Raw genomic sequence first — 57,671 nt, forward strand, 5'->3', positions numbered from 1 at the left:
GCGGCCTCCTCGGCCGGAGCCTCCTCGACGGGAGCCTCGGCGGCGGCCGGGGCCTCCACGGTCTGCGGTGCCTCGGCGGCCTCGGGCGCACCGGCCGGAGCCGTGGCCTTGCGGGTCGCACGGCGACGCGTACGAGCGGGAGCGGCGGTCTCCTCGACCGCGGCCTCGGCGGCGGCCGGGGCCTCCACGGTCTGCGGTGCCTCGGCGGCCTCCGGCGCACCCGCCGGAGCCGTGGCCTTGCGGGTCGCACGGCGACGCGTACGAGCCGGGGCGGCCTCCTCGGCCGGAGCCTCCGCCTCGGGGGCCTCGGCGGGCGTTTCCGCGGCGGGCGCCTCGGCAGCGGCGGGCGCGCCGGCGGGAGCCGTCGCCTTGCGCGTGGCGCGGCGGCGCGGACGGGCGGGCGCGGCGTCCTCGGTGGCCGCGGCGGCGGGCGCCTCGGCGGCGGCCGGGGCCGGTGCCGGCTCCGGGGTGTCGACGACGACCTCGGCGGCGCCGGTGGCCGCGGACGGCGGGCCGGCGGGACGCGAGGCGGCGCGGCGCCGGCGGCGCGGCGGCAGCGTGTCGCTCGGAGAGTTGTTCTCTTCGCTGGTGTGGTGACCGGCGGTGACGCCGGATTCGTTCGGCTCGAGCATGCGGGCGGTTCTCCCGTCACGCTCCCGGGCGCCGCGTCGGGCGCGGGCGCCGCACGGGAGCTGTTATGTCTGGCTCGCCGGTTCCGTACGAGGTACGCACGGCCTGGCGAAAGTCTTGTGTGTGTGCACGCGGCCCGACCCAGGTGGCTCCCGAGTGCCAGGGCTGCGCTGCGACGACTACCCCTGCGCGGAACCTGCACCCTGCGTCGCCGCGGCATGTTCGGCGGCCTTGGGTGGGGCGGCCGTGACTGCCTCGCGGTCGGGCGCGAGCGGGTCGGTCACCGTGCCGGACTCCTCGTCGAAGAGCCCCTGCGCCAGCCTGGTCACCGCTGCGGGGACCGGCGGCGCCAGGTCGGCCACAGCTCGGAGACCGGACAGGACGTCGTCGGGTCGTACGGCAGGTGTCACGTGCCGAACAACCAGCCGCAGTATCGCACAGGGGCCCTGCCCCGGCCTATCGTCCGGCGCGGAGGCCGCCTCCAGGCCCGCCACGGCGGCCCGGGCGTCGAAGGTGCGCATGCCGTTCTTCGTCCTGCGCTGCACCTCGACGGTGTCGGCCGCCAGGAAGGCGGCGACGGCGCGCCCGGCCTCCTCGGCGCCCACGCCGTCGAGCCGCAGCTCCCAGACGGAGGCGGTGAGCCGGTCGGCGAGTCCGGAGGTGCGCGCCTCGACGGCGTCGGTGATGTCGAGCCCGTCGGGGAGGGACTCGTCGAGCAGCTCGCGCAGCGTGCCGGGGTCGCGCGGCTCGGTGAGGGCGATCTCCAGGTACTCCGCTTCGGAGCCGGTCCCGGTGGGGGCGGCGTTGGCGTACGAGACCTTCGGGTGCGGGGTGAAGCCGGCCGAGTACGCCATGGGCACCTCGGCGCGGCGCAGCGCACGCTCGAAGGCGCGCTGGAAGTCACGGTGGCTGGTGAACCGGAGGCGGCCGCGCTTGGTGTAGCGCAGTCGGATGCGCTGCACCGCCGGTGCGGGCGGCGGGCCTTCGGGCTGTCGCTTGCCCAGTGGTTCTTCTCCTCGGTGCGGGGCGGGCGCGGGTGGCGCACCGCCCACGAAAATTCGGGCGGCTCCCGGGGGTCCCGCCCGGCTCACCCCCGCTTGCGCAGGGAGATCTCGGGTGCGGGCGCCGCGCCAGGAGCGGTCGTCGTACTACCCAGAGTACGCGCCGGGACGTGCGCGTGTTCCAGGGGCTGCCGCGCGGCGGCGTCGCCCACCAGGGCCCGCCACGCGTCCCGGCGGGCCTTGCGCACCACCTCACCTGCGGAGACGAGCGCCGCCCCGGCCGCGCGCCCCGCCGCGACGGCGGCGCGCCGGGCCGGGCGCCACAGGTGGTCGCGCACGGCATGGCCGACCGGGGTGCACACGGTGCGGTAGAACCAGGCGGCGGGCCGGCCGGCGAGGTGCCAGGCGAGCCACTTCAGCGCGCGGCCCACGGCGCGCGAGACGTACCCGGCGACGCGCCAGGCGACCTCGGCCGCGGCGACGATCTCCCGCCCGACGGCGAGGAGAGCGCGTCCGACCGGGGTGAGCACCCAGCGGTACAGCCACCGGCAGGGGATGACGACGAGGACCGTGCCGAGCCAGGCCAGGCCGTGTCCGAGCGGGGTGAGCACCCACCGGTACAGGGCGGTGAAGGGCCAGACGAAGACGGCCCACAGGACCCATCCGAGCCCGCGCCCGACCGGGGTGAGCACGGTGCGGAAGAACCAGACCAGCGGTGTGACGACCAGCGTGTGGACCAGCCAGGCGATGCCCCGCCCCAGTGGGGTGAGCACCCAGCGGTACAGCCACCGGCTGGGCACCACGACGCCGTACGTCACCAGGCCCGACACCAGCCACGCCAGGGCACGGCCCACGGGCACCAGCAGGGTGTCCCACACCCACTCCAGGGCCCGGCCCAGCGGGCGCAGCAGCACCCGGTCGAGCGCCCGGCCGCAGGCGGTCAGGACGTCCCAGAGCATGCGGACGGGTATCACCACGAGCAGCACCACGATCCGCACCGGGATCCTGATCACCGTGGTGAGGCAGCCTTCGCCGCCCTCGTACGCCTCGTTCCGCTTCTCCAGGTCCATACCGCAGATGACGCAACGGCCCGGCCAGGGGTTTCTTCCCCGGCCGGGCCGTTGCGCGGACGTTACATGATCACTTCACGACGGTCAGCGGAAGGAGCTTCTTCCCCGTCGGGCCGATCTGGATGTGGGTGTCCATCTGCGGGCAGACACCGCAATCGAAGCACGGCGTCCAGCGGCAGTCCTCGACCTCCGTCTCGTCGAGGGCGTCCTGCCAGTCCTCCCAGAGCCAGTCCTTGTCGAGACCGGAGTCGAGGTGGTCCCAGGGCAGGACCTCCTCGTAGGTGCGCTCGCGGGTGGTGTACCAGTCGACGTCCACGCCGTACTCCGGCAGCGTCTTCTCGGCGCAGGCCATCCAGCGGTCGTAGCTGAAGTGCTCGCGCCAGCCGTCGAAGCGGCCGCCGTCCTCGTAGACCGCGCGGATGACCGCGCCGACCCGGCGGTCACCGCGGGAGAGCAGGCCCTCGACGATGCCTGGCTTGCCGTCGTGGTACCGGAAGCCGATGGAGCGGCCGTACTTCTTGTCGCCGCGGATCTTGTCGCGGAGCTTCTCCAGGCGGGCGTCGGTCTCCTCGGCGGAGAGCTGCGGGGCCCACTGGAAGGGGGTGTGCGGCTTGGGGACGAACCCGCCGATCGACACCGTGCAGCGGATGTCGTTGGACTTCGACACCTCGCGGCCCTTGGCGATGACGTTCGCCGCCATGTCGGCGATCTGGAGCACGTCGTCGTCGGTCTCCGTCGGCAGGCCGCACATGAAGTACAGCTTCACCTGGCGCCAGCCGTTGCTGTACGCGGTGGCGACGGTGCGGATCAGGTCCTCCTCCGACACCATCTTGTTGATGACCTTGCGCATGCGCTCGGAGCCGCCCTCGGGGGCGAAGGTCAGACCGGACCGGCGGCCGTTGCGCGTCAGCTCGTTGGCGAGGTCGACGTTGAACGCGTCCACGCGGGTGGAGGGCAGGGACAGGCCGATCTTGTCCTCTTCGTACCGGTCGGCGAGGCCCTTGGCGATGTCGCCGATCTCGGAGTGGTCGGCGGAGGACAGCGACAGCAGGCCGACCTCCTCGAAGCCGGTCGCCTTCAGGCCCTTGTCGACCATCTCGCCGATGCCGGTGATGCTTCGCTCCCGCACGGGGCGCGTGATCATGCCGGCCTGGCAGAAACGGCAGCCGCGGGTGCAGCCGCGGAAGATCTCCACGGACATCCGCTCGTGCACGGTCTCGGCGAGCGGGACGAGCGGCTGCTTGGGGTAGGGCCACTCGTCGAGGTCCATGACGGTGTGCTTGGACACGCGCCACGGGACGCCCGACCTGTTCGGTACGACACGGCCGATACGGCCGTCCGGGAGGTACTCCACGTCGTAGAACGCCGGGATGTAGACGGAGCCGGTCCTCGCGAGGCGGAAGAGGACCTCCTCGCGGCCGCCGGGGCGGCCCTCCGCCTTCCAGGCGCGGATGATCTCGGTCATGTCGAGCACGGCCTGCTCGCCGTCACCGATGATCGCGGCGTCGATGAAGTCGGCGATCGGCTCGGGGTTGAAGGCCGCGTGGCCGCCCGCGAGCACGATCGGGTCGTCGAGCGTGCGGTCCTTCGCCTCCAGCGGGATGCCCGCGAGGTCGAGGGCGGTGAGCATGTTGGTGTAGCCGAGCTCGGTGGAGAAGCTCAGCCCGAAGACGTCGAACGCCTTCACGGGCCGGTGGCTGTCCACGGTGAACTGCGGCACCCGGTGCTCGCGCATCAGCGCTTCGAGGTCGGGCCACACGCTGTAGGTGCGCTCCGCGAGCACGCCCTCGCGCTCGTTCAGTACCTCGTACAGGATCATGACGCCCTGGTTGGGCAGGCCGACCTCGTACGCGTCCGGGTACATGAGCGCCCAGCGCACGTCGCAGCTGTCCCACTCCTTGACGGTGGAGTTCAGCTCACCGCCGACGTACTGGATGGGCTTCTGCACATGCGGGAGCAGAGCTTCGAGCTGTGGGAAGACCGACTCGGACATCTCGAACCTTCGTGAGCTGGCAAGGGGGCGACTCTCAAGCGTAACCCGCCCTCCGGGCCCTCAGAGCCGCCCCGCTTTCCCGCCAGGGGCCGCCCGGCCCCACACCTGCGGCAGCTCGCGCTCGCAGCGCTCCGCCCGGGCCTCCTCCCTGCCGTACAGCAATCCCCAGGTGAACGCGGTCTCGCCGGCCGCGTGGGCCTTGACCGCCAGCTCCCGCAGGGTCCCGCGGGCGACGACGGCGTCCTGGTGCTCGCCGAGGAGCTGCTGGACGCCCTTCATCCGCCGGGCGAAGCGCTTCGCGGGCTTGCCGAGCGCCGGGCGGGCGGCCTCCACGGCGTACCGGACCCGTTTGGCGGCCTTGCGGGCGTCGTGCAGGGCGAGGTCCCGCGCCGTGCCCGCGGGCAGGGCGAGGGCGTGGTCGACGCGGGCGGCGAGCCGCTCGTACTCCTTGAGCACCGCCCCGCGCAGCACCTTCGCGGCGGGCTTCCGGGCCGCGCGGCGCAGCGGCGGCTCGGCCAGCAGCGCGGTGAGGGCCGCGAGGAGGGCGAGGTAGCGGTCGCTGTCGAGGGCGGCGGTGGTGCGCTCGCGGGTGGCGGCGCGGCCGGCCGCGGCCCAGGCCTGCAGCCTGGCGCGCACCGGGCCGAGGAGCAGGGTGTCCGGCAGCGCGTCGGTCCCGGCGGTGAGCCGCCCGGTGAGCACTTCGTGGTCGCGCGCGGCACCGAGTTCGCCCGCGAGCCACTTGAGCTCGTCGGCGAGGGGATCGGTGGCGGCGCGGTCGAGGACCGTGCGGTACGAGCGCAGGGCGCTGCGCAGGCGGCGGGTGGCGACCCGCATCCTGTGGACCGAGTCGGGCAGGTCGCGCCGTACGGCGGCGTCGTAGGTGAGGAGCGCTTCGGCGTGCTCGCGCAGGTAGCGCAGGACGTGGTCGCCCGCGCTCCCGTCCGCCTCGGGCTCGCGCGGGGGGTGCCATCCGGTCTCCACCAGTGCCCGTTCGAGCTTGGAGGGCGACGCGGCGGGGCGCAGCCCGGCCTTGCGCAGCCGCTTGTGCACGGCGTCGAGGAACGCGGGGTCGCCGCCGTCCGCGAGCTCCACCTCGATCTCGGTCCACTCGGCGTGGCGGCCGGAGCCGTTCAGGCGGTCCGCGCGGACCGTGTCGGTGCTGAGCTCGGCGAGCAGCGCGCCCCGCTCGTCCAGGAGGTGCCGCACGTCCCGCGACGAGCGCAGGCGTACGACGGGGACGACGGCGGCGCCGCGGGTCCGGGCGCGGACCAGGGCGGCCAGGGCGTCCGGGACCTCGTCGGCGAGCGGGGCGCGGATCTCGTCGCGGGTCCCGGGGGTGACGGGCAGTTTGAGGTGCCAGCCGGCGTCGCCGCCACCGGTGCGGCGCCGCAGGGTGATGCCGGCCGCGGCGAGGCGCAGGTCGGCGGTGTCGTAGTACACGGCGTCCAGGTCGGTGACGCCCTGGTCGACGGTGCGGGCGGTCCCGGCCACGCCGGTCAGGACGGGCAGCCGGGTGCCGGGGGTGGCTTCGTACTTCCGCTCGATCTCGCGTTGTGTATCCGCCGTCATTCGATTCGGGTTACCCCGGACGGCCCTGTCTACGCCGGTCCGCGCGGCACCGCTCAGGCCGTTATGGGCCGCTGCACCCTGATCGACTGGAGCAGTCCGATCGCCACCCACACCGCGAACATCGACGATCCGCCGTACGACACGAACGGCAGCGGCAGGCCGGCGACCGGCATGATGCCGAGCGTCATGCCGATGTTCTCGAAGGACTGGAAGGCGAACCAGGCGATGATGCCGGCGGCGACGACCGTGCCGTAGAGCTCGGTCGTCTCGCGGGCGATGCGGCAGGCCCGCCACAGCACCACGCCGAGCAGCGCGAGTATCGTGCCGGCGCCGATGAAGCCGAGTTCCTCGCCGGCCACGGTGAAGATGAAGTCGGTCTGCTGTTCGGGGACGAACTGGCCGGTGGTCTGGTGGCCGTTGAAGAGGCCGGCCCCGTACAGCCCGCCGGAACCGATGGCGATGCGCGCCTGGTTGGTGTTGTAGCCGACGCCCGCGGGATCGAGCTCGGGGTTGGCGAAGGCTGCGAAGCGGTTGATCTGGTACTCGTCGAGGACGCCGAGCGCCGCGACCAGGGCGGCGCCGACGGCGCCCGCGCCGAGCAGGCCGAAGATCCAGCGGTTGGAGGCGCCGGAGGCGAGCAGCACGCCGAGCACGATGACGACCATCACCATCACGGAGCCGAGGTCCGGCATCATCATGACGATGGCCATCGGTACGACGGCGATGCCGAGGGACTTGGCGACGGTCCGGTGGTCCGGATGGAGCTGGTCCCCCGCGTCGACCTTCGCGGCGAGGAGCATCGCCATGCCCAGGATGATCGTGATCTTCACGAACTCGGAGGGCTGGAGGGAGAAGCCGCCGCCGACCACGATCCACGCGTGGGCGCCGTTGATGGTGGCGCCGAGCGGGGTGAGGACGAGCAGGACCAGCACCACGGAGATGCCGTACAGCACGGGCACGGCACCGCGCAGGGTGCGGTGGCCGAGCCAGATCGTCCCGATCATCAGCGCGAACCCGATGCCGCTGTTGAGGACGTGGCGCAGCAGGAAGTAGTACGGGTCGCCGTGGTTGAGCTCGGTGCGGTTGCGGGTGGCGGACCACACGAGCAGCGACCCGATGAAGGACAGCGCGATCGAGGAGAAGAGCAGCGGCCAGTCGAGCCGGCGCACCCAGGAGTCGCGTGCGGTCAGCCGGGTCCAGACGCCGCCGCGCTGCGGCGCGTACCCGGGGACGGAGAAGTTGTTGGTGCCGGCCATCGTGGATCAGTCCCTCCAGACCGGGGGCGGGCCCGCGAGCTGCGGCTCCCCGTCGCCCTGCTGGGCCGGGTCGACCTTCTGCGAGTCGGGGTCGTACGGCTTGACCTCCGGTGCGTCGATGGTGCCGTCCGGCTGGATCCTGGGCAGCGTCTTCTGCGGCTGGGGCAGCAGGGCGCGCTTGAGGTCCTGGTTGCCGGCGTCGTCGAGGCCGTAGAGGGCGTCGTAGATGTTGCGCACGGCGGGGCCGGAGGCACCGGAGCCCGTGCCGCCCTGGGAGATCGTCATGACGATGGTGAAGTCGTCGGTGTAGGTGGCGAACCACGAGGTGGTCTGCTTGCCGTAGACCTGGGCGGTGCCGGTCTTGGCCCGCATCGGGATCTTGTCCTGCGGCCAGCCGCCGAACCGCCAGGCGGCGGTGCCGCCGGGCTCGACGACGGAGCGCAGCCCCTTGTCGAGGTTGCTGATGGTCCGGGCGTCGACGGGCAGCCTGCCGTTGGCCCTGGGCTTGATCTCCTCGATCCGCTTGCCGTCGGGGCTGATGATCGCCTTGCCGATGATGGGCCGGTGGAGGGTGCCGCCGTTGCTGATGGCGGCGTAGGCGGTGGCCATCTGGATGGGGGTGACGAGGACGTCGCCCTGGCCGATGGCGTAGTTGATGCTGTCGAAGGCCTTCAGCTGGTTGCCTTCCAGGCAGCTTTCGTAGGCGATCTGCTCGACGTAGGTGCCGCCCTTCTTGCCCTGCTTGCACCAGGAGTCCTTGTTGGCCTGCCAGAACCGCTGCTTCCACTGGCGGTCGGGGATGCGGCCGGTGACCTCGTTGGGGAGGTCGATGCCGGTCTCGGAGCCGAGGCCGAACTCGTGTGCGGTCCGGTAGAACCAGTCGTGGGCGTCCTTCTTGGGCTTCAGGCCCCCGTCCTTCTGCCACTCCCGGTGGCCGAGGGCGTAGAAGACGGTGTTGCAGGAGAACTTGAGGGCGTCGCCGAGGCTGATGGGACCGTGTCCCTTGGACTCGAAGTTCGCGAAGCTGCGGCCGCCGAGGCTGTAGGAGCTGCTGCAGTTGTAGCGGCCGTCGAAGGGGTAGCCGGCCCGTACGGCGGCGCTCGCCGACACCACCTTGAAGATGGAGCCGGCGGGTGCCTGGCCCTGGATGGCCCGGTTGAGCAGCGGGTAGTTGGAGTTCTTGCCGGTGAGCTTGGCGTACTCCTTGGCGGAGATGCCGCCGACCCAGGCGTTGGGGTCGTAGTCGGGCTGGGAGGCCATCGCGACCACGCGGCCGGTCCGCGACTCCATGACGACGACGGCGCCCGCGTCGGCCTTGTAGGGCCGGCCGGTGATCTTGTCGGTCTCCTGGCGGACCTTCTTCATCGCCGCGTGGAGCTCGTACTCGGCGACGGCCTGGACCCGTGCGTCGATGCTGGTGACGACCGTGGAGCCGGGGCGGCCCGGGTCGCTCTCGGCCTCGCCGAGGACGCGGCCGAGGTTGTCGACCTCGTAGCGGGTGACGCCCGCCTTGCCGCGCAGCGCCTTGTCGTACGTGCGTTCCAGGCCGGAGCGGCCGACCATGTCGGAGCGCAGGAACGGCGAGTCGGTGTCCTTGGCCTTCTCGATCTCCTCGTCGGTGACGGGCGAGAGGTAGCCGAGGACCTGCGCGGTGCGGGCGCCGCCGGGCGCGGTGTAGCGGCGTACGGCGGTGGGCTCGGCGGTGATGCCGGGGAAGTCCTCGGCGCGCTCGCGGATCTGGAGGGCCTGCTGGGTGGTGGCCTCGTCGGTGACGGGGATCGGCTGGAAGGGGGAGCCGTTCCAGCAGGGCTGGGGCGTCTTGGCGTCGCAGAGGCGGACCTTGTCCATGACCTCCTTGGGCTTCATGCCGAGGACGCCCGCGAGGCGGGTCAGGACGGCCTTGCCGTCGTCCTTCATCTTCAGCAGCTCGGTGCGGGAGGCGGAGACGACGAGGCGGGTCTCGTTGTCGGCGAGGGGCACGCCGCGGGCGTCGAGGATGGAGCCGCGGACGGCGGGCTGGACGACCTGCTGGACGTGGTTGTTCTTCGCCTCGTCGGTGTACTCCTTGCCCTGCCGGATCTGGAGGTACCACAGGCGCCCGCCGAGGGTGAACAGCAGGGAGAAGACCAGGACCTGGATGACGATGAGCCGGATCTGGACCCGGGGGGTCCGGCCGGTCTCGGGGATGTTGCTCATGACGCGGTTGCCCCCTCGGTCACAGTCGCTTGACGCCCTTGATGCGGCCGGCGCGGGCCGCCCTGCTGCGGGCGGCCTTGATGCGCAGCCCGCTGCGCTGGCCGCCGACGCGCAGTCCGGTGCCCGAGGCCATCCAGCCGGTGGAGACGTCGGTGCCGGCGCCGGTGTTCTCGGCCAGCGGATCGTTCTCGGCTCGTCGGGCGAGCGCCATGATCAGCGGCACGGTGAAGGGCGCGAGCAGCACGTCGTAGACGACGGCGCTGATCAGCAGTGAGACCAGGCCGACGTGGCGGGCGGCGGTGTCCCCGACGAGCGCGCCGACGCCCGCGTACAGCAGCGTGGAGGCGACGGCGGCGGCGACGACCATGACCATGGGGCCGGTGGCGGAGCGCAGCTGGCCGTTCTCCGGCTTGGTCAGGCCCGCGAGGTAGCCGATGACGCACAGGACCAGGGCGTAGCGGCCGGCGGCGTGGTCGGCGGGCGGCGCGAGGTCGGCGAGCAGTCCGGCGCCGAAGCCGATGAGGGCACCGCTGACGTGCCCGTACACGAGGGCCAGCGCGAGGACGACGAGCAGCAGCAGGTCGGGGACGGCGCCGGGGAGCTGGAGGCGGGCCAGGATCGACACCTGGAGGACCAGGGCGACCACGACGAGCGTGGTGGAGAGCAGGATCCGGTTGAAGCGCATGGTCTACTCCCCCTCCGGTGCGCCGCTCGGCGAGCCGCTGGGCGTGCCGGCCGCGGACGGGGTCACCGTCACCGTGACGGTCGGCTCGGGCGTGGGCTTGGGCGGCAGCACCATGTCGCGGGGGTCGGTGCGCGGGGACTGCACGACGACGCCGACGATGTCGAGCTTGCTGAAGCCGACGTACGGGCGGACGAAGACGTTGCGGGTGAGGTCGCCGCCGGACGGGTCGACGCGGATGACCTCGCCGACCGGGACGCCGGGCACGAACGGCTTGGCGGCCTGCGAGCCGAAGGTGACGAGCCGGTCCCCGGGCTTGACCTTGGCCTTGCCGTTGAGGAACTGCACCGACAGCGGGCGGTCGCCCTGGCCGGTGGCGAAGCCGAGCTCGTCGGTCTTCTCCATCCGGGTGCCGACGGTGAAGTCCGGGTCGTTGGCGAGGAGCACCGTGGAGGTGCTCGGCCCGACGGTGGTGACGCGGCCGACGAGTCCGTCGCCGTTGATGACGGTCATGTCGCGCCGGATGCCGTCGGCGGAGCCGGCGTCGATGGTCACGGTCCACGAGAAGCCCTGGGCGGCTCCTATGGCGATGACCTCGGCCGCCTTGATGCCGTACTGGCCGGAGCCCGCCTTCTTCAGCAGGTTGTCGAGCTCGCGGACACGGCTGCGGTTGCGGTCGTCGCTGCCGAGTCTCGCCTTCAGCGCGGCGTTCTCCCGCTCCAGCTGCGCCACGCGGTTGTGGCGCTCGTCGGAGTCCCGTACGGCGGCGATGGCGTTGCCGACCGGATCGACCGCGGACGCGACGCTCTTCTCGACGGGGCCGAAGACCGTCGCGGCGGCCCGCCGGGCGCCGTCCACGGGCGACTCCTCGCCGCCGCGGATGTCCACCGTGATCAATGCGAACGCGATGGCTACCAGCAGCACCAGGAGCAGCCGGCTCTCTCGTGTGTCCCTCACGTGGGGCGGCCGTGCCCTTCCTCGTAGGAAAACTCACCGGAATGTGGGTCGCAGGGTGTGTGTGCCGTTATACCAACCGGACCCACCCGATCAACGATCAGCCGTACGGGTCTGGACAGCACCCGTACGGCTGACCGCTGGGGAACGCGCTATCTGCGCGGCTGGGCGTCCAGCACCTGCTGGAGCGCCTCGAACTCCTCGACGCACTTGCCGGAGCCCAGCGCCACCGAGTCCAGCGGGTCCTCGGCGATGTGGATGGGCATGCCGGTCTCACGGCGCAGCCGCTCGTCGAGGCCGCGCAGCAGGGCGCCGCCGCCGGTGAGCACGATGCCGCGGTCCATGACGTCGCCGGAGAGCTCCGGCGGGCACTTGTCGAGGGTCGTCTTGACGGCGTCGACGATGGCGTTGACCGGTTCCTCGATGGCCTTGCGGACCTCGGCGGCCGAGATGACCACGGTCTTGGGCAGACCGGAGACCAGGTCGCGGCCGCGGATCTCGGTGTGCTCGTCGGTCTCGAGGTCGAACGCCGAGCCGATGGTGATCTTGATCTGCTCGGCGGTGCGCTCACCGAGGAGGAGGCTGTACTCCTTCTTGATGTGCTGGATGATCGCGTTGTCCAGCTCGTCGCCGGCCACCCGGATGGACTGTGCCGTGACGATTCCGCCGAGCGAGATGACGGCGACCTCGGTGGTGCCGCCACCGATGTCGACGACCATGTTTCCGGTGGCCTCGTGGACCGGGAGGCCGGAGCCGATGGCAGCGGCCATGGGCTCTTCGATGATGTGCACCTGGCGCGCGCCGGCCTGCGTGGACGCCTCGATGACGGCGCGGCGCTCGACTCCGGTGATGCCCGAGGGGACGCAGACCACGACCCGCGGACGGGCCAGGTAGCGACGCTTGTGGATCTTCAGGATGAAATACCTGAGCATCCGCTCGGTGATCTCGAAGTCGGCGATCACCCCGTCTTTCAGCGGGCGGACGGCGACGATGTTGCCGGGGGTCCGGCCGATCATCTTCTTCGCTTCGGCGCCGACCGCCAGGATGCCACCGGTGTTGGTGTTGATGGCGACGACGGACGGCTCGTTGAGGACGATGCCGCGACCCCTGACGTACACCAGCGTGTTGGCGGTCCCGAGGTCGACAGCCATGTCACGGCCGATGAACGACATTGAGTTCCCCTTGTTTCCCATGAGGATGCGTCGGGCCTTCCCAATTAGAGCGTTGACGGCTTCTCAGGTAGGCGAGGTGGGTGGTGTGGCGCGGAGATTCACATCGTAGTCACGCTTGCCCGGACACGGCGCGGTGGCCCGCCTCTGTATAGGTGACGAGGCGTCGGACCGATGCGTTCCCGACCGGGACGTTCATATACCGAAGGGCGACCGAAATTCCATCGGTCGCCCCAGGTCACGGGCCCTGTACGGCTGACAGCAGGTCAGGAAATACCCGGGAAGAAAATCTTCAGTTCCCGAATGGCGGACTCCTCCGAGTCCGATGCGTGGATCAGGTTCTCCCGGACGATGGTGCCGAAGTCGCCCCGGATGGACCCGGGCGCTGCGGCGATCGGGTCGGTCGGCCCGGCCATCTGCCGTACGCCCTCGATGACGCGCTCGCCCTCGACGACCAGGGCGACGACCGGTCCGGAGGACATGAACGCCACGAGCGGCTCGTAGAACGGCTTGCCCTTGTGCTCGCCGTAGTGCTGCTCCAGCGTGTCCTGGTCGAGGGTGCGCAGCTCCATTGCGGTGATGGCCCAGCCGGCCTTGCGCTCGATGCGACCGATGATCTCGCCGATCAGGCCGCGGCGTACGGCGTCGGGCTTGAGCAGGACGAGCGTGCGCTGGGTCATGTGTGACGGCTCCTTGCAGGCAGACGGGTGCGGTGAGGTGAGGCTACAGGGCCCCTGCGCCCCGCCGGCACCCGGATCACCCCACCCGCCGGGCGCGCGCTCACCGGGGCTGGGCCGCCTCTTCCGACGGGGCCGCCCAGCGCGCCTTCGCCTCGTCGATCTTGCGGCCGAAGTGGATCGACGCCCACCACAGGCCCGCGAACACCGCACCCAGGAAGAACATGATCGGCACGACGAACCCGCTCGCGATGAGCGCGATCTGCAGCGCCCAGCCGAGCTGGAGGCCGCCCGGGCGGGTGATCATGCCGCACAGCAGGACGCTGAGGGCCATGAGCACTCCGCACACCGTCCACACCGTGCCCAGCGCCAGGCCGTCGTCCTTCATCGCCACCAGACCGGCGAAGCCGATCACGAAGAACTCGCCGATCAGCGTGGACGCGCAGAGCGTACGCATCGAATCCTCAGCCCTTCCCCAGCAGCAGCCGGGCCTCGCCGACCGTGATCACGGAACCCGTCACCAGGACACCCGCGCCCGCGAACTCGCTCTCCTCCTCGGCGAGCGTGATCGCCTCCTCCAGCGCGTCGTCCAGCCGCGGCTCGACCACCACCCGCTCGTCGCCGAAGACCTCGACGGCGATCGCGGCGAGCTCGTCCGCGTCCATCGCGCGATGGCTGGAGTTCTGCGTGACCACGACTTCCGCGAAGATCGGCTCGAACGCCTCCAGCAGGCCCCGCACGTCCTTGTCGGCGCTCGTGCCCACGACGCCGATCAGGCGCGAGAAGCCGAACGCCTCGCTGATGCCCTCGGCGGTCGCCTGCGCCCCGGCCGGGTTGTGCGCGGCATCCAGCACCACGGTCGGGCTGCGCCGCACCACCTCCAGGCGGCCCGGCGAGGCCACCGAGGCGAAGGCCCGCCGGACGGTCTCCATGTCCAGCGTGCGCCCCTGCGCGCTCACCCCGAAGAACGCCTCCACCGCGGCCAGCGCGACCGCCGCGTTGTGCGCCTGGTGGGCGCCGTACAGGGGCAGGAAGATCTCCTCGTACTCGCCGCCGAGCCCGCGCAGCGTCAGCAGCTGCCCGCCGACCGCCACCTCGCGGGAGACGACACCGAACTCCAGGCCCTCGCGGGCCACCGTCGCGTCGACCTCGACGGCCTTCTTCAGCATCACCTGCGCGGCGTCCACCGGCTGCTGCGCCAGGACGACGGTCGCGCCCTCCTTGATGATCCCGGCCTTCTCGCCGGCGATTTCGGCGGGCGTCGAGCCGAGCCGGTCCGTGTGGTCCAGCGAGATGGGCGTGACCACGGCGACGGAGCCGTCGATCACGTTCGTCGCGTCCCAGCTGCCGCCCATGCCGACCTCGACGACCGCCACGTCCACCGGAGCGTCCGCGAACGCGGCGTACGCCATTCCGGTGAGGACCTCGAAGAAGGAGAGCCGGTAGTCCTGCTGGGCGTCGACCATCTCGACGTACGGCTTGATGTCCCGGTACGTCTCCACGAAGCGCTCGGGGCTGATCGGCGCGCCGTCCAGGCTGATCCGCTCGGTGATCGACTGCACGTGCGGCGAGGTGTACCGCCCGGTGCGCAGGTCGAACGCGGCGAGCAGCGCCTCGATCATCCGTGCGGTGGACGTCTTGCCGTTGGTGCCGGTGATGTGGATCGAGGGGTACGAGCGCTGCGGCTCGCCCAGGACGTCCATCAGCGCGGCGATCCGCGCCACCGAGGGTTCCAGCTTGGTCTCGCCCCACCGGGTGGCGAGCTCCTGCTCCACCTCCCGCAGCGCCTGGTCGACCTCCGGGTCGGCGGGCCGTGCGGGCACGGGGTCGGCCTGGGGCGGTCCGGCCTGGGCGCGCAGCGTACGGCTGCCGGCCTCGATCACCGCCAGGTCGGGGTCTCGGTCGGTCTCGGCTTCGACGATCTCGTCGAAGTCATCGCTGGAGGGGGGCTGCTCACTCACGCCGTCCAGTCTACGGAGCGGCCCCGGAACCTTTCGGTTCCGGGGCCGTTACCGCGGTGTGCCAGGGGGTGTCCTGTCGATCAGGCTGGATCAGCGCCGCGAGCCCGGTGTGATCGGCACGACATTCCCTAGGCCTGCGGCAGGTTCTGCAGCTGGGCGGTGATGCGGGCGATGTCCTCGTCCGCCTTGGCCAGCCGGGCGCGAATCTTCCCGACCACCTGGTCCGGCGCCTTGGCGAGGAAGGCTTCGTTGCCGAGCTTCGCCGTGGCCTGGGCCTTCTCCTTCTCGGCCGCCGCCAGGTCCTTGGCGAGGCGCTTGCGCTCCGCCTCCACGTCGATCGCGCCGGACAGGTCGAGCGCGACCGTGGCCCCGGCGACCGGGAGGGTCGCGGTGGGGTGGAAGCTCTCGCCCTCGGGCTGGAGGCGCAGGAGCTGGCGGATGGCCGGCTCGTGCGGCGCGAGCGCGGTGCCGGCCAGCTCCAGGCGGGCCGGGACCTTCTGGCCCGGCTGGAGGCCCTGGTCGGAGCGGAAGCGGCGGACTTCGGTGACGACCCGCTGCACGAGCTCGATCTCCCGCTCGGCGGCCTCGTCGCGGAAGCCGCTGTCGCTCGGCCAGTCGGCGATGACGACGGACTCGCGGCCGGTGAGCGTGGTCCACAGGGTCTCGGTGACGAACGGGACGACCGGGTGCAGCAGCCGGAGCATGACGTCCAGGACCTCGCCGAGCACGCGGGCGGAGACCTTGGCCGGCTCGCCGCCGCCCATGAACGTCGTCTTGGACAGCTCGACGTACCAGTCGAAGACCTCGTCCCACGCGAAGTGGTAGAGGGCGTCGGACAGCTTGGAGAACTGGTAGTCCTCGTAGAACGCGTCGACCTCGGCGACCGTCGTGTTGAGGCGGGAGAGGATCCACCGGTCGGTGGCCGACATCTGCGACGGGTCGGGCAGCGGGCCCTCCACCGTCGCGCCGTTCATCAGCGCGAAGCGGGTGGCGTTCCAGATCTTGTTGGCGAAGTTGCGGGACGCCTGGACCCAGTCCTCGCCGATCGGGACGTCGATGCCGGGGTTGGCGCCGCGCGCGAGGGTGAAGCGGAGCGCGTCGGAGCCGTACTTGTCCATCCAGTCCAGCGGGTTGACCGCGTTGCCGAAGGACTTCGACATCTTCTTGCCGTTCTGGTCACGGACCATGCCGTGCAGGGCGATGGTGTGGAACGGCGGCGTGCCGTCCATCGCGTACAGGCCGAACATCATCATCCGGGCGACCCAGAAGAAGAGGATGTCGTAGCCGGTGACGAGGACGGAGTTCGGGTAGAACTTCGCGAGGCTGTCGGTCCGCTCCGGCCAGCCGAGCGTGGAGAACGGCCACAGGCCGGACGAGAACCAGGTGTCGAGGACGTCGGTGTCCTGGTGCCAGCCCTCGCCGGACGGCGGCTGCTCGTCGGGGCCGACGCAGACGACCTCGCCGTTCGGGCCGTACCAGACCGGGATGCGGTGGCCCCACCACAGCTGGCGCGAGATGCACCAGTCGTGGAGGTTGTCGACCCAGTCGAAGTACCGCTTCTCCATGTCCTGCGGGTGGATCTTGACGCTGCCGTCGCGGACCGCGTCACCGGCGGCCTTGGCGAGCGGGCCGACCTTGACCCACCACTGCATGGACAGCCGCGGCTCGATGGTGGTCTTGCAGCGCGAGCAGTGGCCGACGGAGTGGACGTACGGACGCTTCTCGGCGACGATCCGGCCCTCGGCGCGCAGGGCGCCGACGATGGCGGAGCGGGCCTCCAGCCGGTCCAGGCCCTGGAACGGGCCGTGGGCGGTGATGACCGCGTGCTCGTCCATGACGGCGATCGCGGGCAGGCCGTGGCGCTGGCCGATCTCGAAGTCGTTCGGGTCGTGCGCCGGGGTCACCTTGACGGCGCCGGTGCCGAACTCGGGGTCGACGTGCTCGTCGGCGACGACCGGGATGCGGCGGCCGGTGAGCGGCAGCTCGATCTCGGTGCCGACGAGGTGCCGGTAGCGCTCGTCGTCGGGGTGGACCGCGACGGCGGTGTCACCGAGCATCGTCTCGGCGCGGGTGGTGGCGACGACGATGGAGTTCTCCCCCTCGCCGTACCGGATGGAGACGAGCTCGCCGTCGTCGTCCTGGTACTCCACCTCGATGTCGGAGATGGCGGTCAGGCAGCGCGGGCACCAGTTGATGATGCGCTCGGCGCGGTAGATGAGCTCGTCGTCGTAGAGCTTCTTGAAGATGGTCTGGACGGCCTTGGACAGGCCCTCGTCCATGGTGAACCGCTCGCGGGACCAGGCGACGCCGTCGCCGAGGCGCCGCATCTGGCCGGAGATCTGGCCGCCGGACTCCGCCTTCCACTGCCAGACGCGCTCGACGAACGCCTCCCGGCCCAGGTCGTGGCGGGACTTGCCCTCCTTGGCGAGCTCGCGCTCCACGACGTTCTGGGTCGCGATGCCGGCGTGGTCCATGCCGGGCTGCCACAGCGTCTCGTAACCCTGCATGCGCTTGCGGCGGGTGAGGGCGTCGATCAGCGTGTGCTCGAAGGCGTGGCCCAGGTGGAGGCTGCCGGTGACGTTCGGCGGCGGGATGACGATGGTGTACGCCGGCTTGTCGCTGTGCTCGTCGGCGTCGAAGTAACCGCGCTCCACCCAGCGCTCGTACAGCGGCCCCTCTACCTCGGCCGGCGCGTAGGTGGTCGGCAGTTCGGGGAGGGACGCTGGCTGCTGCTGAGTGTTCTCGGTCACGGGCCACAGTTTAGAGGTGTCACAGCCCCGTACTGAAACGGGAATCTTCCGTAACGGTGTGGGACCCCGCCGTGCGACCAGAACGCTCTTTCGGCCAGGATGTGAGAAACGCATAAGCATGGTGGAGGGGGAACCCCTTAATGAGTTACAACCAGCCGGGCCCGTACGGCGGGCAGCCTCAGCAGCCGGGACCGTACGGTCAGCCGGGTCCTTACGGCCAGCAGCCGCAGGCCCCGCAGCCCGGCTACGGCTATCCGCAGCAGCCTCCGGCGCCGCAGCCGGGTTACGGATACCCGCAGCAGCAGCCGCAGGCCCCGTACGGCCAGCAGCCGCAGCCCCCGTACGGCCAGCCCCCGCAGCAGCCCCCCTACGGCGCGGGCCCCGGCGCCTACCCGCCGCCCCCGCCGCCGGCCTCGGGCGGCGGCAAGAAGACGGGCATCATCATCGGCTCGGTGGCCGTGGTGGCGGCGATCGCCGTCGGCGCGTGGTTCGTCTTCGGCGGCAGCGGCAACGCCGCGGTGGCGGACGACACCAAGGGGTACAAGGTGACGCCCGCCGAAGCGATCGACGGCTACAAGAAGAGCGGCCCCGACAAGCCGATCGAGATGGACGACAAGATGAAGGCGAACGCCACCGCCATGGGGATCACCAACCCCCAGATGGTGTCCGCCAGCTACAAGGAGGGCGGCTCCACCACCGATCCCACGCAGGCGATGGCGGGCCGCAGCATGAGCCTCAACGGGACCTGGGGCGAGATCGCCGACCCGGAGAAGGCCATCGACATGGGCTTCGCGAACTACACGAAGAACCAGAAGCTGACGGAGGACGAGGACTTCAAGATGGAGCCCGTCGGCAGCCCGGAGGAGAAGGCTCCCGACGGCTTCGAGGGCGCGCTGATGAAGTGCCAGTTCATCAAGTTCATCAACCCGACCGGGGACGGGACGCCGAAGAACGGACCCAAGGAGTTCACGATCCCGACCTGCATCTGGGCGGACTACAGCACCTACGGCGTGGTCAACACGATGGACCTGGCCAAGGCGATGACCGGTCAGGCCGGCACGCTCGACGAGGCCGCCGCGCTGACGGCCAAGCACTACAAGGCCTCGCGCTCGAAGATCTGACGCTCCGGAGCGCACCACGCGCCGCGTGCCGTGTGCCGCGTGACGCATGAAAGGGGGCGCCCCGCCGACTGGTCGGTGGGGCGCCCCCTTCGCGGTGTCCCGGGGTTACGCCGACTTCTCGTGGCGGCCCTGGTCCTTGACGACGCGCGGCACCAGGGTCGGGTTGACGTTGTTGTGGACGACGTCCTCCGTGATGACGACGCGGGCGACGTCCTTGCGGGACGGCACCTCGTACATCACCGACATCAGCACCTCCTCCATGATGGCGCGCAGGCCGCGTGCGCCGGTGCCGCGGAGGATGGCCTGGTCCGCGATGGCCTCCAGGGCCGGGCGGTCGAAGTCCAGTTCCACGCCGTCGAGTTCGAACAGTCGCTGGTACTGCTTGACCAGGGCGTTGCGCGGCTCGACGAGGATCTTCAGCAGCGCCTCGCGGTCCAGGTTGTGGACCGAGGTGATGACGGGGAGGCGCCCGATGAACTCGGGGATCATGCCGAACTTGACCAGGTCCTCCGGCATGACCTCCTGGAACTGGTCGCTGGCCTCGATCTCGCGCTTGGAGCGGATCGTCGCGCCGAAGCCGATGCCCTTCGCGCCGGCCCGCGACTCGATGATCTTCTCCAGGCCGGCGAAGGCGCCGCCCACGATGAACAGGACGTTCGTCGTGTCGATCTGGATGAACTCCTGGTGCGGGTGCTTGCGCCCGCCCTGCGGCGGGACCGAGGCGGTCGTGCCTTCCAGGATCTTGAGGAGGGCCTGCTGGACGCCCTCGCCCGACACGTCGCGCGTGATCGACGGGTTTTCGCTCTTACGGGCGACCTTGTCGATCTCGTCGATGTAGATGATGCCCGTCTCGGCCTTCTTGACGTCGTAGTCGGCGGCCTGGATGAGCTTCAGCAGGATGTTCTCGACGTCCTCGCCCACATAGCCCGCCTCCGTGAGCGCCGTCGCGTCGGCGATGGCGAACGGGACGTTGAGCATGCGGGCCAGCGTCTGGGCCAGGAGCGTCTTGCCGGAGCCCGTGGGGCCCAGCAACAGGATGTTGGACTTGGCGAGTTCGATCGCGTCGTCCCGGCCCTGCGCGCCGCCGTTCTCGCCGGCCTGGACGCGCTTGTAGTGGTTGTACACCGCGACGGAGAGGGCCTTCTTCGCGGGCTCCTGCCCGACGACGTACCCCTCCAGGAACTCGTAGATCTCGCGCGGCTTGGGGAGTTCCTCCCACCGCACCTCGGAGGTCTCGGCGAGCTCCTCCTCGATGATCTCGTTGCAGAGGTCGATGCACTCGTCGCAGATGTACACACCGGGGCCTGCGATGAGCTTCTTCACCTGCTTCTGGCTCTTTCCGCAGAACGAGCACTTGAGCAGGTCGCCGCCATCACCGATGCGTGCCACGAGGTGCTTCCCCTTCGCCTGGGAGCGGCTTGGTTCAGCCTGCTCCTGGTGCCTCATATCCGACGGTACCTTGCCGGGCCCCCCGTTCGGGCCCCCCTTGGCACGGTTCGCACGGAGGTGAAGCCGTGCGGGGCCGTGCCAAGGGAAAGGCAGCGCGTCAGGCAGCCGCCGCGGCGGTGCTCTTGCGGGTCGACACGATCTGGTCGACCAGGCCGTACGCCAGGGCGTCCTCGGCCGTCAGGATCTTGTCGCGCTCGATGTCGTCGCGGATCTTCTCGATCGGCTGGGTGGAGTGCTTGGCCAGCATCTCCTCCAGCTGCGTCCGCATGCGCAGGATCTCGTTGGCGGCGATCTCCAGGTCGGAGAGCTGCTCACGGCCGGTGCCGCCGGACGGCTGGTGGATCAGCACACGGGCGTTCGGCAGGGCCATCCGCTTGCCGGGCGTGCCGGCGGCGAGCAGCACGGCCGCGGCGGACGCCGCCTGGCCCATGCACACCGTCTGGATGTCCGGCTTCACGAACTGCATCGTGTCGTAGATGGCGGTCAGCGCCGTGAAGGAGCCGCCGGGGCTGTTGATGTAGATGGAGATGTCGCGGTCCGGGTCCATCGACTCCAGGCACAGCAGCTGCGCCATGACGTCGTTGGCGGAGGCGTCGTCGATCTGCACGCCGAGGAAGATCACGCGCTCCTCGAAGAGCTTCGCGTACGGGTCGTACTCGCGCACGCCCTGCGAGGTGCGCTCGACGAAGCGCGGGACGACGTACCGGTTGTCCACCTGCGGGCCGGTGTAGAGGCCGCTCGCGGAGAAGTTGCTCATATGGGTGTTCACCATCCTGGTGACGTTCGGCGGGCTGGGAGGCGGGGGTGCGGGTCGGCTCAGGCGCCGGTGCCGCCACCGCCCGGCACGCCCGCGGCGGCGGACATGATGTCGTCGATCAGGCCGTACTCCTTGGCCTCCTCGGCCGTGAACCAGCGGTCGCGGTCGCCGTCGCGGATGATGGTCTCCACGGACTGGCCGGAGTGGCGCGCGGTGATCTCGGCCATGCGCTTCTTCGTGCGGAGAAGGTACTCGGCCTGGATCTTGATGTCCGAGGCGGTGCCGCCGATGCCGGCGGAGCCCTGGTGCATCAGGATGTCGGTGTTGGGCAGCGCGAAGCGCTTGCCGGCGGTGCCGCCGGTGAGCAGGAACTGGCCCATGGAGGCCGCCATGCCCATACCGATGGTGACCACGTCGTTCGGGATGTACTGCATGGTGTCGTAGATGGCCATGCCGGCCGTCACCGAACCACCCGGGCTGTTGATGTACAGGTAGATGTCCTTGTCCGGGTCGGCGGCAAGGAGCAGCATCTGCGAGGTGATCTTGTTGGCGATCTCGTCGTCGACCTGCTGGCCGAGGAAGATGATCCGCTCGCCGAGCAGCCGGTTGTAGACATGGTCGCCGAGGCCGCCACCGATGGACGGCTCACCCGCGGCGTAAGGCTTCAGATTCGTCACGTATCCACCTGCTCGTCTCTGACGGCTCCGGCGGCCGTCTCAGCGTCTTCGTAACCGGGGCGGGTACTGCCCTGGGCGGGTACTCCCCTGCCCTCGTATTCATGGACCCTAACGCGCAGGTGGGACAACACCATCCCGCTTCCCGAACTGTTCGCTGGGAGCGCAAGGTCCCGGGCCCGGGCCGGTGCATCCGGCCGTACGGCGACGGGCCCGCCCGCACACGGGGTGCGGGCGGGCCCGTCGGACGGTTCAGCGCGGGGCTCAGGCCTCGGACTTGTCCTCGGACGCCTCGGTGGCGTCCTCGGCCGTCCCGGCGCCGTCGGCGGCCTCGGCGGCGTCGTCCTCGTCGTCGTCCAGCTCGACCGGCTCGCCGTTGGTGTCGACGACCTTGGCGGCCTCGACGACGACCGCGAGGGCCTTGCCGCGGGCGACCTCGCCGACGAGCATCGGCACCTGGCCGCCCTCGACGACGGCCTTGGCGAACTGGTCGGGGCTCATGCCGGAGGAGGCCGCACGCCGCATGAGGTGCTCGGTGAGCTCCTCCTGGTTGACGTTGAGCTTCTCCTGGGAGACCAGCTCGTCGAGGATGAACTGGGTCTTGATCCCCTTGACCGCCTGCTCGCGCGTCTCGGCGTCGAACTCCTCGGCGGTCTTGCCCTGGAGCTCCAGGTACTTGTCGAGGGTCAGGCCCATCTGCCCGAGCTGGTGGTGCTCCAGGTTGTGCTTGCGGGTGTTGACCTCGTCCTCGAGGAGCTTCTCGGGGATCGGCACCTCGGCCAGCTTCAGCAGCTCGTCCAGGACGCGCTCCTGGGCCTGGGTGGCCTGGTCGAACCGCTTCATGTTCTCGAGGCGCTTGAGGCTGTCGGCCTTCAGCTCGTCGAGGGTGTCGAACTCGGACGCCATCTGGGCGAAGTCGTCGTCGAGCTCGGGGAGCTCACGGGCGGCGACCTGGGTGACCTTGACGGTGACCTCGGCCTCCTTGCCCTCGGCGGAGCCGCCCTTCAGCGTGGAGGTGAAGGTGGCCTCGCCACCGGCCTCCAGGCCGGTCACGGCCTCGTCGATGCCGTCGAGGAGCTCGCCGGAGCCGATCGTGTACGACACGCCGTTGGCGACGCCGTCCGGCAGGACCTCGCCGTCGACCTTGGCCTCGAGGTCGATCGTCACGACGTCGCCCTCGGCGGCGGCGCGCTCCACCGGGGAGGTGGAGGCGAAGCGCTCGCGCAGCTGCTGCACGGACTTCTCGACGTCCTCGTCGGTGACCTCGACGGCGTCGACGGTCACCTCGATGCCCGAGTAATCGGGGATCTCGATGGCCGGGCGGATGTCGACCTCGGCGGTGAAGGCCAGCAGCTCGCCGTCCTTCAGCTCGGTGATGTCCACGTCGGGCTGGCCCAGCACGTTGAGCTCGGCCTCGTTGACCGCCTCGGTGTAGAGCTTCGGAAGGGCGTCGTTGACGGCCTCCTCCAGCACCGCACCACGGCCGAACCGCTGGTCGATCACCCGGGCCGGGATCTTGCCCTTGCGGAAGCCCTTGACCGTGACCTGCTGGTTGATCTTCTTGTACGCCGCGTCGAGGCTGTCCTTGAGCTCCTCGAAGGGCACCTCGACAGTGAGCCGAACCCGGGTCGGGTTCAGGGTCTCCACGGCGCTCTTCACGGTTCGGTCTCCTTGTGGCTGATTCTGGGATTCTGCCGGGCGCTCGGTCGGGCGGCCCGGCGGATCGGCCCGGTCTTGAAGACACACGGGCACGCAGCTTGCATAGTAACCGCAAGCGGGATGACGCCCACAATGTGATCTTGGTTGCGCGACGGCCGCCGGGAGCGGGGGACGCACATTTTGGTCGGGGTGGCGGGATTTGAACCCACGGCCTTCCGCTCCCAAAGCGGACGCGCTACCAAGCTGCGCCACACCCCGTCGGTGCGACACGTAGGGTACATGGCCGCGGGCGCTGCGTCGGCACCTTTGGCGGGCGTGCGGCGACGGGCCCGGACCCGCTACGATGCTCCTCGTGCCGCGGCCCTCGCGACCTGCGGCGCGCTGCATGCGGGCGTAGCTCAATGGTAGAGCCCTAGTCTTCCAAACTAGCTACGCGGGTTCGATTCCCGTCGCCCGCTCCACGGCCTCCGGCCCGCCTCGGTGCATCGCCCCGGGACGGGCCGGAGGCTTTTTCGCGCCCGGGGACCGCGAGCGCCCGAAGCGGCCCGGCGCCCCGGTCCCCCGGCGCCCGGGCCGCCTCACGGCCGGCGGGTGACGTCCAGCGAGAAGACGACCTCGCCGACGGCGGAGGCGTACAGCGCGTCCCCGATCAGCAGGGGCGCGGGCAGCGTGTCGCCGTTGGAGGACTGCTCGTCGTCGGCCTGCGGCCGGCGGCCGACCCAGCGCTCCGCCCCGGTCCGCTGGTCCAGGGCGACCACCCGGCCGGAGCCGGAGGTGGCGTAGAGGGTGCCGTCGCGCCCGGCCGCGGGCAGCGAGAGGTTCTCGACCGAGGTGATCGCGTCCCAGAGCGTCTTTCCGGTGCGGGGCGAGACGGCGCGCAGCCGGCCGTTGCCGTACGGCACGTAGAGCCGGTCGCCCACCAGCGCCGGGGCCCGGGGGGCGGCCTCGGCCAGCGGGATGCGGCGCAGCGCGTGGGTCGTCGGGTGGACGGTGTACAGGGCGGTGTACGCGCCCTCGTCGGCGCCTTCGGTCACGGCCGCGGTCAGGAGCAGGACGCCGTCGAGGACGCCGACGGGTTCGAGGGGCTCCCGGTAGGTGCGGGACCACCGGGCGCGGCCGTCGGCGGGGTCCACCTCGGCGACGCGGGTGGCGGGGTACCGGCCCCGGGGCGTGCACACCAGGTGGAGGCGGCCGGCGCCGCCCCAGATGCCGCACTCCTCGGCCGCCGTCTCCAGGGGTGCGGTCCAGCGGGTTCTGCCGTCGGCGAGTCCGATCAGGCGGTAGGTCTTCCAGCCGCGGTCGACGGCGAACACGCCGGCGCCGGTGAGGACGCCGTGTTCGGCCGGGACGCTCCAGCGCGTGGCGCCGGTCCGGGTGTCGTAGGCGCTGAGGTAGGGGACGGGGTCGTCGCCGTGGACGCCCCGTTCGCTGAAGGCCACCAGCAGCCCTGCCGCGGTGCCGGCGATCGCGTCGCCGGAGGAACGGGCCGGCGAGACGGCCTCCTCGGCGTCGGAGCGACGGCTCCAGAGGACCTTCCCGGTGGCCGGATCCAGCCGGACGGCCCGGTGCTCGCCGCCGACGCAGTACAGCGCGGCGCGGTCCACGGCGCAGGAGGCCAGCGCGTTGCCGATGGATCCGGCCTGGACGAGCGGGCGGCGCCAGGCGTGCCAGCCGGCCGGCAGGTCGGCGCGCGGGGCGGCGGTCGGGGCGGCGGTCGGCTCGTCGCCGCCGGTGAGCAGCGGTACGCCCACGGCGGCGAGGAGGCCGGCCAGGAGGGCCCCGCCGGCCGCCAGGGCGGTGCGGCGGATGAGGCGGGCGCGGGCGGGGCGCCGCGCGGCGGGCGCCGGGAGCGGTGCGGGTGTCGGGAGCTCCGTGCGCAGCCAGACGAGCAGCTGGTCGGGGGTGGGGCGGTCCTCGGGGTCCTTGGCGAGGCAGCGTTCCACCAGGGGCCGCAGCGCCGCGGGGACGTCCGCGAGGTCGGGCTCGCCCTGGACGACGCGGATGGCGGTCTCGTAGGGGCTGTCGCTGTCGAAGGGGCCGCGGCCGGTGGCCGCGAAGGCGAGGACCGCGCCGAGCGAGAAGGTGTCGGAGGCGGGGCCCGCCTCGCGGGGGCGGCTGAGCTGCTCCGGGGACATGAACGGCGGGGTGCCCATGATCCGGCCGGTCTGGGTGAGCGACTCGGAGCCGGCCGCGCGGGAGATGCCGAAGTCGATGACCCGGGGGCCGTCGTCGGCCATCAGGACGTTGGCCGGTTTCAGGTCGCGGTGGACGACTCCGGCGCGGTGGATGTCGCGCAGCGCCTCGGCCAGTCCGACGGCCAGCTCGCGCAGGTCGTCCAGGGGAAGCGGGCCCTTGTCGGCGACGCGCTCGCCGAGGGTGGGTGCGGGGATGTGGAGGGTGCCCATCCAGGGCCGTGCGGCGTCGGCGTCGGCGTCCACGACGGGTGCGGTGAACGCGCCGCTGACCCGGCGGGCGGCGGCGACCTCGTGGCGGAAGCGGCTGCGGAACTCGGGATCGTCGGCGTACTGGCTGTGCACGACCTTGACGGCGAGCCGCCGCCCGGAGGCCGAGCGCGCGAGGTAGACGACCCCCATACCGCCGGACCCGAGCCGGTCCTCCAGCGCGTAGCCGCCGACCTCGGCCGGGTCCCCGGCGTGCAGAACCACTCTCCCCCTCCCCCGGTGCGGTCGCTCGCTAGAAGCTGATCTGGTTGATGGTGCTCGCTATCGAATTGAGGAAGCGCTGGATGTCGTCGGCCATGCCCGTGGAGGCGAGGAAGAAGCCGAAGAGCGCGGCGACGATCGCGGGTCCGGCTTTGATCGAACCGCTGCGGATCATCACCACGAGGATGATCGCCAACAGCAGCACCACGGACAGTGAAATGGCCACACTGATCACAACCCTCGGTCGGTCTGGTCCGCTTTGCCGGCCCGGGGGCGGGTGGATACACCCCCGTCCGGCTTATCGTGCCACCAACCTTCCCCCGATCGCGGCCGGGTGACGCATCGTCCGGCGCATCGTCGGCATTTCGGTACCGGCGGCTCCCGCGAGATCGGAAAAGCGTACCGGCCGTTCGTCGTGATGGTTTCCTCACACACACGGAGCGGTCACAGGAAATTCGCACTGCGGAGGGCGGTAATTCACCGGGCGAAACTCGGTGTTGATATGCCCGGTTTAAGGGGGATTAATAGGGGCATATCGCCCGCTTGGCGGCCGTGTCATCTTCGAATGGACACGCCTCGGGAGGCGTTTTACGCATAGGCGGAACCGCCACTAAGGTGCCTCAGATGTTCCACGCTCTGCAGGGAAATGAACGGGCCACGCTTCCCCCGCCCGGGGAACCGGAGGTCTCCGGGACGAGCCGGAAGCCACCGGCCGCCGGCAGACCCCCGCGGACGGCGGGCACGGCGCCGACCGCGCCACCGGCCGGGACCGGCGGCGCCCCGGCGGGCCGGGAGGCGTACTTCGACAACGCGAAGTACCTGGCGATCGTGCTGGTGGCCGTGGCCCATGCCTGGGAGCCCGTCATGGAGGGCAGCCGGGCGGCCCGGAGCCTGTACATGCTCGTCTACACCTTCCACATGCCGGCCTTCATCGTGATCTCCGGCTACTTCTCGCGCAGCTTCACCGGGCGGCCCCACCAGGTGCGGCGGCTGGTCACCGGCGTCGCGGTGCCGTACCTGGTCTTCGAGGTGGCCTACACGCTCTTCAAGCGCTGGGCGGACGACGACCCCCAGCACCCCTTCAGCCTCACCGACCCGTTCTACCTGACGTGGTTCCTCATCGCGCTGTTCGTCTGGCGGCTGTCCACCCCCGTGTGGCGCACGCTGCGCCACCCGCTGCCCGTCGCCCTGGTGATCGCCTGCCTCGGCTCGCTCACGCCGGGCATCGCCGACGACCTCGACCTCCAGCGCATCCTGCAGTTCCTGCCGTTCTTCGTGCTGGGCCTGTGCCTGCGGCCCGAGCACTTCCGGTGGGTGCGCCGGCGGGCGGTGCGGCTGGCGGCTGTGCCGCTGGTCGCGGGCGCCGCGCTGTTCGCCTACTGGGTCTCCCCGCGGCTGCGGATGAACTGGTTCTACCGCTCCACCAGCGCCCCGGACCTGGGCTACGCCGGGTGGACCGGGCCGCTGATGACGCTGGGGCTGTTCGGCTGCGCGCTGCTGCTGACGGTGGCGTTCCTCGCCTGGGTGCCCGGGCGACGGACGTGGTTCACCGTGCTGGGCGCGGGCACGATCTGCGGCTACCTGCTGCACGGCTTCCTGGTGAAGTCCCTGGACTACTGGCACGTCGTCGAGGAGCACCCCTGGCTCACCGGGCCCGGCGGGCTGGTCGCCACGACGCTGGCCGCCGCCGCGGCGGTGACCCTGCTGTGCACGCCTCCCGTGCGGCGTGCCCTGCGCTGCGTGACGGAGCCGGAGATGCGGTGGGCGTTCAGGAAGGAGTGAGGCCCAACAGGGCCCGCACCCGCGCGTACTTCGCGGTCAGCCGGACCCGGGTCGCCTCGTCCAGCACGGCGAGGCGGCCCGGGTCCGCGTTGTGCGCGAGGTCGGCCTCCTTCACCAGGCGGGCGCCCGGCACCGCGAGGATCCGGGCGGTGTACGCGGCGAGGTCCTCGCCGGGCCGCTTCGTGAGGGCCAGCACCATGTCCTTGGTCGCCGGCGGCAGCGCCGCGGCCGCCAGCCACCCGGCCGTCAGCCGGTCGTCCTCCACGGCGTCGTGCAGCCACGCGGCGGCGATCTGCTCCTCGCTGCCGCCCCGCTCCCGCACGCCCCGCGCCACCGCCGCGAGGTGTTCGGCGTAGGGGCGGCCCGCCTTGTCCGTCTGGCCGGCGTGGGCCTCCCGGGCGAGGGCCTCCACCTGGTCGAGCGTCAGATACCTCCGGTACGGCACGCGTGCCCCTCCCTATGCCTCGCGGGTGATCAGCAGCAGGGCCCGGTCGTCGTTCACGTCCTTGGCGCACGCCTCGATCAGGTGCCACGCCGAGCCCTGGAAACCCGAGGACACGTAGCGGTCGGCCTCGCCGGTCAGCCGGTCGATGCCCTCCGCGATGTCCCGGTCCGCCGCCTCCACCAGTCCGTCCGTGAAGAGCATCAGCACGTCGCCGGGGCGCAGGGAGCCCTTGACCGGGTGGAACTCGGCGCCGTCGTACACACCCAGCAGCGGGCCCTCGGCGGCCTTCTCCTCCCAGCGGCCGCTGCCCGCGTGCAGCTGGAGCGCGGGCAGGTGGCCCGCGGACAGCAGCTCGTAGTCGCCGGAGTCCAGGTCGAGCACCAGATGGATGGAGGTCGCGAAGCCCTCCTGCCAGTCCTGGCGCAGCAGGTAACCGTTGGCGGCCGGGAGGAAGCCGTGCGGCGGCAGCGAGCCGAGCAGCCCGCCGAAGGCGCCCGACAGCAGCAGGGCGCGTGAACCCGCGTCCATGCCCTTGCCGGACACGTCGGTGAGGACGACCTCCAGGGTGCGGCCGCCGTGGGTACGGGCCGCGACGACGAAGTCGCCGGAGAAGGACTGGCCGCCCGCGGGGCGCAGCGCCATCTCGTGGTGCCAGCCCTTGGGCAGCTGCGGCAGGGCGCTCTGCACCCGGATGCGTTCGCGCAGGTCGAAGAGCATCGTGCCGCCACGCCGCCAGGGCACGCCGACACGGGCCCGGAACTGTGCGAGCAGCAGCCCGAACAGTCCGCACGCGGCGACCACCAGCACCGTGCCGGGGGTGACCCGCGCCGCGCCCTCGGTGTACGGGCCGAGGACCATCGACTCGACGATCAGCGCCACGGCGGACGCCGCGTACAGGCCGAGCAGGCTCGCCGGGCGCAGCAGCAGGCCGCCCGCCACGATGGGCAGGACGAGCGCCGCGGGTGAGGCCCACACGGGGGTGGCGATGGTGAACAGCGTGATCGCCGGGATGGTGAGGAGCAGCCCCACCAGGGCGATCCAGTCGGAGCCGTCGCCCCGGAAGTAGTCGACACCGGACTTGCGCAGGGCGGTGCGGGCCCGGCGCAGCGACTTCCGCATCCGGGCCGGGTACGCGTCCACTCGTGCGCTACGGGCCATTGGCCTGGACCCTATCCACCCGCCCGGCCCGCGTGCAGGGGGACCCCTTGACAATGCGTTCGAAATTGGGTCGCCCCGGGCGTCCGCCGCCTGCTAGGCATGGCATATGACGACGCAATTGCGGGTACTCCAGCCGGCCGAGTGGGATCGCTGGTACGGACAGTTGGAACTCGCCTTCGGGGGCGTGGCGGAGGCCCCGGAGGAGCGCGAGCTGTGGAAGGCGCTCACCGAGCCCGAGCGCTCGCTGGGCGCGTGGGACGGCGAGACCTGCGTCGGTACGGCGGGGGCGTTCTCGTTCCGGATGTCCGTGCCGGGCGGGGCGCTGGTGCCCGCGGCCGGCGTGACGATGGTCAGCGTGGCGCCGACGCACCGCAGGCGGGGCGTGCTCACCTCGATGATGCGGCGCCAGCTCGACGACGTACGGGCGGGGGGTGAGCCGCTGGCGGTGCTGACGGCGTCCGAGCCGGACATCTACGGGCGCTTCGGGTACGGCGTCGCGACCCAGCAGCTGCGCGCGGAGATCGACACGACCCGGGTCCGGCTGTCCGTGCCGGAGGGGACGGATGACGTACGGCTACGGCTGGTGCCGCCCGCGGAGGCGAGCGGGGCGTGCGAGGCGGTGTACGCGCGGCTGGTGCCCGGGCGGCCGGGGATGATCGCCCGTGCGCCGGGCTGGGAGCGGCTGCCGCTGCTGGACCCGCCGGGCGAGCGCGCGGGCGCCTCGCCGCTGCAGTGCGTGCTGGCCGAGCGCGCCGGTGAGGTCGTGGGGTACGCGCTGTACACCAACAAACCGCAGTGGGAGCCGGCCGGTGCCAACGGGGTGATCACCGTGCGGTACCTGGGGGCGCTGGACCCGGCGGCGAACGCGGCGCTGTGGCGGTACCTGTTCGAGGTCGACCTGACGTCGACGGTGCAGTTCTGGAACCGTCCGGTGGACGACGCCTGGCAGCTGCTCGTCTCGGACATCCGGCGCTGCGGCGTCAGCCCGCGCGACGGGCTGTTCGTGCGGCCGGTGGAGGTGGGCGCGGCGCTGGAGGCGCGGACGTACCAGGCGCCGGTGGACGTGGTGCTGGGGGTGGCGGACGCCTTCTGCCCCTGGAACGAAGGGCGTTGGCGGCTGTCCGGCGACGCCAAGGGCGCCACCTGCTCGCGCACCGCCGACGCGCCCGATCTGGCGCTGTCGGTGCGGGAGCTGGGGGCCGCGTACCTGGGCGGGTTCTCCCTCGCGTCACTCGCGGCCGCGGGCCGGGTGCGGGAGCTGCGCCCGGGCGCGCTGGCGGAGGCGTCCCTGGCGTTCGGCTCCACGGTCGCGCCCTGGCTGCCTCACGGCTTCTGACAGCCGGGGCACCAGAAGAGGTTGCGGGCGGCGAGGCCGGCGGTGCGGATCTCGCCGCCGCAGACGTGGCAGGGCAGGTTCGCCCGGCGGTAGACGTACACCTCGCCGCCGTGGTCGTCGACGCGGGGCGGGCGGCCCATCGCCTCGGGGGTGTGCTCGGGGCGGACGGTGTCGATGCGGTTGGTGCGCACGCCTTCGCGCATCAGTGCCACGAGGTCGGCCCAGATGGCGTCCCACTGCTCGCGGCCGAGGTCCTTGCCTGCGCGGTAGGGGTCGATGCCGTGCCGGAAGAGCACCTCGGCGCGGTAGACGTTGCCGACGCCGGCGATGACCTTCTGGTCCATGAGGAGCGCGGCGATGGTGGTGCGGCTCGTGGAGATCCGCCGCCACGCCTTGTCCGGGTCGTCGCCCTCGCGCAGCGGGTCGGGGCCGAGCCGGTCGTGTATCGCCCGCTTCTCGGGCCCGGTGATCAGCGCGCAGGCGGTGGGGCCGCGCAGGTCCATGTACGACGCGGGGCCGGCGACGCGCAGGCGGACCGTGTCGGTGGGCGGCGGGGCGGGGGCGTCGCCGAAGGCGACCTTGCCGAACAGGCCGAGGTGGATGTGCACCCACGCGTCGCGGCCGAAGCCGAGGAAGAGGTGCTTGCCGTGGGCTTCGGCGCTCTCCAGCACCGTGCCGTCGAGCAGCGCGGCGCCGTCGGAGAACTTCCCCTGCGGGCTGGTCACCCGCACGGACCGGCCGCCGAACCGTTCCCGGTGGTCGGCGGCCAGTCGGTGGATCGTGTGCCCTTCGGGCATCAGGCGGTCGGCTCCTGCGGGTGGTGGGCCGGGATCGGGGGGAGCTCGCCGGTGGTCTCGTACGCCGACAGCATCTCGATGCGGCGGGTGTGACGCTCCTCACCCGAGTACGGGGTGTTCAGGAAGATCTCCACGAACTTCGTGGATTCCTCCAGGGAGTGCATGCGGCCGCCGATGGCGACGACGTTGGCGTTGTTGTGCTCGCGGCCGAGCGCGGCGGTCTGCTCGCTCCAGGCCAGGGCCGCCCGCACGCCCTTCACCTTGTTGGCGGCGATCTGCTCGCCGTTGCCGGAGCCGCCGATGACGATGCCCAGGCTGTCGGGGTCGGCGGCGGTCCGCTCCGCGGCACGCAGGCAGAACGGCGGGTAGTCGTCCTGGGCGTCGTAGATGTGGGGACCGCAGTCGACGGGCTCGTGGCCGTGGGCCGTGAGCCACTCGACGAGGTGGTTCTTCAGTTCGAAACCGGCATGGTCGGAGCCGAGGTACACGCGCATGGCTCCGAGTGTGGCACGGGTCCGGGCGGGCTCCGGTCAGCGGGCCCCCGGGGTGCCGCCGCATCACGATCCGGAATCGGACCTTTCGGTGCGTCCGGGTCTCGTGTTTGCATGCACGGGCTCGTAACCCGAGTGCCGCACAGACGTAAGGAATCGTCCATGACGACGCAGTCGACCCTGCCGAAGGAAGGCGGAGCGACCGGGGAACCCGGTACTTCGCAGTCCGCCGACGGTCTCAAGGCCGGGCTCAAGAACCGCCACCTGTCCATGATCGCCATCGGTGGCGTCATCGGCGCCGGCCTCTTCGTCGGATCCTCCGGCGGCATCGCCAAGGCCGGCCCGGCCATCCTCCTCTCGTACGTCATCGTCGGAGCGATGGTCGTCTTCGTGATGCGGATGCTGGGCGAGATGGCCGCCGCGAGCCCGAACTCCGGCTCCTTCTCCACCTACGCCGACCGCGCTCTCGGCCGCTGGGCCGGCTTCTCCATCGGCTGGCTCTACTGGTTCTTCTGGGTCGTGGTGCTGGCGGTCGAGGCGACCGCGGGCGCGGTGATCCTGGAGGGCTGGATCCCGGCGGTGCCGCAGTGGGGCTGGGCCCTGATCGTCATGGTCGTGCTGACCGCGACGAACCTCGCCTCCGTCGCCTCGTACGGCGAGTTCGAGTTCTGGTTCGCCGGCATCAAGGTCGTCGCCATCGGCGCCTTCGTGGTCATCGGCCTGCTGGCCGTCTTCGGCTTCCTGCCCGGCTCCGACAACCCGGGCGCGGGCCTGGCGCACCTCACCGACGCGGGCGGCTTCTTCCCGAACGGCGTCGGCGCCATCCTCACCGGTGTGCTGATGGTCGTCTTCTCCTTCATGGGCAGCGAGATCGTCACCCTGGCCGCCGGCGAGTCGGAGGACCCGCGCCGCGCGGTCACCAAGGCCACCAACAGCGTGATCTGGCGCATCGCCGTGTTCTACCTGGGCTCGATCTTCGTCGTGCTGACGCTGCTGCCCTGGAACGACAAGTCGATCGTCGACAAGGGCTCGTACGTCGCCGCCCTGGACTCCATCGGCATCCCGCACGCCGGCCAGATCATGAACGTGATCGTCCTGACGGCCGTGCTGTCCTGCCTGAACTCGGGCCTGTACACCGCCTCCCGCATGGCGTTCTCGCTGGGTGAGCGCGGGGATGCCCCGAAGGCGTTCGCCAAGGTCAACGCCAAGGGCGTGCCGACCGCCGCGATCCTCGCCTCGGTGATCTTCGGCTTCGTCGCCGTGTACTTCAACTACGCGTTCAAGGACACGGTCTTCCTGTTCCTGCTGAACTCCTCGGGCGCGGTGGCGCTGTTCGTCTGGCTGGTGATCTGCTTCACCCAGCTGCGGATGCGCGGCATCCTCATGCGCGAGGTGCCGGAGAAGGTCACCGTCAAGATGTGGCTCTTCCCGTACCTGACGTGGGCGACCGCCGCGATGATCTCCTTCGTGCTGGTCTACATGCTCTTCGACGACGCCAACCGCGAGGTCGTGCTGGCGTCGGTGCTGGTCGCCGCGGTCGTGGTGGTCACCGGCTTCGTCCTGGACCGCAGGCGCCGCGCCGTCTCGCAGTCGTGACGGACGCCGCCTGACGGCCCCCGCCGGGCATCAGGGGCGCAAGGCCCTCCGCACCACCGACCGGGTGGGCGGAGGGCCTTTCCCGTGCCCGCTCGCCGGCCCGGCTCCTCCGCCGCTCCCCGGAGACACGAAAGAGGCCCGCCGGGCGCGTACCGCCCGGCGGGCCTCTTCGGCGACGGCTCTCCGTCAGCCCTTGCGGCCGATGAGCTTCCACGCGGTGGGCAGCGCGCCCATGGCCAGTGCGGCCTTGAGCGCGTCGCCGATCAGGAACGGCACCAGGCCGGCGGCGACGGCCTGCCCCAGCGTCATGCCGGTGGCGAGCGCCAGGTACGGCACGCCGACCGCGTAGATGATCAGCGAGCCCAGGGCCATCGTGCCGGCCATGCGCAGCACGGAGCGGTCGGCGCCGCGCCGGGCGAGAGCGCCGACGACGGTCGAGGCGAGCAGCATGCCGAGGACGTACCCGAGCGACGGGATGGCGTACCCGGAGGCCGACTGCGCGAACCACGGCACGCCCGCCATACCGGCGACCAGGTAGAGCCCGAGGGAGAGGAAGCCGCGGCGGGCACCGAGCGAGGTGCCGACGAGCAGGGCGGCGAAGGTCTGGCCGGAGACCGGGACGGTCGAGCCGGGGACGTCCACGGCCAGCTGGGCGGATATGCCGGTGAGGGCGGCGCCGCCGACGACGAGCGCGATGTCGCGGGCACGGCTGGCGGGCAGCAGGTCCGCGAGGACGGCTCCGGTACGGATGGGGGCGGCGGCAGTGCTCATCAGGGGGCTCCGCGGGGTGAGGGCAGGTGAGGACAGCCCGACGCTAGCCCAGGAGTGAACGGGCGATCACCGTCTGCCCATGACAAAGCGCCGGCTGAGCGGTTGGTGGACTTCACACAAAGGCTGCCACTCATGCATGACATGAAGTGACGCTCGTCACGAGCGGCTCTTGACGGACCGTCCGTTTTGCACCACGGGGTCTCCAGCGGAGAGACTGTCGAGTCCCACCAAACACCCACGATCCGCACCTGTGAGAGTACGAGCGCCATGCACGACGCCCCTCCGGCCGCGCCGCCGGCCCCTCCGGCCCCGGAGCCCGAGCCGCTCTCGCACGGCCTGAAGCAGCGGCACCTGACGATGCTCGGCCTGGGCGGGGTGATCGGCGCCGGGCTGTTCGTCGGGTCGGGCGCCGGGATCGCGGTCGCGGGTCCCGGGATCGTGCTGTCGTACCTGATCGCGGGTGCGCTCGCGATGCTGGTCATGCGGATGCTGGGCGAGATGTCGGCGGCGATGCCCGCGTCGGGCGCCTTCTCGGTGCACGCGGAGCGGGCGCTGGGGCGCTGGGCCGGCTTCTCCGTCGGCTGGCTGTACTGGTTCCTGCTGGTGGTCGTGCTGGCGGTGGAGGCGTCGGGAGCGGCGCGGATCGCGCACGGCTGGGTGCCGGGGGTGCCGCAGTGGACATGGGTGCTGCTGTTCATGGTGGTGTTCACCGCGACGAACCTGGCGGCCGTGAAGAACTTCGGCGAGTTCGAGTTCTGGTTCGCCGCGCTGAAGGTCGGCGCGATCGTGCTGTTCCTGGCGCTCGGCGTCCTCGCGATCGGCGGCTGGCTGCCCGACACCGCCCCGGTCGGCGTGGCGAACCTGACCGGGCAGGGCGGATTCCTGCCGGCCGGCTGGGACGGGGTCGTCTCCGGTGTGCTCGCGGTCGTCTTCGCCTTCGGCGGCCTGGAGGTGGTGACCATCGCCGCCGCCGAGTCACGGGACCCGGCGCGCAACGTGGCCCGCGCGGTGCGCAGCGCCGTCTGGCGCATCCTCTTCTTCTACGTCGGCTCGATGCTGGTCGTCGTGACGCTGCTGCCGTGGACCTCGATGGAGCCGGGGCAGAGCCCGTACGTCGCCGTACTGGACGCGATCGGCGTGCCCGCGGCCGGGCAGATCATGAACGTGGTCGTGTTCGTGGCGCTGCTGTCGGCGCTCAACGCCAACCTGTACGGGTCGTCGCGGATGGTGTTCTCGCTCGCGGAGCGCGGCGAGGCGCCGGCCGGGCTGCTGAAGGTGTCGGGCGGCGGGGTGCCCCGGCGGGCGGTGCTGGCGTCGGTGGCCTTCGGCTTCGTGTCGGTGCTGCTCAACCTCGCCTGGCCGGACTCCGTATTCCTCTACATGCTGAACGCGGTCGGCGCGGTGCTGCTGTTCGTCTGGGCGCTGATCGCGGTGTCGCAGCTGCGGCTGCGGCGGCGGATCGAGCGGGAGGCGCCGGAGAAGCTGACGCTGCGCATGTGGGGCTTCCCCTGGCTGACGTGGACGGCACTGGCCGCGATGACGGCGGTGCTGGCGCTGATGCTGGCCGACGAGGGCACGCGCCCGCAGGTGCTGTGGTCCGCGGGGGCGACCGCGGCGGTGCTGGCGGTGGCCGGGGTACGGGAGTGGCGGCAGCGTCGGAACATGTGAGGGAAGTGTGTGCAAACCTTCACACTGTGTGAACAGGGTGTCCGTATAGCGGGCAAAGGTTCCCTGTGAGCGGTGCGCCCGCCCAGACTGTGGGCCGTTCTCCCCGTCTCGGCTCACGAAGAGGCTCGCCCATGTCACGGACCTCCGCGCCGGCGCCGGCGGACTCGGCCCTCCCGGCCGACTCCCCCGCCCCGCTCTCGCACGGACTGAAGCAACGCCATCTGTCGATGATCGCCCTCGGCGGTGTCATCGGCGCGGGTCTCTTCGTCGGCTCCGGCACCGCCATCGCGGCCGCCGGCCCGTCGATCGTACTGGCGTACGCGATCTCCGGCGCGCTCGTGATGCTGGTGATGCGCATGCTGGGCGAGATGGCGGCCGCGAACCCGGCCTCCGGGTCGTTCTCCGTGCACGCCGAGCGGGCCATCGGGCCGTGGGCGGGCTTCACGGCGGGCTGGTCGTTCTGGTTCCTGCTCTGCGTGGCCGTCGGCCTGGAGGCCATCGGCGCCTCGAAGATCATGACCGGCTGGTTCCCGGGGACCCCTGAATGGGCCTGGGTGGCCCTGTTCATGCTGGTGTTCTGCGCCACGAACCTGGCCGCGGTGAAGAACTTCGGCGAGTTCGAGTTCTGGTTCGCCGCGCTGAAGGTCGTCGCGATCGTGCTCTTCCTCGGCATCGGCGTGCTGGCGATCACGGGCGTCCTGCCCGGCACCGACTCCCCGGGCGCCACCAATCTCACCGGCCACGGCGGCTTCCTGCCCAACGGCTCCGAAGGTCTGATCGTCGGTCTGCTCGCCTCCGTCTTCGCGTACGGCGGCCTGGAGACGGTCACCATCGCCGCCGCCGAGTCCGAGCACCCGGTGCAGGGCGTCGCGAAGGCCGTGCGGACCGCGATGTGGCGGATCGGCGTCTTCTACATCGGCTCGATGGCCGTGGTCGTCACGCTGCTGCCGTGGACCGACAAGGCGGTCGCCGAGAAGGGCCCGTACGTCGCCACGCTGGAGCACCTCGACATCCCGTACGCCGGCCAGATCATGAACGTCGTGGTGCTGGTCGCGCTGCTGTCGGCGATGAACGCCAACATCTACGGCGCCTCGCGCATGGCCAACTCCCTGGTGGCGCGCGGGCAGGGCCCGAAGGTGCTCGGCCGGATCTCCGGTGGCGTGCCGCGCATCGCGGTCCTCACCTCCTCGGTCATCGGCTTCGGGTGCGTGCTGCTGAGCTACTGGCGGCCCGACGACGTCTTCGTCTGGCTGCTCAACATGATCGGCGCGATCATCCTGGTCGTCTGGATCTTCATCGCGGTCTCCCAGCTGGTGATGCGCCGCCGGCTGGAGCGTGAGGAGCCGTCGAAGCTGGTCGTGCGGATGTGGGCGTACCCGTACCTGACGTACGTGGCGCTGGCCGGCATGGCGGCGGTGTTCGTCCTCATGGCCCGCGAGGACGGCACGCGGGTCCAGCTGTACGCCACGGGCGGGCTGACGCTGGCGCTCGCGGCGGTGGGCTACCTGCTGCAGACGACGCGCGGGAAGACCGCCGCGGCGGCGAAGGACCCGGACGCGGCCTGACGCTCGTCCGTGAGCGAGAGGGGCCCCGGCGCACCGCGCGCCGGGGCCCCTCTCGTGTGTGCGGCACACGAGGTGCCGGGCCGCGCCGACCCGGCGCAATCCGTCGGACACCCCCTAGCGTCCGGCGGTATGAGACGACGCTCGGTACTCCTGGCGGCGGGTGCCACCGCCACCGCCGCCCTCTCCCCCTCGCCCGCGCGCTCCTCCGCCGCCCGCCCCCGACCGCCCGCCCGGGCGGCCCGGCCGCTGGTGATCGGCCACCGCGGCGCGGCCGGCTGGCGCCCCGAACACACGGCCGCCTCCTACACCTTCGCCGTCCAGTGCGGCGCCGACTGGATCGAGCCCGACCTCGTCGCCACCCGCGACCACCAGCTCGTCGCACGCCACGAGAACGAGATCTCGGCCACCACGGATGTCGCCCGGCGCCCCGAGTTCGCGCACCGCCGCACCACGAAGACGGTCGACGGCCGGTCCGTCACGGGCTGGTTCACCGAGGACTTCACGCTCGCGGAGCTGAAGACCCTGCGGGCGGTGGAGCGCCTCCCCCTCGTCCGCAACCGCAACACCGTCTTCGACGGGCGCGAGCAGCTGCTGACCTTCCAGGAGGTCGTCGATCTGGCCCGCGGGCTCTCCCGGCGGTACGGCCGGACCGTCACCGTCTTCCCGGAGACCAAGCACCCGGCGTACTTCCGCTCCCTCGGGCTGCCGCTGGAACCGGTGCTGGCGGGTCTGGTGCGCCGCAACCGGCTGGGGCCGCACGAGTGCGTGATCCAGTCGTTCGAGCCGTCCAGCCTGCTGCGGCTCGCCCACGAGGAGCGGCTGCGCGTCCCGCTGTGGCAGGCCCTCGGCACCACCGGCGGACCGTACGGCCACTCCCTCACGTACGCGGAGATGACGACGCCCGACGGGCTGCGCGCCGTCGCGGCGTACGCGCGGTGGATCGGGCCGGACAAGTCGTCCCTGGTGGCGCCCTCCACGCTGCTGGCGGACGCGCACGCGGCGGGGCTCGCGGTGGGCGCGTACACCTTCCGCGCCGAGAACCGCTACCTGCCCGCCGCACTGCGCCGCGGCACCGGCCCGGACGACTTCGGCGACGCCTTCGCCGAGTACGCGGAGCACTACGCGCGAGGGGTGGACGCCGTGGTCACGGACTTCCCCGACCTGGCGGCGGCCGCGAGGGACACGGTCCGGTCCTAGGACGAAGGGCTGATCAACTTTGACCCACTCCTGCTGCTAGCCTGCACTTGCATAGAGGTTGCAATAAGCGGCACAGCGGTCGGAGGGCCCGGACATGGCGATCTACACACTTCCTGAACTTCCGTACGACTACGCGGCGCTCGAGCCGGTCATCAATCCGCAGATCATCGAGCTGCACCACGACAAGCACCACGCCGCCTACGTCAAGGGAGCGAACGACACCCTGGAGCAGCTGGAGGAGGCCCGCGACAAGGAGCAGTGGGGCTCCATCAACGGCCTGGAGAAGAACCTCGCCTTCCACCTCTCCGGCCACATCCTGCACTCCATCTACTGGCACAACATGACCGGTCCGAAGGAGGGCGGCGGCGGCGAGCCGCTGGCGGCGGACGGCGTGGGCGAGCTCGCCGACGCGATCGCCGCGTCCTTCGGCTCCTTCGCCAAGTTCCGGACCCAGCTGTCCAAGGCCGCCGCGACGACCCAGGGCTCGGGCTGGGGCGTCCTGGCGTACGAGCCGGTCAGCGGCCGCCTCATCGTCGAGCAGGTCTACGACCACCAGGGCAACGTCGGCCAGGGCTCGGTGCCGATCCTGGTCTTCGACGCCTGGGAGCACGCCTTCTACCTGCAGTACAAGAACCAGAAGGTGGACTTCATCGAGGCGATGTGGCAGGTCGTCAACTGGCAGGACGTGGCGCGGCGGTACGCGCAGGCCAAGGAGCGCACGCCGCTGATCGCGCCCTGAACGCGGCGCCTCGAGACGCCCTGCTCGTGATCGTCTTCTCAACCTTCACGGGGCAGGCGGATGAAGGAAGGCCCCCTGCGAGGACAGGACTCGCGGGGGGCCTTCTGTGCGCGCCGGCCGCCGGGGGCGCCGGCTGCCGGTGCCGCCGGTGGTCAGGGATGCCGCTGCCGGGGTGCCGGCTGTCAGAGGTTGCTGAAGTCCGGGCTTTGGGTCCGGGTCCGCTTGATCTCGTAGAAGCCGGGGATCGACGCCACCATCAGCGTGCCGTCCCACAGGCGGGCCGCCTCCTCGCCCTTCGGGGCGGGGGTGACGACCGGGCCGAAGAAGGCGATCTGCTCGCCGTCCGCGCCCGGGACCGCGATGACCGGCGTGCCGACCTCCTGGCCCACCTTCTCGATGCCCTCGTTGTGCGAGGCGCGCAGCTGCGCGTCGTAGGTGTCCTTGTCGGCGTACTCGATCAGCGACGCGGGCAGGCCGGCGTCCTCCAGCGCCTCGGCGATCGCGGTGCGGGTCGGGCCCTCGCCCTTGTTGTGGAAGCGCGTGCCCATCGCGGTGTAGAGCCGGCCCACCACCTCGTCGCCGTGCAGCTGCTGGGCGGCGGTGACCACGCGGACCGGGGCCCAGCCCTTCGGGCCCAGCAGTTCGCGGTACCGCTCGGGGAGCTCGTCCAGCTTGTTCTCGTTGAGGACGGCCAGGCTCATCACGTGCCAGCGCACGTCCACGGGGCGGACCTTCTCCACCTCCAGCATCCAGCGGGAGGTCATCCAGGCCCACGGGCACAGCGGGTCGAACCAGAAGTCGGCGGTGGTCCTGCTCTCGGACATGTCTCTCCTCGGAGATTCGGATAAGGGCCGGGGTGCGCCTGGACGGGCAAACACCTGCGGGGGCCGGAGGCATTCCCGCGCACCGGCCCGTCAGTGGCGCGTGGGAGGATCACTGCTGTCGAAACGAGCCACGAAGGAGTTGCCCGTGCCCGGTGAGAATCTGTCCCGCGACGAGGCCCGCGAGCGGGCCGAGCTGCTGACCGTCGACGGGTACGAGGTCGCCCTCGACCTGCGGTCCGCGGTCGGGGAGAGCGCGTCGGAGCGGCGGACGTTCCGGTCGGTGACGACCATCCGGTTCCGCTGCCTCACGCCGGGCGCGTCCACCTTCGCCGACCTGGTCGCCCCCGCGGTGACCGCGGTCACCCTGAACGGCCGGGAGCTGGACCCCGCGGTCGTCTTCGACGGCGCGCGGATCGCCCTGGACGGGCTGGCGGACGAGAACGTGCTGGTGGTGGACGCCCAGTGCGCATACAGCCGCACCGGTGAGGGCATGCACCGCTTCGTCGACCCGGAGGACGGCGAGGTCTACCTCTACACGCAGTACGAACCGGCCGACGCCCGGCGCGTCTTCGCCAACTTCGAGCAGCCCGACCTGAAGGCACCGTTCCGCTTCGAGGTGACCGCTCCCGAGGGCTGGACGGTGTGGAGCAACGGCGCGGAGGAGTCCCGGGAGGGCGGGGTGTGGCGCTTCGCCGAGACCGCTCCGATCTCCACGTACATCACCTGTGTCGTGGCCGGCCCGTACCACTACGTGACGGACACCTACCGGCGCGGCGACCTGGAGATCGCGCTGGGCGCGATGTGCCGCAAGGGGCTGGCGAAGCACTTCGACGCGGAGGACGTCTTCCTCGTCACCAAGCAGGGCTTCGACTTCTTCCACGACAACTTCGACTACCCGTACCCCTTCGGGAAGTACGACCAGGCCTTCGTCCCCGAGTACAACCTCGGCGCGATGGAGAACCCCGGCATGGTGACCTTCCGCGAGGAGTACATCTACCGCGGCAAGGTGACGCGGGCGGCGTACGAGCGCCGGGCGAACGTCATCCTGCACGAGATGGCGCACATGTGGTTCGGCGACCTGGTCACCATGAAGTGGTGGGACGACCTGTGGCTGAAGGAGTCCTTCGCGGACTTCATGGGGTCCTTCTCGCTGGCCGAGGCCACCCGCTTCACCAACAGCTGGGTCACCTTCGCCAACAACCGCAAGGCGTGGGCGTACCGGGCCGACCAGCTCCCCTCCACGCACCCCATCACGGCGGACATCCGTGACCTGGAGGACGCCAAGCTCAACTTCGACGGCATCACCTACGCCAAGGGCGCGGCCGTGCTGAAGCAGCTGGTGGCGTACGCGGGGCGGGAGGCGTTCCTGGAGGGCGCCCGGCGGTACTTCAAGCGGCACGCCTACGGCAACACGCGGCTGGAGGACCTGCTGTCGGTGCTGGAGGAGACCTCCGGCCGGGACATGTCGGCCTGGGCGCGGTCGTGGCTCCAGACGTCGGGCGTCGACGTGCTGGCGCCGTCCGTCGCGTACGGCGAGGACGGCCGCGTCGCGGAGCTCGCCGTGCTCCAGGAGGGCGAGGAACTGCGTCCGCACCGGGCCGCCGTGGGGCTGTACCGCCTGGAAGGCGGCGAGCTGGTGCGGTACGCCCGCGCGGAGGTGGACGTCACCGGCGAGCGGACGGTCGTGGCGGAGCTGGCGGGTGCCGAGCGGCCGGCGCTGGTGCTGGTCAATGACGACGACCTGACGTACTGCAAGGTCCGCTTCGACGAGGGGTCGCTGGAGACGCTGCGGGCGCACCTGGGCGACATCACCGACCCGCTGGCGCGGGCGCTGTGCTGGTCGGCACTGTGGAACCTGACGCGGGACGCGCTGCTGCCGGCGCGTGACTTCGTCGGTCTGGTGCTGCGGTTCGCGGGGCGCGAGTCGGACATCGGCGTGCTCCAGATGCTGCACGCCTGGGCGCGGACGGCGCTGACGCACTACGCCGCCCCGAAGTGGCGCGAGGAGGGCGGCCGGCTGGTGGCCGCGGGCGCCCTGCGGGAGCTGCGGGCGGCGGAGCCGGGCAGCGAGCACCAGTTGACGTGGGCGCGGTTCCTCGCGGCGACGGCGGCCACCGACGCCGACTTCGCGCTGCTGGAGGGCCTGCTGGACGGCTCGGTGGCGTTCGACGGACTGGACGTGGACCAGGAGCTGCGCTGGTCGCTCCTGGAGCCGCTGGCGGCCCACGGCCGCGCGGACGAGTCCGTCATCGCCGCGGAGCTCGCCCGCGACGACACCGCCTCGGGCAAGCGGCACCAGGTGCGGTGCCTGGCGTCCCGCCCGTCCGCGGCGGTCAAGGCGCAGGCGTGGGCGCAGGTCGTCGAGTCGGACGCGCTGTCGAACGCGCTGGTGGAGGCCACGATCGCGGGCTTCGCCCAGCCGTCGCAGCGGGAGCTGCTCGCGCCGTACGCGCCGGTGTACTTCGAGGTGATCGAGCGGCTGTGGGCCGAGCGGTCCATCCAGATCGGCATGGACGTGGTGCGGGGCCTGTTCCCGTCCCTCCAGGACGACCCGGCGACGCTGGAGAGGGCGGACGCCTGGCTGGCCGCCCACGCCTCGTCCGCCCCGGCGCTGCGCCGCCTGGTGCTGGAGGCGCGCGACGACCTCGCCCGCGCCCTGCGCGCCCAGTCCTGCGACGCCTCGGCGGCCTGACCGCGCGGGGCCGGGCGGCGCCGGGCGGCCCCCGGGGCCGGTCCCGTCCGGTCCCGGGCGGGTCCTCGGGGGCCCGTCGCAGGTCGGGGCGTTGATCGGGGTTCCTGATCGGCCATCGAACGTCCGTACTTTAGGACGGGGTCGTCCCGGTATGTCGACGGACGTGTAACAGCGGTTAGGGGGTGGCCGGTCGGCGGGAATCCCCCGGGCATGACGAACACCCCGCTCTCCCCCCGCCCCCTCTCCCCCCACACCGAGGTCCGCCGCCGCGTCCTGTCCACCGCGCAGCTGCGGGCGCAGGGGGTGTCCTCCGCCGAGGCCGGTGCGCGGTGCCGGCCCGGTGGACCGTGGCAGCAGGTGCTGCCGGGTGTGTACCTGCTGCACCCCGGGCCGCCGACCAGCGAGGAGCGGCTGCACGCCGCGCTGCTGTACGCCGAGCGGCGCCCCGGCGCCACCGGCGAGGCGATGATCACCGGGCTGGCGGCGCTCGCGCTGTACCGGTTCGCCGCCGCGGCGCCGCTGCTGTCGCTGGACCGGATCGACGTGCTGGTGCCGCGCACCCGGCGGCTGCGGTCCACCGGGTGGGTGCGGATCGTGCGGGCGCACGCCGAGGTGCCGGCGGCGCACGAGGTGACGGGCCTGCCGGTCGCCCCGGTGACCCGCGCCCTGACCGACGCCCTCGCGGAGATCGGCGACGCCCGTACGGTGCGCCGGCTCCTGACCGAGGCGGTGCGCGGCGGGCATTGCGAACCGGCGCCCCTGGTGCGCGAGTTGACCAGGGCGCGGCTGCTGTCGCGGGAGCACGTCGTGGGCGCCGTGGACTCGCTGCTGGCCGAGGGGCGGGCGCGGGCCGAGGACCGGCTGTACGAGATGGTGCGGGCCCACGGACTGCCCGAGCCGCTGTGGAACGTGGACCTCCGGCTGCCCGGCGGCCCGCACCTCGGCGGGGTGGACGCGTACTGGCCGGACCACTCCGTCGCCCTGGAGCTCGACACCCGCTCGCCCCGCCAGGACGGGGAGGACGCGGTGTGGACGCAGTACACGCGCAAGCGGGAGCACCTGGAGCGGCTCGGCATCACCGTCGTCCACATCACGCCGAAGAAGCTGCGCGAGGCACCGGAGCAGCAGGCGGTCGTGGTGCGGACGGCGCTGATGGCGGCCGGGGACCGGGCCCCGGCCGCGTACGTCGTGGTGCTGCCGAGGTGAGACGCCCGGGTGCGGCGGCCCGGACGGCTCAGCCGCAGAACTCGGCTTCGACGACCGCCTGCATGTCGCCCGCCCAGTCACCGTTGATGTTCATGGCCAGCGAGTGCTGCCCGTTCCGCGTGGCGACCATGTCGGAGCCCGATCCGTGGATGCCGCCGCTGTGGCCCCACACCTCCTTGCCGCAGCTCAGCTTCTGCACGGACAGCCCCAGCCCGTAGCGGACCGACGGTGTGTCCGCGCTCACCGGGACCGTGGTGGTCATCTCCTTCATCTGCCGCGGCGGCAGCAGCTTCCCCTTGAGCAGCGCCCGTACGAAGCGCTGGAGGTCGGCCGAGTCGGAGACCATCTCGCCGGCCGCCCAGGCGATGGACGGGTTCAGCTCGGTGACGTCGTGGACCGCTCCGCCCGGCTCCGCGGAGAGGGTGGAGTAGGCGCGGCCGCTCGGCTTCGGCATCCGCGGGTCGGTGCCCGGCACGCTCGTGGCACGCAGCTTCAGCGGGGTGAGGATGCGGCGTTCGACCTCCTTCCCGTACGGCCGCCCGGTCGCCTTCTCGATGACCATGCCGGCGAGGACGTAGTTGGTGTTGGAGTACCTCCAGTCCGTCCCCGGCGCGAAGTCGGGCCCGTGCTGCATCGCGATGGCCACGAGCTGCCTTGGTGTCCAGGTGTCGTAGCGGTGCTGGAGGAAGTCCGGGCCGAAGACCTTCTTCTGGAAGCCGGGGTCGGCGGTGACGTTGTAGATGCCGCTGGTGTGGTTGAGCAGCTGGCGGATCGTGATCTTCCGGCCGTCGTGGCCGTTGCCGCGCACGACGCCGGGCAGCCACCGCTCGACGGTGTCGTCCAGGTCGAGTCTGCCCTCGGCCTCCAGCTGCAGGACGACGGTGGCGACGAACGTCTTGGTGATGGAACCGACGCGGTAGCGGTCCCGGGGCATGCGCTCGCGTCCGGTGCGCATATCGGCGACCCCGGCGGCGCCGTTCCACGTGCCGTCGCGATCCTGTGCCTGGGCGAGCGCGCCGGGCACCCCTTCCCGTACGACGGCCTCCAGGGCCGCCTGGGTCTTCGTGTGGTCCGCCCGGGCCTTCGCGTGGTCCGCGGTGGTGCCCGTGTGCGCGGCCGCCGGGACGGTGAAGGCGGTGGCGGCGAGGGCCGCCGTCACCATCGCCGCCGTCAGCGCCCTCTTCCGTATCGCCATGTGCGTTCCCCTCGCTCCTCGACTGTGGTCGCCGGACAGGACTCCGCCGGGGCGGGGGGAGTTGCGCGGGGCCGCGGGGTTGAGCGCGTTTCAGCCTTCCTTGATCACCTCCGGGTTGGCGGGTGAGTACGCGGGCGCGGACCAGCGCAGCGGGCTGGCACCCTCCCGCTCCAGGACGTGCTCGACGGTGAAGCGGACGGTGCGTCCGCCGGTGTCGAACGCGGTGCGCGCGGTGCCGGTGAGCTGGAGCGTGGTGCCGCCGGTCCAGTCGAGGAACAGCAGCCCGGCCCGGCCGTCGGCCTCCAGGTTGCCGAGGGTCAGGAACATCGCGTTGCCCCGGTAGTCGGGCCAGCTCAGCTCGGTGGGCGACGTGACGCGTACGAAGCCGGGGTTGCCGCCGCGGTGGCTGGCGTCGGCGCCGTGCCCGGGCGCGACGGTGGCGATGAAGAAGGTGTCGGCCGCGCGGACGAACGCGCCCTGCGCGGCGGTGAGACGTTCGCCGTGGCGCACGGCTCCGCTCCCCCGGCCGCTCCCGGCGCCGAGCAGCTCGCGCTGCTGGAGGTACTTGGGGCAGTTGGAGAAGACCTCCCGCGCCGCGATGGTGAGGCCGCGCGCGCTGGGCCGCGCCGTGCCGTTGAGCCGCATCCGGCGCCGGGTGCGCGGGTCGAGGGCGATCGTGCCGACGGGGACGCCGGGATCGACGGGGGCGCCGCCGGAGGTGTCGGGTGCTTTGGGGGGCCGGGTGAGCACGGCGGCGAGCGGGTCGCCGTCCGGTACGCCGCCGGCGACCGACACCGCGTGCGGTCCGGTGGCCCGCACGAAGCCGGGCGCGCCGGTGAGCAGGGAGCTCCAGACGCGGCCCTCGTCGTCGGCCGCGCCGAGCACCAGCTGGGGCTGGAGCTCCAGGAAGGCGGCGGCGACCGGGCGGATGCCCGGGCCGATGGAACGGCCGACGTGGTCGGCGAGCTCGCGCACACCGAGGCGGCGCTGCACGGCGAGCGAGCCCTCGTGGTAAGGGCCGGACATGGCTGCCTCCTAGAAGAAACCGCAGGTGGGGGCGGCGGCGTAGGGGGCGGGGGCTCCCTCGGCGCCGCTGGGCGCGTAGATCTCCAGGCGGGTGCCGTCGGGGTCGTGGAAGAAGATCCCGCCGGAGGCGGCGCCCTCGGCGTGGGCGACGACGCCGTCGTGGGCGAAGTCGACGCCGTGCGCCGTGAGCCGGGCCTCGGCCTCCCGGACCCCGTCCAGGCTCTCGGCCTCGAAGGCGAGGTGGTGGAGGCCGGCGCGGGCGGGGGCGTACGGGCCGTCGGCCTGCTGCCAGAGGGCGAGCTCGACCCGGCCGTCCCGGCCGAGGAAGGCGAACCGCCGGCCGTCCTCCTTGCCCTCGCGGAGCACCTGGAAGCCGAGGAGGTCCCCGTAGAAGGCGAGGGAGCGTGCGAGGTCGGTGACGTTCAGGCCGATGTGGCCGGTGCGCAGCGTGGTCGTGGTGATCGCGGTCATGGCTGATCCCTTTCGCCGGTCGATCTCTAACCGTTGAAATAAACTTTAGGGGTTAGAAGATCGGCGTGCAACCGGTCACGTACGATTGAGGGGTTAGATGTGCACGGCAGGGAAGGAACCGCCACCGATGGCCGCATCCGATCCGCGCCCGCTCGTCGGCGAGCCGGTATCCCTGGACCTGCTCAACACCCGATGGGTCCACGAGGGCGCCGAGCAGGACCTGCTCACCGGCACCGCCGGGCTGGCGGTGTGGCTGGCGGCCAACGGCCTCGACACCGGCGGCCGCTTCCGGGCCGACGCCCGCACCCTGGAGCGCACCCTCGCCGCGCGCGACGCCCTCGCCGCCGTCGTCGCCTCCCCCGGCGACCGCGCCGCGGCCGCCCGGCTGAACGAGGTGCTGGAACACGGCCGGATCCGGGCCGTGCTCGGCCCCGGCGGCCCCGCCGAGGAGGCGGAGTTCGCCGACCCGTCCTGGGGCCCCGGCTGGCTGGCCGCCCGCGACTACCTCCACCTGCTGCACACCGCGCCCGACCGGATCCGCGCCTGCGCCCACGAGGCGTGCGTCCTGCACTTCCTCGACACCTCGCGCAACGGCACCCGGCGCTGGTGCTCGATGGCGGTCTGCGGCAACCGCGCGAAGGCGTCGCGGCATTACGCGCGCAGCAAGGAAAGTTGAACGGTCGGCCTAACTGCCTGCGGAAACCGGGGGATTGACCTCGTTCGTCCCCGGTGGCGTACATCCCGCGGTGGCGGATGTACGCCATGACCCCCATCGCGTCTCCAGCAACCCTCCACAAAACCCTGTTCCGTACGAAAGGGTGAGCGGTCATCCGGCACCACATACCGGACCCTCTCTTTCACATACAGGGATGCTGATGACCACCCTCGAATCCCAGGGCTCCATACCAGGGAGCCCGACCCCCGGCCACAGACGGACGGCGCGCGTCGTCGCCGCCGCCGGCCTGGTGGCCGCGCTGGTCGCGGCCGGCACCGCTCCGGTGTTCGCCGCCGACGACCCGGCAGGCACCGCACCGGTCAAGGCCGCGACCGACAAGCTCGGCGCGGACGACGCCGACCTGCTCGCCGAGGCGCAGGGCCGCGGCGACAAGACCGTGACCGTCATGGTCGCGACCGCCCCCGGCGCGACCGAGCAGGTCGCCGCCCAACTGGACGCGGTCCAGGGCGCGTCGGTCGGCCGGACGTACGACAAGCTCGGCTACGTCCGGGCCACCCTGCCGACCGCGCGGGCGGAGGCCGCCCTCGACGCGGCGGCCGACCTGCCGAGCGTCCACGGCATCGACCTCAGGCACGAGATCGAGCTGGACGACCCGACGCCGTCCGCCGACCGGGCGCAGGGCGCGGAGGTGACCCCCACGGCGGCCGCGTACCCGGGTCCGGACGCCACGACGCCCGCGAAGAACCCGTACAACCCGTCCTTCGAGACGGGCGCGGTCGACTTCGTCAAGAAGAACCCGAAGTTCGACGGCCGCGGCGTGACCATCGGCATCATGGACTCCGGTGTCGACCTGGGTCACCCCGCGCTGCAGAAGACCAGCACGGGCGAGCGCAAGATCGTCGACTGGGTGACGGCCACCGACCCGATCACCGACAACGACGGCACCTGGCGCGCCCAGATCACCCCGGTCGACGGCCCGGCCTTCACGGCGGCGAGCCGCACCTGGACGGCGCCCGCCGGGAAGTACCACTTCAGCCGGTTCTCCGAGGCGATCACCGCCAACGGCGACATGAAGGGCGACGTCAACCGCGACGGCGACACCACCGACGTCTGGGGCCTGCTGTACGACCCCGAGGCCGGCACCGTCCGCGTCGACCTGAACGGCAACAACGACTTCACCGACGACACGCCGATGAAGCCGTACAAGGACGGTCACCAGATCGGCTGGTTCGGCACGGACAACCCGTCCACCGAGGTCGCCGAGCGGATCCCGTTCGTCATCGAGATCCGCAAGGACGTCCCCATGGACCCGCTGGGCGGGACCTGGGTCGGCAAGAAGGCCGACTTCGTCAACGTCGGCATCATCGAGTCCGAGCACGGCACGCACGTCGCGGGCATCACCGCCGCCAACGGCCTGTTCGGCGGGAAGATGAACGGCGCGGCGCCCGGCGCCAAGCTGGTCTCCTCGCGCGCCTGCTCCTGGAGCGGCGGCTGCACCAACGTGGCGCTCACCGAGGGCATGGCCGACCTGGTCATCAACCGCGGCGTGGACATCGTCAACATGTCCATCGGCGGCCTGCCGGCCCTCAACGACGGCAACAACGCCCGCGCCGAGCTCTACACCCGCCTCATCGACCAGTACGGCGTCCAGCTGGTCATCTCGGCGGGCAACGAGGGCCCGGGCACCAACACCATCGGCGACCCGGCTCTGGCCGACAAGGTCATCTCCGTCGGTGCTGCGATCTCCAAGGAGACCTGGGCCGCCAACTACGGCTCCGAGGTCGAGAAGCCGTACGCGATGTTCAACTTCTCCTCGCGCGGCCCGCGCGAGGACGGCGGCTTCGTCCCGACCATCTCGGCTCCGGGCTCCGCCATCAACACCATCCAGACCTGGCTGCCCGGCGCGCCGGTCGCTGAGGCCGGTTACAAGCTGCCCGCCGGCTACGGCATGCTCAACGGCACCTCGATGTCCTCGCCGCAGGCGGCGGGCGCGAGCGCGCTGCTGCTGTCGGCCGCGAAGCAGAAGAACATCGACCTTCCGCCGGCCGATCTGCGCACCGCGCTGACCAGCACCGCCAAGAAGATCAGCGGCATGGCGGCGCACGAGCAGGGCTCCGGCCTGATGAACGTCGTCGGCGCGTGGAAGGCGATCCGCGCGGGCGCCACCGCCCACGAGTACGCGGTCAAGGCGCCCGTCGACACCGCGATCGACTTCGCGCTGAAGACGCCCGGCTTCGGCACCGGCCTGTACGACCGCGAGGGCGGCCTGAAGGTCAAGCAGAAGAAGACGTACGACGTCACGATCACCCGCACCAGCGGCCCGGACCGGCCCGTCCGGCACGAGCTGGACTGGAAGTACAACGACGGCACCTTCGACCTGGTCGGGTCGGGCGCCGTGGTGCTGCCGCTGAACGAGCCGGTAACCGTGAAGGTGACGGCCAAGCCGCTCTCCGCCGGTGTGCACAGCGCCATCCTGGAGGTTGACGACGAGGACACCGAGGGCGTCGACAAGCAGATCCTCGCCACGGTGGTCGCCTCGCAGCAGCTCGCCAAGCCGTCCTTCACGTACACGGCGAAGGGCTCGGTGCAGCGCAACCTCTCGAAGTCGTACTTCGTGACCGTGCCCGAGGGCGCCAAGTCGCTGGAGGTCACGCTCGGCGGGCTGAAGGAGAAGAGCCAGACCCGGTTCATCGCCGTCCACCCGTACGGCGTGGCCGTCGAGGACACCGCGTCCAGCGTCTGCTACCCGCACTACAACCCGGCGAACACCTGCCGCCCCGACCTGCGCTCGTACGCCGACCCGCAGCCGGGCGTCTGGGAGATCGAGGTCGAGTCGCGCCGTACGTCGCCCGACCTGGACAACCCGTTCACGCTGGGCGTGACGCTGCTGGGCGCCTCCTTCGACCCGGCGGTCAAGACCGTCGCCGAGGCGAAGGCCGGCACCCCGGCCCCCGTCGAGTGGAAGGTCACCAACACGTTCGCCGCCCTGGAGGGCAAGCTGAAGGGCGGGCCGCTGGGCTCCGCCAAGGTCGCCGCTCCGACGATCAAGAACCACGAGCAGCAGACCAGCACGGTGACCGTCGGTGAGGGCGTCGAGCGCCTCGACGTCGCCATCGGCAACACCTCCGACAAGGGCGCCGACCTGGACCTGACCGTCCTCAGGGACGGCAAGCAGGTCGGCCAGTCGGCGGACGGCGACTCCGAGGAGAGCGTCTCCCTGGTCAAGCCGGCCCCCGGCACGTACACGATCGTCGTCGACGGGTACGCGGTTCCGGCCGGGTCGACCACGTACGACTACAAGGACGTGTACTTCTCGTCCGCGCTCGGCACGGTCAAGGTCGACGAGACCCGGCCCGTGCAGCTGGCGAACGGCGCGTCCGCGCAGGTCACGGCGGAGGTGCTGGTGAACGGCGCCGCTCCCGAGGGCCGGCGCTTCTTCGGCGAGGTGTCCCTGCTGAACGCCCGCGGCACGGCCGCCGGCACCGGCAGCGTCGTGATCGAGAAGGTCACGCCGTAACACCCCGCACGCGGTGAGTGAGGGCGGGCGTCCGGCCGGACGCCCGCCCTTTCCCGTGCCGGTGGTGCGCCTTCTCACGTCGCGGACAATGAATTGGACAAGGCGGGCGTGGAGAGACGCATCATGGAGCGGCACCAGGGCCGCAAGCACGTACGGAGGAGTCCCCGTGAAGGTAGGAATCGTCGGAGCCACCGGTCAGGTCGGCACGGTCATGCGCAGGATCCTTGCCGAGCGGAACTTCCCGGTCGACGAGCTGCGGCTGTTCGCCTCCGCCCGGTCCGCGGGCACGGTCCTGGACGGCGTGACCGTCGAGGACGCCTCCACGGCCGACTACACCGGCCTGGACATCGTGCTCTTCTCCGCCGGCGGCGCCACCTCCCGGGCCCTCGCCGAGAAGGTCGCCTCCCAGGGCGCCGTGGTGATCGACAACTCGTCCGCCTGGCGCCGCGACCCCGAGGTGCCGCTGGTCGTCTCCGAGGTGAACCCGCACGCGGTCAAGGACCGGCCGAAGGGCATCATCGCCAACCCGAACTGCACCACCATGGCCGCCATGCCGGTGCTGAAGCCGCTGCACCAGGAGGCGGTCCTGACCGCCCTGGTCGCCACCACCTACCAGGCCGTCTCCGGCTCCGGGCTGGCGGGCGTCGCCGAGCTGGACGGCCAGGTCAAGGCCGTCGCCGAGCGGGCCACCGAGCTGGCCCACGACGGCGAGGCCGTCACGTACCCCGAGCCCGGCGTCTACAAGCGCCCCATCGCCTTCAACGTGCTGCCGCTGGCCGGCTCGATCGTCGACGACGGCTCCTTCGAGACGGACGAGGAGCAGAAGCTCCGCAACGAGTCCCGCAAGATCCTGGAGATCCCCGGCCTGAAGGTCTCCGGCACCTGCGTGCGCGTCCCGGTCTTCTCCGGCCACTCCCTCCAGATCAACGCCCGCTTCGAGCGCCCGATCAGCGTCGAGCGCGCGTACGAGCTGCTGAAGGACGCGGAGGGCGTGGAGCTCTCCGAGATCCCCACCCCCCTGCAGGCGGCCGGCAAGGACGCCTCGTACGTGGGCCGGATCCGGGCCGACGAGACCGTCGACCACGGCCTCGCCCTGTTCGTCTCCAACGACAACCTCCGCAAGGGCGCCGCGCTGAACGCGGTGCAGATCGCGGAGCTGGTCGCGGCCGAGCTGAACGGCTGACGCCGGCGCAGAACGCCACGAAGGGCCGCCCCGCGATAACCGTGGGGCGGCCTTCGGCGTCCGTGGAAGGATGACCGGAAACGTCACACAACGAGGAGATGACCGGGTGCCTGGCACGAACCTGACCCGTGAAGAGGCGCAGCAGCGGGCGGAGCTGCTCACCGTGGACTCGTACGAGATCGACCTCGATCTCAGCGGCGCACAGGAGGGCGGCACCTACCGGTCCGTGACCACCGTGCGCTTCGACTCCGCCGAGGAGGGCGCGGAGACGTTCATCGACCTTGTGGCCCCGGCCGTGCACAAGGTCACCCTGAACGGCCACGCGCTGGACGTCGCGGCCGTCTTCCGGGACTCGCGCATCACGCTCAAGCACCTCAAGCAGGGCCGCAACGAGCTGACCGTCGTCGCGGACTGCGCGTACACGAACACCGGCGAGGGCCTGCACAAGTTCGTCGACCCGGTCGACGACCAGGTGTACCTCTACACCCAGTTCGAGGTGCCGGACGCGCGCCGCGTGTTCGCCAGCTTCGAGCAGCCGGACCTGAAGGCCACCTTCCAGTTCACCGTGAAGGCACCGGCCGGCTGGACCGTCATCTCGAACAGCCCGACGCCGGAGCCCAAGGACGACGTCTGGGTCTTCGAGCCGACGCCGCGCATGTCCACCTACGTCACGGCGCTGATCGTCGGCCCGTACCACGCGGTGCACAGCACGTACGAGGGTCCGGACGGGCAGGTCGTGCCGCTGGGCATCTACTGCCGTCCGTCGCTCGCCGAGTTCCTCGACGCGGACGCGATCTTCGAGGTGACCCGGCAGGGCTTCGACTGGTTCCAGGAGAAGTTCGACTACGCGTACCCGTTCGCCAAGTACGACCAGCTGTTCGTGCCGGAGTTCAACGCCGGCGCGATGGAGAACGCGGGCGCGGTGACCATTCGCGACCAGTACGTCTTCCGCTCCAAGGTGACGGACGCGGCGTACGAGGTGCGCGCCGAGACCATCCTGCACGAGCTCGCCCACATGTGGTTCGGCGACCTCGTCACCATGGAGTGGTGGAACGACCTGTGGCTGAACGAGTCGTTCGCCACGTACACCTCGATCGCCTGCCAGGCCGCCGCGCCCGGCTCGCGCTGGCCGCACTCGTGGACCACGTTCGCGAACTCGATGAAGACCTGGGCGTACCGGCAGGACCAGCTCCCGTCGACGCACCCGATCATGGCCGAGATCCGCGACCTGGACGACGTGCTGGTCAACTTCGACGGCATCACCTACGCCAAGGGCGCGTCCGTGCTCAAGCAGCTGGTGGCGTACGTCGGCGAGGACGAGTTCTTCCGCGGCGTGCAGGCGTACTTCAAGCGGCACGCGTTCGGCAACACGCGCCTGTCCGACCTGCTGGGCGCGCTGGAGGAGACCTCCGGACGCGACCTGCGGACGTGGTCCAAGGCGTGGCTGGAGACGGCCGGCATCAACGTGCTGCGGCCGCGGATCGAGGTCGACGGGGACGGGGTCATGACCTCGTTCGCGGTGCGGCAGGAGGCCCCGGCGCTGCCGGCCGGCGCGAAGGGCGAGCCGGTGCTGCGGCCGCACCGCATCGCGATCGGCCTGTACGACCTCCAGGACGGCAAGCTGGTCCGTACGGACCGGATCGAGATGGACATCCAGGCGAGCGAGCTGACCGCCGTGCCGCAGCTGGAGGGCCGCACCCGCCCGGCCGTGGTGCTCCTCAACGACGACGACCTGTCGTACGCCAAGGTGCGCCTCGACGAGGAGTCCCTCAAGGTCGTCGCCCAGCACCTCGGCGACTTCACCGAGTCCCTGCCGCGCGCGCTGTGCTGGGCCTCGGCCTGGGACATGACCCGGGACGGCGAGATGGCCACGCGCGACTACCTGGAGCTGGTGCTGTCGGGCATCGCGAAGGAGTCGGACATCGGCGTGGTGCAGTCGCTGCACCGCCAGGTGAAGCTGGCCCTCGACCTGTACGCGGCGCCCGGGTGGCGCGAGACGGGCCTGGCGCGCTGGACCGAGGCGACGCTGACGCACCTGCGGACCGCGGAGCCGGGCAGCGACCACCAGCTCGCCTGGGCGCGGGCCTTCGCCGCGACCGCGCGCACGCCGCAGCAGCTCGACCTGCTGGCCGCGCTGCTGGAGGGCCGGGAGACGATCGAGGGCCTGGTCGTGGACACCGAGCTGCGCTGGGCCTTCGTGGAGCGGCTGGCGGCGACGGGCGTGTACGACGAGCCGGAGATCGCGGCGGAGCACGAGCGCGACCGGACCGCGGCGGGCGAGCGGCACGCGGCCACGGCGCGGGCGGCGCGTCCGACGCCGGAGGCCAAGGCCGAGGCGTGGGCCTCGGTCGTGGAGTCCGACAAGCTCCCCAACGCCGTGCAGGAGGCGGTCATCGGCGGGTTCGTGCAGACGGACCAGCGCGACCTGCTCGCCCCGTACACGGAGAAGTTCTTCGCGGCCGTCAAGGGCGTGTGGGAGTCCCGGTCCTACGAGATGGCACAGCAGATCGCGGTCGGGCTGTACCCGGCGGTCCAGGTCTCCCAGGAGACCCTGGACGCGACGGACGCCTGGCTCGCGAGCGCCGAGCCCAACGCGGCGCTGCGCCGCCTGGTCTCGGAGTCCCGCTCGGGCGTGGAACGCGCCCTGAAGGCCCAGGCCGCGGACGCCGCCGCGGGCGTGTGACGGTTCCTCGCGAGTGAGCGGAAGGGGCGCCCTCCCTTGTGGAGGGCGCCCCTTTCGTCGTCGGCTTCCGGAGCGCGGTGCGCGGCGTCGGCGCATACGGGTGATGCCCCGGCCGGGGAAGGCGCCGCGGAAGGGGCATGTGTCCGCCGCGGGTGCCGCCGCGGTACGCGGTGCCCGGCTACCGCAGGGACGCGGCCTCGCGCAGGGCCGTCAGCACGCGGGCGACCGCCGGGGCGGACTCCGAGCCGCGCCGGACCGCGGCGATCACGTGGCGGCGCGGCTGGTCGGCCTCCAGGACCCGCATCACCACGCCCGTGGACCGCTCCGCGGCCGCCATGCGGGGCACCAGGGCGACTCCCATGCCCGCTTCCACCATCGCCAGGATCGCCGTCCACCCGGCCGCCGAGTGGGCCTGTTCGGGCAGGAAGCCGGCCGCCTCGCAGGCCGCCGTGGTGATCTCCGACCAGGGGCCGCTGCCTCCGAAGATCCACCGCTCCCCCGACAGGTCGGCCAGCCGCAACCCCGCCTCGCCCGCGAGCGGGTGCCCCGCCGGCAGGGCCACGTCCAGCGGGTCGGCGAGCAACGGCACCCGGGTGAAGCGGGGGTCCCGGGCGGTCGGTGCGTGCGCGGCCAGCGACAGCGCGAGGTCCACCGCACCGGCGGACAGCAGCTCGTACGCCTCGGCCGCCTCGGCCTCCCGCACCCGCACCTCCAGGGCCGGGTGAGCGGTGCGCAACCGCAGCACCGCCGGGACGACCAGGGCCGGCACGGCGGTGGAGAACGCCCCGACGCGCACCTCGCCCGCCTCGCCCTGGAGGTACCCCGCCAGTTCGGCGTCCGCCCGCTCCAGCTGGGCGAAGACCGCCTCGGCGTGGCGCAGCACCAGGTGGGCGGCGTCGGTGAGCCGCACGCGCCGCCCCTGCGCCTCCAGCAGCCGCACGCCCAGGTGCCGGGAGAGGTTGGTCAGCTGCTGGGAGACGGCCGAAGGGGTCATCAGCAGCGCCTCGGCCGTCGCGGTCACCGTGCCGCGGTCGCGGAGCGTGCGCAGGATGCGGAGCTTCTTGATGTCCCACTCGGTCATGCCGGGCAACCTATCCGCTCACCCGCCGCTCGGCCGGCGAGGCCCAACACAAGGGTTTTTCCGGCCAGTCGGCACGCCGGAGGGACTGTGGCGTCCACCGGACACGGCCGCCGGATCCGGTTGCCCGGCGCTCCCGGCGGCGCGGACACTCGGAGTCACGCCCGCCGCGGACGCGGCGGGCGTTCGACGGGCTTTCGTCCCGGAAGATCCGCAGGGGGAATCCGCATGGCATTGCGCAAGGTGACCGCGGCGCTGTTCGCGGTCCTGGCACTCATGACCGCCGCGGCGGTCGGGCCGGCCGCGCCGGCATCCGCCGCGACCAGCACCCCCGCAGGCCCCGGCCAGTCCCACGGCCACTCCCACGGCCACCACCCCGGCTTCACCGCCGAAGCGGAGGAGGCGGGCCTGGACGACGACGAAGCGGAGGAGCTCCAGCGGCAGGTGGACCACTACGTCGCCCGCCAGGGCGGCACCCAGGTGGCCCTCAACCGGATCGTGGTCGCGGGCATGGGCGAGATCGTGCTGCCGCTCCCCGGCGCACGCCAGGCCCGCGCCGACTGCCCGGCCCAGAACTTCTGCATGTTCACCGGACCCGACTTCACCGGCGCGCAGTTCAACCTGTACCGGTGCGCCACGTACACGCTGGAGAACTGGACCGGCGACGGCTCCTGGATCAACAACCAGACGCCGGGCACGCGGGCCCAGTTCCTGGACCGCAACCGGAACGTCATCCACACCACCCCGGGCGCCTACTCGGCGAGCTCCCGCTACAACTGGGACCCCGTCTGGTACGTCGTCAACTGCTGACCGCGACACCGCCTCCCGCCCGCTCCCCGCTCCCCCTCCGGACCGCTCCCCCGGGTCGCTGTCCCCCGGCCCGCTCCCGGTCTCTTCCGTACGGCGGGCACGCGCGTCCCCCGCGTGCCCGCGCCTCCGGGGTCCCCCGGCTCCCCCGGCCCCGCCTCCCCGGGCATGTGAGGGCCTCGTCCGCCGGCGGCCGGCCGGCGGACGAGGCCCTCACGTCGCCGGTGCCCTCAGCTGTTCCGGCTCGCCCCCAGCACCACGCCGCCCAGGATCAGCACCATGCACACCGCCTGGAGCGCCCCCATCGCCTCGCCGATCAGCAGCCACGACAGCAGCGCCACGCACACCGGCTGGAGGTAGTACACGACTCCCGCCCGCGCCGCGCCGATCAGGGAGACGGCCTTGTTCCAGGCGAAGAAGGCGAGCGCCGAGGAGAAGACGCCGACGTACACCAGCGGCCCGATCGTGCCCGCCGACGCCTCGAAGCCACCCTGCACCGCGAGGCTGGCGCCGTACGCCGGCAGCAGCATCAGCGCC

Annotated in this window: 45 protein-coding genes, 2 tRNA genes and 1 pseudogene (1 of these 48 only partly in view); 16 read left to right on the forward strand and 32 right to left on the reverse strand. The window is 71.7% G+C overall.

Annotation, left to right across the window (positions count from 1 at the left end; all coding sequences use genetic code 11):
- The 14 genes and pseudogenes from ACIA79_RS02165 to ACIA79_RS02230 form a co-directional block, all read right to left on the reverse strand.
- A pseudogene (locus ACIA79_RS02165) lies at positions 1–632 on the reverse strand (ribonuclease E/G); the annotation flags it as partial.
- A 177-nt stretch (positions 633–809) separates the two neighbouring features.
- Positions 810–1,592 carry a TIGR03936 family radical SAM-associated protein gene (locus ACIA79_RS02170; protein ID WP_399426122.1) on the reverse strand — a complete coding sequence of 261 codons (783 nt, stop codon included), beginning with the start codon at positions 1,590–1,592 and terminating at the stop codon, positions 810–812.
- Between the two features lie 125 nt (positions 1,593–1,717).
- Positions 1,718–2,701 (reverse strand): hypothetical protein, encoded by a 984-nt coding sequence (locus ACIA79_RS02175; protein WP_399426124.1) that lies wholly within the window; start codon positions 2,699–2,701, stop codon positions 1,718–1,720.
- A gap of 70 nt (positions 2,702–2,771) precedes the next feature.
- Positions 2,772–4,694, reverse strand: a complete 1,923-nt coding sequence (locus ACIA79_RS02180; protein WP_399426126.1) for a TIGR03960 family B12-binding radical SAM protein — start codon at positions 4,692–4,694, stop codon at positions 2,772–2,774.
- 60 nt (positions 4,695–4,754) lie between these two features.
- Positions 4,755–6,263, reverse strand: a complete 1,509-nt coding sequence (locus ACIA79_RS02185; protein WP_399426127.1) for a CHAD domain-containing protein — start codon at positions 6,261–6,263, stop codon at positions 4,755–4,757.
- A 53-nt stretch (positions 6,264–6,316) separates the two neighbouring features.
- Positions 6,317–7,519 (reverse strand): rod shape-determining protein RodA, encoded by a 1,203-nt coding sequence (gene rodA, locus ACIA79_RS02190; protein ID WP_399426129.1) that lies wholly within the window; start codon positions 7,517–7,519, stop codon positions 6,317–6,319.
- A 6-nt stretch (positions 7,520–7,525) separates the two neighbouring features.
- Positions 7,526–9,715 carry a penicillin-binding protein 2 gene (gene mrdA / locus ACIA79_RS02195; RefSeq protein ID WP_399426131.1) on the reverse strand — a complete coding sequence of 730 codons (2,190 nt, stop codon included), beginning with the start codon at positions 9,713–9,715 and terminating at the stop codon, positions 7,526–7,528.
- 19 nt (positions 9,716–9,734) lie between these two features.
- Positions 9,735–10,400 (reverse strand): rod shape-determining protein MreD, encoded by a 666-nt coding sequence (gene mreD, locus ACIA79_RS02200; RefSeq protein WP_399426133.1) that lies wholly within the window; start codon positions 10,398–10,400, stop codon positions 9,735–9,737.
- Positions 10,401–10,403: 3 nt separating this feature from the next.
- Positions 10,404–11,354 (reverse strand): rod shape-determining protein MreC, encoded by a 951-nt coding sequence (gene mreC, locus ACIA79_RS02205; RefSeq protein ID WP_399426135.1) that lies wholly within the window; start codon positions 11,352–11,354, stop codon positions 10,404–10,406.
- A 149-nt stretch (positions 11,355–11,503) separates the two neighbouring features.
- Positions 11,504–12,523 carry a rod shape-determining protein gene (locus ACIA79_RS02210; protein WP_031070458.1) on the reverse strand — a complete coding sequence of 340 codons (1,020 nt, stop codon included), beginning with the start codon at positions 12,521–12,523 and terminating at the stop codon, positions 11,504–11,506.
- Positions 12,524–12,786: 263 nt separating this feature from the next.
- Positions 12,787–13,200: a nucleoside-diphosphate kinase gene (ndk, locus tag ACIA79_RS02215; protein ID WP_399426137.1), complete on the reverse strand. Its 414-nt coding sequence runs from the start codon at positions 13,198–13,200 to the stop codon at positions 12,787–12,789.
- 100 nt (positions 13,201–13,300) lie between these two features.
- On the reverse strand, positions 13,301–13,654 hold the full coding sequence (locus tag ACIA79_RS02220; RefSeq protein WP_399426139.1) for a DUF4233 domain-containing protein: 354 nt from the start codon (positions 13,652–13,654) through the stop codon (positions 13,301–13,303).
- Positions 13,655–13,661: 7 nt separating this feature from the next.
- Entirely contained in the window at positions 13,662–15,158 is a 1,497-nt protein-coding gene (locus tag ACIA79_RS02225) for a bifunctional folylpolyglutamate synthase/dihydrofolate synthase (RefSeq protein ID WP_399426141.1), read from the reverse strand.
- Positions 15,159–15,286: 128 nt separating this feature from the next.
- A complete protein-coding gene (locus ACIA79_RS02230) occupies positions 15,287–17,908 on the reverse strand; it encodes a valine--tRNA ligase (RefSeq protein WP_399426143.1) in 2,622 nt (873 codons plus the stop codon).
- A 140-nt stretch (positions 17,909–18,048) separates the two neighbouring features.
- Between ACIA79_RS02230 and ACIA79_RS02235 the strand changes: the two genes are divergently transcribed.
- Positions 18,049–19,029, forward strand: coding sequence for a hypothetical protein (locus tag ACIA79_RS02235; protein WP_399426144.1), 981 nt, complete (start codon positions 18,049–18,051; stop codon positions 19,027–19,029).
- Positions 19,030–19,134: 105 nt separating this feature from the next.
- On the opposite strand, the gene clpX is transcribed toward ACIA79_RS02235, so the two are convergent.
- The 5 genes from clpX to ACIA79_RS02260 form a co-directional block, all read right to left on the reverse strand.
- On the reverse strand, positions 19,135–20,418 hold the full coding sequence (clpX, locus tag ACIA79_RS02240; RefSeq protein WP_031129255.1) for an ATP-dependent Clp protease ATP-binding subunit ClpX: 1,284 nt from the start codon (positions 20,416–20,418) through the stop codon (positions 19,135–19,137).
- A gap of 157 nt (positions 20,419–20,575) precedes the next feature.
- Positions 20,576–21,250, reverse strand: a complete 675-nt coding sequence (locus ACIA79_RS02245; protein ID WP_031070475.1) for an ATP-dependent Clp protease proteolytic subunit — start codon at positions 21,248–21,250, stop codon at positions 20,576–20,578.
- Positions 21,251–21,294: 44 nt separating this feature from the next.
- A complete protein-coding gene (locus ACIA79_RS02250; RefSeq protein WP_031070477.1) occupies positions 21,295–21,912 on the reverse strand; it encodes an ATP-dependent Clp protease proteolytic subunit in 618 nt (205 codons plus the stop codon).
- Between the two features lie 261 nt (positions 21,913–22,173).
- Positions 22,174–23,568 carry a trigger factor gene (gene tig, locus ACIA79_RS02255; protein ID WP_399426147.1) on the reverse strand — a complete coding sequence of 465 codons (1,395 nt, stop codon included), beginning with the start codon at positions 23,566–23,568 and terminating at the stop codon, positions 22,174–22,176.
- A gap of 181 nt (positions 23,569–23,749) precedes the next feature.
- Positions 23,750–23,826, reverse strand: a tRNA-Pro gene (locus tag ACIA79_RS02260).
- A gap of 129 nt (positions 23,827–23,955) precedes the next feature.
- On the opposite strand from ACIA79_RS02260, the gene ACIA79_RS02265 reads away from it, so the two are divergent.
- A tRNA-Gly gene (locus ACIA79_RS02265) sits at positions 23,956–24,029 on the forward strand.
- A 117-nt stretch (positions 24,030–24,146) separates the two neighbouring features.
- Here the strand turns inward: ACIA79_RS02265 and ACIA79_RS02270 are convergent.
- Entirely contained in the window at positions 24,147–26,234 is a 2,088-nt protein-coding gene (locus ACIA79_RS02270) for a PQQ-binding-like beta-propeller repeat protein (protein ID WP_399426149.1), read from the reverse strand.
- Between the two features lie 28 nt (positions 26,235–26,262).
- Positions 26,263–26,457, reverse strand: a complete 195-nt coding sequence (locus ACIA79_RS02275) for a hypothetical protein (protein WP_052411211.1) — start codon at positions 26,455–26,457, stop codon at positions 26,263–26,265.
- Between the two features lie 398 nt (positions 26,458–26,855).
- Between ACIA79_RS02275 and ACIA79_RS02280 the strand changes: the two genes are divergently transcribed.
- Positions 26,856–28,013, forward strand: coding sequence for an acyltransferase family protein (locus ACIA79_RS02280; protein WP_399426151.1), 1,158 nt, complete (start codon positions 26,856–26,858; stop codon positions 28,011–28,013).
- On the opposite strand, the gene ACIA79_RS02285 is transcribed toward ACIA79_RS02280, so the two are convergent.
- Positions 28,000–28,458 (reverse strand): HD domain-containing protein, encoded by a 459-nt coding sequence (locus ACIA79_RS02285; RefSeq protein ID WP_399426153.1) that lies wholly within the window; start codon positions 28,456–28,458, stop codon positions 28,000–28,002. The two genes, ACIA79_RS02280 and ACIA79_RS02285, sit on opposite strands and share 14 nt — an antisense overlap.
- Before the next feature lie 12 nt (positions 28,459–28,470).
- The gene (locus ACIA79_RS02290) at positions 28,471–29,616 is read right to left on the reverse strand and encodes a PP2C family protein-serine/threonine phosphatase (RefSeq protein ID WP_399426154.1); all 1,146 of its coding nucleotides are present in this window, start codon (positions 29,614–29,616) and stop codon (positions 28,471–28,473) included.
- A 106-nt stretch (positions 29,617–29,722) separates the two neighbouring features.
- Between ACIA79_RS02290 and ACIA79_RS02295 the strand changes: the two genes are divergently transcribed.
- Entirely contained in the window at positions 29,723–30,952 is a 1,230-nt protein-coding gene (locus ACIA79_RS02295) for a GNAT family N-acetyltransferase (protein ID WP_399426155.1), read from the forward strand.
- Here the strand turns inward: ACIA79_RS02295 and ACIA79_RS02300 are convergent.
- Both ACIA79_RS02300 and ACIA79_RS02305 read right to left on the reverse strand, forming a co-directional pair.
- The gene (locus tag ACIA79_RS02300) at positions 30,940–31,749 is read right to left on the reverse strand and encodes an Fpg/Nei family DNA glycosylase (RefSeq protein ID WP_399426157.1); all 810 of its coding nucleotides are present in this window, start codon (positions 31,747–31,749) and stop codon (positions 30,940–30,942) included. The two genes, ACIA79_RS02295 and ACIA79_RS02300, sit on opposite strands and share 13 nt — an antisense overlap.
- The gene (locus tag ACIA79_RS02305) at positions 31,749–32,243 is read right to left on the reverse strand and encodes a ribose-5-phosphate isomerase (protein ID WP_399426159.1); all 495 of its coding nucleotides are present in this window, start codon (positions 32,241–32,243) and stop codon (positions 31,749–31,751) included. The genes ACIA79_RS02300 and ACIA79_RS02305 overlap by 1 nt, the downstream gene beginning before the upstream one ends.
- A gap of 159 nt (positions 32,244–32,402) precedes the next feature.
- On the opposite strand from ACIA79_RS02305, the gene ACIA79_RS02310 reads away from it, so the two are divergent.
- A complete protein-coding gene (locus ACIA79_RS02310) occupies positions 32,403–33,836 on the forward strand; it encodes an amino acid permease (protein ID WP_399426161.1) in 1,434 nt (477 codons plus the stop codon).
- A gap of 186 nt (positions 33,837–34,022) precedes the next feature.
- Here ACIA79_RS02310 and ACIA79_RS02315 read toward each other — a convergent pair whose 3' ends face one another.
- Entirely contained in the window at positions 34,023–34,607 is a 585-nt protein-coding gene (locus ACIA79_RS02315) for a biotin transporter BioY (RefSeq protein ID WP_399426162.1), read from the reverse strand.
- Positions 34,608–34,874: 267 nt separating this feature from the next.
- Between ACIA79_RS02315 and ACIA79_RS02320 the strand changes: the two genes are divergently transcribed.
- The 4 genes from ACIA79_RS02320 to ACIA79_RS02335 all read left to right on the forward strand — a co-directional run bounded on the left by ACIA79_RS02320 (position 34,875) and on the right by ACIA79_RS02335 (position 39,776).
- The gene (locus tag ACIA79_RS02320) at positions 34,875–36,275 is read left to right on the forward strand and encodes an amino acid permease (protein ID WP_399426163.1); all 1,401 of its coding nucleotides are present in this window, start codon (positions 34,875–34,877) and stop codon (positions 36,273–36,275) included.
- Positions 36,276–36,406: 131 nt separating this feature from the next.
- A complete protein-coding gene (locus ACIA79_RS02325; RefSeq protein WP_399426165.1) occupies positions 36,407–37,840 on the forward strand; it encodes an amino acid permease in 1,434 nt (477 codons plus the stop codon).
- Positions 37,841–37,969: 129 nt separating this feature from the next.
- A complete protein-coding gene (locus ACIA79_RS02330) occupies positions 37,970–39,037 on the forward strand; it encodes a glycerophosphodiester phosphodiesterase family protein (protein WP_399426167.1) in 1,068 nt (355 codons plus the stop codon).
- Between the two features lie 94 nt (positions 39,038–39,131).
- Positions 39,132–39,776, forward strand: coding sequence for a superoxide dismutase (locus tag ACIA79_RS02335; protein WP_399426169.1), 645 nt, complete (start codon positions 39,132–39,134; stop codon positions 39,774–39,776).
- Positions 39,777–39,958: 182 nt separating this feature from the next.
- Here ACIA79_RS02335 and ACIA79_RS02340 read toward each other — a convergent pair whose 3' ends face one another.
- Positions 39,959–40,600 carry a DsbA family protein gene (locus ACIA79_RS02340; protein ID WP_399426171.1) on the reverse strand — a complete coding sequence of 214 codons (642 nt, stop codon included), beginning with the start codon at positions 40,598–40,600 and terminating at the stop codon, positions 39,959–39,961.
- Positions 40,601–40,745: 145 nt separating this feature from the next.
- Here ACIA79_RS02340 and pepN (ACIA79_RS02345) point away from each other — a divergent pair, with 145 nt between their 5' ends.
- A complete protein-coding gene (gene pepN / locus ACIA79_RS02345) occupies positions 40,746–43,292 on the forward strand; it encodes an aminopeptidase N (RefSeq protein ID WP_399426172.1) in 2,547 nt (848 codons plus the stop codon).
- Positions 43,293–43,502: 210 nt separating this feature from the next.
- Positions 43,503–44,498 (forward strand): hypothetical protein, encoded by a 996-nt coding sequence (locus ACIA79_RS02350; protein ID WP_399426174.1) that lies wholly within the window; start codon positions 43,503–43,505, stop codon positions 44,496–44,498.
- A 28-nt stretch (positions 44,499–44,526) separates the two neighbouring features.
- On the opposite strand, the gene ACIA79_RS02355 is transcribed toward ACIA79_RS02350, so the two are convergent.
- From ACIA79_RS02355 to ACIA79_RS02365, 3 genes are all read right to left on the reverse strand, one after another.
- A complete protein-coding gene (locus tag ACIA79_RS02355) occupies positions 44,527–45,693 on the reverse strand; it encodes a serine hydrolase domain-containing protein (protein ID WP_399426176.1) in 1,167 nt (388 codons plus the stop codon).
- Between the two features lie 90 nt (positions 45,694–45,783).
- The gene (locus ACIA79_RS02360) at positions 45,784–46,719 is read right to left on the reverse strand and encodes a pyridoxamine 5'-phosphate oxidase family protein (protein WP_399426179.1); all 936 of its coding nucleotides are present in this window, start codon (positions 46,717–46,719) and stop codon (positions 45,784–45,786) included.
- A gap of 9 nt (positions 46,720–46,728) precedes the next feature.
- Positions 46,729–47,190 carry a VOC family protein gene (locus tag ACIA79_RS02365; RefSeq protein ID WP_399426181.1) on the reverse strand — a complete coding sequence of 154 codons (462 nt, stop codon included), beginning with the start codon at positions 47,188–47,190 and terminating at the stop codon, positions 46,729–46,731.
- 127 nt (positions 47,191–47,317) lie between these two features.
- Between ACIA79_RS02365 and ACIA79_RS02370 the strand changes: the two genes are divergently transcribed.
- From ACIA79_RS02370 to pepN (ACIA79_RS02385), 4 genes are all read left to right on the forward strand, one after another.
- The gene (locus tag ACIA79_RS02370) at positions 47,318–47,866 is read left to right on the forward strand and encodes a CGNR zinc finger domain-containing protein (RefSeq protein WP_399426182.1); all 549 of its coding nucleotides are present in this window, start codon (positions 47,318–47,320) and stop codon (positions 47,864–47,866) included.
- A 199-nt stretch (positions 47,867–48,065) separates the two neighbouring features.
- The gene (locus ACIA79_RS02375; RefSeq protein WP_399426184.1) at positions 48,066–51,383 is read left to right on the forward strand and encodes a S8 family serine peptidase; all 3,318 of its coding nucleotides are present in this window, start codon (positions 48,066–48,068) and stop codon (positions 51,381–51,383) included.
- 166 nt (positions 51,384–51,549) lie between these two features.
- Positions 51,550–52,566, forward strand: a complete 1,017-nt coding sequence (locus ACIA79_RS02380; protein WP_399426186.1) for an aspartate-semialdehyde dehydrogenase — start codon at positions 51,550–51,552, stop codon at positions 52,564–52,566.
- A gap of 106 nt (positions 52,567–52,672) precedes the next feature.
- Positions 52,673–55,249, forward strand: a complete 2,577-nt coding sequence (gene pepN, locus ACIA79_RS02385) for an aminopeptidase N (protein ID WP_399426187.1) — start codon at positions 52,673–52,675, stop codon at positions 55,247–55,249.
- A gap of 178 nt (positions 55,250–55,427) precedes the next feature.
- Here the strand turns inward: pepN (ACIA79_RS02385) and ACIA79_RS02390 are convergent, their stop codons facing one another.
- Positions 55,428–56,330, reverse strand: a complete 903-nt coding sequence (locus ACIA79_RS02390; protein ID WP_399426188.1) for a LysR family transcriptional regulator — start codon at positions 56,328–56,330, stop codon at positions 55,428–55,430.
- A 225-nt stretch (positions 56,331–56,555) separates the two neighbouring features.
- Here ACIA79_RS02390 and ACIA79_RS02395 point away from each other — a divergent pair, with 225 nt between their 5' ends.
- A complete protein-coding gene (locus ACIA79_RS02395; RefSeq protein WP_399426189.1) occupies positions 56,556–57,137 on the forward strand; it encodes a peptidase inhibitor family I36 protein in 582 nt (193 codons plus the stop codon).
- A gap of 227 nt (positions 57,138–57,364) precedes the next feature.
- Here the strand turns inward: ACIA79_RS02395 and ACIA79_RS02400 are convergent, their stop codons facing one another.
- Positions 57,365–57,671 carry the 3' end of a DMT family transporter gene (locus ACIA79_RS02400; protein WP_399426191.1) on the reverse strand. Its footprint extends 560 nt past the window's final position, so the window shows 307 of its 867 coding nt (coding positions 561–867); its start codon lies off the right edge, out of view; its stop codon occupies positions 57,365–57,367.

The sequence above is a fragment of the Streptomyces sp. NPDC051310 genome, assembly GCF_044455245.1.
Classification (GTDB): Bacteria; Actinomycetota; Actinomycetes; order Streptomycetales; family Streptomycetaceae; genus Streptomyces.

Coding starts and splice junctions, on each gene's coding strand:
- ACIA79_RS02325 (WP_399426165.1), top strand. CDS start 36,407: ATGTCACGGACCTCCGCGCCGGCGCCGGCGGACTCGGCCCTCCCGGCC.
- ACIA79_RS02300 (WP_399426157.1), bottom strand. CDS start 31,749: ATGCCCGAAGGGCACACGATCCACCGACTGGCCGCCGACCACCGGGAA.
- ACIA79_RS02245 (WP_031070475.1), bottom strand. CDS start 21,250: ATGGTGAACACCCATATGAGCAACTTCTCCGCGAGCGGCCTCTACACC.
- ACIA79_RS02235 (WP_399426144.1), top strand. CDS start 18,049: ATGAGTTACAACCAGCCGGGCCCGTACGGCGGGCAGCCTCAGCAGCCG.
- ACIA79_RS02330 (WP_399426167.1), top strand. CDS start 37,970: ATGAGACGACGCTCGGTACTCCTGGCGGCGGGTGCCACCGCCACCGCC.
- mrdA (WP_399426131.1), bottom strand. CDS start 9,715: ATGAGCAACATCCCCGAGACCGGCCGGACCCCCCGGGTCCAGATCCGG.
- ACIA79_RS02335 (WP_399426169.1), top strand. CDS start 39,132: ATGGCGATCTACACACTTCCTGAACTTCCGTACGACTACGCGGCGCTC.
- ACIA79_RS02280 (WP_399426151.1), top strand. CDS start 26,856: ATGTTCCACGCTCTGCAGGGAAATGAACGGGCCACGCTTCCCCCGCCC.
- ACIA79_RS02210 (WP_031070458.1), bottom strand. CDS start 12,523: ATGTCGTTCATCGGCCGTGACATGGCTGTCGACCTCGGGACCGCCAAC.
- ACIA79_RS02375 (WP_399426184.1), top strand. CDS start 48,066: ATGACCACCCTCGAATCCCAGGGCTCCATACCAGGGAGCCCGACCCCC.
- ACIA79_RS02180 (WP_399426126.1), bottom strand. CDS start 4,694: ATGTCCGAGTCGGTCTTCCCACAGCTCGAAGCTCTGCTCCCGCATGTG.
- rodA (WP_399426129.1), bottom strand. CDS start 7,519: ATGGCCGGCACCAACAACTTCTCCGTCCCCGGGTACGCGCCGCAGCGC.
- mreD (WP_399426133.1), bottom strand. CDS start 10,400: ATGCGCTTCAACCGGATCCTGCTCTCCACCACGCTCGTCGTGGTCGCC.
- ACIA79_RS02365 (WP_399426181.1), bottom strand. CDS start 47,190: ATGACCGCGATCACCACGACCACGCTGCGCACCGGCCACATCGGCCTG.
- ACIA79_RS02350 (WP_399426174.1), top strand. CDS start 43,503: ATGACGAACACCCCGCTCTCCCCCCGCCCCCTCTCCCCCCACACCGAG.
- ACIA79_RS02175 (WP_399426124.1), bottom strand. CDS start 2,701: ATGGACCTGGAGAAGCGGAACGAGGCGTACGAGGGCGGCGAAGGCTGC.
- ACIA79_RS02390 (WP_399426188.1), bottom strand. CDS start 56,330: ATGACCGAGTGGGACATCAAGAAGCTCCGCATCCTGCGCACGCTCCGC.
- ACIA79_RS02305 (WP_399426159.1), bottom strand. CDS start 32,243: ATGCGCGTGTACCTCGGCTCCGACCATGCCGGTTTCGAACTGAAGAAC.
- ACIA79_RS02295 (WP_399426155.1), top strand. CDS start 29,723: ATGACGACGCAATTGCGGGTACTCCAGCCGGCCGAGTGGGATCGCTGG.
- ACIA79_RS02315 (WP_399426162.1), bottom strand. CDS start 34,607: ATGAGCACTGCCGCCGCCCCCATCCGTACCGGAGCCGTCCTCGCGGAC.
- ACIA79_RS02395 (WP_399426189.1), top strand. CDS start 56,556: ATGGCATTGCGCAAGGTGACCGCGGCGCTGTTCGCGGTCCTGGCACTC.
- ACIA79_RS02355 (WP_399426176.1), bottom strand. CDS start 45,693: ATGGCGATACGGAAGAGGGCGCTGACGGCGGCGATGGTGACGGCGGCC.
- ndk (WP_399426137.1), bottom strand. CDS start 13,200: ATGACCCAGCGCACGCTCGTCCTGCTCAAGCCCGACGCCGTACGCCGC.
- ACIA79_RS02290 (WP_399426154.1), bottom strand. CDS start 29,616: ATGGCCCGTAGCGCACGAGTGGACGCGTACCCGGCCCGGATGCGGAAG.
- ACIA79_RS02320 (WP_399426163.1), top strand. CDS start 34,875: ATGCACGACGCCCCTCCGGCCGCGCCGCCGGCCCCTCCGGCCCCGGAG.
- ACIA79_RS02370 (WP_399426182.1), top strand. CDS start 47,318: ATGGCCGCATCCGATCCGCGCCCGCTCGTCGGCGAGCCGGTATCCCTG.
- ACIA79_RS02220 (WP_399426139.1), bottom strand. CDS start 13,654: ATGCGTACGCTCTGCGCGTCCACGCTGATCGGCGAGTTCTTCGTGATC.
- ACIA79_RS02360 (WP_399426179.1), bottom strand. CDS start 46,719: ATGTCCGGCCCTTACCACGAGGGCTCGCTCGCCGTGCAGCGCCGCCTC.
- ACIA79_RS02310 (WP_399426161.1), top strand. CDS start 32,403: ATGACGACGCAGTCGACCCTGCCGAAGGAAGGCGGAGCGACCGGGGAA.
- ACIA79_RS02340 (WP_399426171.1), bottom strand. CDS start 40,600: ATGTCCGAGAGCAGGACCACCGCCGACTTCTGGTTCGACCCGCTGTGC.
- ACIA79_RS02185 (WP_399426127.1), bottom strand. CDS start 6,263: ATGACGGCGGATACACAACGCGAGATCGAGCGGAAGTACGAAGCCACC.